Origin of the sequence: Arthrobacter sp. Soil762, from assembly GCF_001428335.1 — a bacterium.
GTDB lineage: Bacteria > Actinomycetota > Actinomycetes > Actinomycetales > Micrococcaceae > Arthrobacter.
Genome location: NZ_LMSG01000001.1, coordinates 738863 through 793896, shown reverse-complemented (window position 1 = coordinate 793896; position 55034 = coordinate 738863). Strand labels below are relative to the sequence as shown.

The following is a 55034-nucleotide window of genomic DNA, read 5'->3' as shown; positions in this document are numbered from 1 at the left end:
AATTCGCACGCGACGAGCTCGCTGTTAAGCAGCTCGTCGCCATTATCCATCCAGAAAATGTGGCTTCTCGTCGGGTGGCGGAGAAAATTGGCATGAGCTACATCGAGAACGATCATGGCGGCACCATCGCGACACGGATGGTTCTCGGAGTTCAGCTGGCGTCCGGCAGGGGTCCCGCATGAACGCTGGGCTGCGGGGAAGTAGCAACGTGCAAACGGCAAGCAGCCAGGAATCGTTCATTCTTGTTTCCGACGGATATAACACCAGAGAGCTAGAAGCATCCGGCTGGACAAGAATTCACGACAACATCCTCGTCTCCGACGGTTATCGCCGCTCAACAATTTTCGCGGGCAGCAGGCTGCTATTCGCGGCATTCCTCCCTTAGCGGTTTGAGGTGCGCCGGGATCGCTCTGCCGGAAAGGGTCGGATACGTGCACGTGAACTCTCCCCGGTATCCGAAGAGAAATCCGACGACGGGGTTCCGCACCTGCATCTGAATCGTAAACACCCCGCGAATGTCATCGAAGCTCTCGTACAGGTCAGCAGTACCTGTGCAGAAGGCCGGAAACGTGAATCCTGCGAAGCCTTCGTAGAACCGCTGCGCCCCCGATTGCAGGTGCAGCGATCCATCGGCCAAGACCTCCAGCTCGAGGTCGGTGGCCAGATGCTGGTGGGTGCCGAGGTAGTCGACAATCCCACCACTTCGTTCGCTGTGCACCATAGTGGCGTCGAAGCGGCGTCTCTTGGACGAGGGCAGTTCCAAGGTCCTGACGAACGTGACGGTAGGGCGGCCAAACCTGTCAATGTAGGGATAGTTCTCGATCGTGAACGGGATGTCATTGCCCTGGTCCGGGAAGAGAATATTGCGGTAGGCACCCAGTCGCAGAAACAGTACCGTCCACCACGCACCCCGGCGGACTTCGGAGAAGACCCCGTGCCCGACGCATCCGTAGCCCGCTTCGGTGTCAACGCCGAAGCGCTTCTGCAGCATGGGGTGCAGCCTTTGGAAGTCTTGCCCCAATGCCACCTCAAAGATCGAAGCCACGGCTATTCGCCTCTTTCAGTCTGAGAGCGGAAATCACCTGTGGGTGCAGCCAACCCGGCCAGGGCAGAGGGGGCACGGCCCGAGCGCGCGTCCGGAGCACTCCGAAGGCAGCGCCCTGCCCTCGGCACAGTCCAATGGGACGGGAACATCCAGGTGGTCAGAGCCACCGTCACTCCCAGGGCTGCCAGGCCAGCGGTTCGACTGGCGAGGGCGCTGCGGAGCAGGGCGCCGGCTGCCAGAATGCCGCCTGCTCGCGCTGCGGCGTCGACAAACCACCGGTTGCGGGCGCCTCTGGGATCCAGATCTGCCTCCGCCCACAGTCTCAGGCGGTCGAAGCTTATTGCTGTTGCCCAACCCAGAGCGGGCCGGAACACGTGCGAGTCCAGGACTTTGCCGAGAGCGCCCATCCCCGGCTGATAGTTGTACCCCGTGATAAACCGAAGACCGTCCTCTGTCGGCACATACCGCCAATAACCCGAACCAGACCCAATCGGAGACAAGGGGTCGGCAGAATCGAATTTCAGCACCGATGTGGCCTGCCCATCGGATCGATGCTTATGCCCCAGCGATGTTCCGTTCCCCCGGATGATGTGTAGAGGAAGGCGGGACTCGTAACGAAAATGCAGAAGTCCCTGATCATCTCCTCCGGTGGGGACTATTCGGGAGAATCACAGATCCCACCGGGCGTGCAGTGCGGGGTCCTGGCTAAGAGTCCATACGCGTTCCATAGGGGCACGGATGCTGGTCTCAACGTAGATCGGCTTGTGTTTCGCAGGCTCATTCCCGCCAAAGTTTTCCCCCATTCCAGCATCATAAGGTGCAACTTGAGGTCACTCCCGGTCATGGGGCGCGACAATTATCTGGACGTCGTCTTCATACAACAGCCGTCCTGGATCGTTTGAATGGAGCACCTGCCACCCAACTTCATACCGGCTTAGGAGGTCCGTGTAGAACTCAACGCGGACGAGCAAACGCACAGCTGTGCACTTGAACCAAGCCTCCGCTGTTGGGTTGACTGCGGGGTCGTAAATCGATCTATCCACCGTCGACGGGTTCAAATATGCGGAATCGTAATGGTCATTTGAGCGCCGCCAGGAAGCCCAGTCCTGGGTGCTGAGTCTGCCGCAGTTTGCTAAACCGTTGGCGAGATTAAAGATGCCCGGGTAGCGTCCACGGCCATTGGCGATGCCTGCCTGGTAGCGCACATACTTCGAGTCCATGGTTCCCAACTGATCACCTGTCCGAAATTCGTAGGCGCTGACTCTATCGTCCGGCTTGGCGTGCAGCGGCCTCGATCCGGGACCGATAGGCTGCCCATTCGTCAGATGTGCGGCTTGGTACGTTCGGATCTTGCGGTCCGTTGCCCGCTGTGCCGTCTATCAGCTCGCGCAAAATGTCGGCATGCCCTGCATGCCGGGCTGTCTCGACGCACACGTGAACCAGGATCTGATGGAGGGTCACGCGTCGGCGCTCGGGCGTCCACCAAGGTACTTCACCTGCAGAGTCGAGGCTGAGTGACTCTATCGTCGCGTCGCTTTGTCGGGCGGAGAAATGGTAGAAGTCAATGATGTCTGCCCGGCTCTCGTCGGCCGTTGCCCACATATCATCGTCAACCTCCCCAGCTTCGGACAACCAGGGCACTTCCCGGCCGTGCGGTCTGCCGAACACGTCGCTGAAGTATCCCAATTGCACTCCACCGACGTGCTTGACCAGCCCCAGGAGGTTGGTAGCTGTGGGCGTCATCGGACGGCGAATGTCGTACTCGCTGACGCCGTCGAGTTTCGCGAGAAGATCTGCCCTTCGAATGCGAAGGTACCCAAGTAAGTCAGCCTTTTGATCCATATCCCTCACTCTGCCCTAGGGCGACGCTTATTGCCGCAAACAACATGGTGGCCACCTGACGTAGGCTTTCAACGTCCGAACGGAACTGCAAGCGGCGACAGGGTTTGGTAGCGCGCCGCAACAGACGTGCTCCGTTGGAAGGTAAAAACCGCGAGCGGGTTTGACGCGGACGCCACGGGTCCGGTGTCGCCAGGCGACCGTGTGGTCGTTACAGCGCGCACGTTCTGCCTCACTATTTTAGAGCCGGTCGAAGTGGTGGCGGTTGTGGGGAAGCCTGGCCGAAGCGGGTTCTCGTACCGGACGCTGCCAGGGCACCCTGTGGACGGCGAAGAAGCCTTCATCGTCCACCGCCTTGGCGACGACGTGCACCTCACCATCCGCTCCCTGACCCGGGCGGCCGTACGGCAACCGTGGCGGGTGCTTTACCCGCTCCTCCTGGTGGCGCAGCGAATCGTGCGGAGGCGGTACTTGCGGGCTCTCCGATGAATTAGCGAACTATCGCACTGAAGGGTGACGGTTACCGTCGGCGCCTCATCCGCAGGAAACAAAACAGTACCGGGGTCAAGATCCCCGTCGGTGCGAGATTGCCCTGCGAACGATCGTGAGTATGAGTCGAGTTATCTTCATGTGCGGGCCGGCGGGGCTCCGGCAAATCCGCTGTTGCACGTCGCTTGGCGGCCGAAGGTATGGTCCGGCTGTCCTTTGACGAAGTGGCGTGGCAGATGGGACTCCGCATCATGCCCGTTGAGGAGGGCATCCAGCCCTCCGAGAACTCATTCACGAGGGACAATCCCAGCCCTCGGTTAGCGCCAGTGACGACAGCAAGCTTCTTCATCCGATCAGGCTAGCCGCGTCACGAAGCGCTCGCCGTCGTGAGCGCTGCGCTCAATTTCCTCCAAGCCGCTACGAAGTGGGAACGAGCCGGAAGGCATAGCGTCCGTCTGGGCCGCTGCCGGGATTCATGGTGAAGTCTGCACCGTCGGTGTCCAGCTTCACTTGCGCCGCGAACACCCCGCCGTCGCACGCGACACGGACTGGTTCAATAACGGCGGCGCCTGCCCAGCTCGCCACTGACAACTCGACGTCGGCGGGCCCTTCGCAGAGGAAGTGCAGTTCGTAATTGCCGGGCTTGGCCGTCATCCCGTAGCCGGTGGTTGAATTCGAACTGGCGCTGCCCGCCACTTGGCCGGGCAGCGCCGGTTTCAGCTGCTGCGATGACCAGTCACTCATGTCTTCGAGCGATGATGCCCGCGGGTCGCTGTTCGGCGCCAAAGTAACGCCGGGTGACCGGGGCTGCCCCGTTGCGCCTTGGGACGAGGAGCCAGCTGCACCGTCAGCCGGGCCACCGTACTCGCAGCCCGTCAGCCACACCACAAGTGCGGCCGAAACGAACAGGACCCGGGTGCGCTGAGTCTGCGTCCCCCAAAGAGCTGACATGTCCCGAGTCTAAACCCCCAGCCCAAAGGTCAATCCAGCGAACCGCCTAATGCAAATGAAGCCGTAGGCTCTGTATCCGCTCGCTTCTAATACAGTCTGTTACGGCAGCGCGCTGGCGTTGATGACGTTCCCGCCGTCGGCCGTGACGTAGCAGTCCACCCGCCGGTCGCCGGATTCCCAACTGGTGCTGCTGGGGTAGGCCCGCTGGAAGTTCAGCGTGTACTCGTTCGCTGCCGGTCCCAGCTTCGCCGCCTGGCAGGCCTCCAGGGCCTTGGCTGCGAGGGCCTCCCGGCCCGGATAGGAGCCAACGGCGGGGTAGCGGAAGACGGCGACGAGCTGGGCCGAGTGGCCGGCATCGCAGGCCACCACCGTTGACCGCAAAGCCTCGGGGTCAAAATCCTTGAAGCAGTCGCCCAGCCGGTAGTTTGCTGGCTCCACACCCTCACGGGGGAGGGGGAGCGGGGTGGCCAGGGGAGTGGGTGAGGTTTCCACGATCACGGAGCCGCCGTCGCCGGTCGTTTCCGGTGCCCCGGAATCCAGCCACGCGGCGAGCCACACCAGGCCTCCCACCACACCGAGCAGGACCACCACGAAGAGAACCTTCAGGAGCGTAGATGCGACCCGCCGGGGCTTCCGTGCCGGGGGCTCCACCGCAGTTGCCGGAGCAGCCACCTGCGGCAATCCGGCGGTGGGCGGAGCGGCAGGTTTGGGCGGGACGGGACGCGGTTCCTGGTTGTCCATCCGGATACCCCTCCTGGGTTTCGCCTCGGGATGCTGGATTCTCCGGGCACCCGGATCGGCAGCTGATGAAGAGACTCTATCCAACAAAAAAGCCGGGAACCGTGCGCGTCGCGGCGGAAAGGGTACCCGACATGGCGTCCGTGCGCACGGGCCGGGGCGCACCGTGCGCGGAAAGCATGTAATCTAGGTGTTACGACAAATTGACCAAACATTCCGGGGCCTCACCGATAGCCAAGGTGACCACCTCCGGTCCGAGTACAAAAGGGGGTCACGCCATGGGGCGCGGCCGTCAAAAGGCAAAAGCTACCAAGCAGGCTCGGGATATTAAGTACTATTCCCCGAACACTGACTATTCGGCCCTTCAGCGAGAGCTCAAAGGTCCTGAAGGTCGTGCCACGAGCCATTTCGCGAATGACCCGGTTGAACCGGACTATTCGGCTTATGTGGATAAGTACGCGGACGATTTGGAAGAAGACGACGACGAGGTACACACCCGTCGGATCGGCTAGTTGTTGCACGCCGGCCCCGCCGCAAGGCGCCCGGCCCCGCGACGCTGCAGTACGTTCGGACGCCGTTCGTTAGTACAGCGCTTCTTTTCAGCACCCCGGATCCCAGCGGAACCGCGGTGCTGGCCTCAGTTATCAGGCCCGTTGCCTGCGCCGGAACCCGGTGCCGGCGGCGGGCTTTTTGGTGTTGACTGGAGGCGTTGATGCGTGTGCCGCCCGCGAAAGGACCTCCCATGCCAGGAAACTCCTCATCCCCCAGGTACCGCCACGGTGAACCATGCTGGGCTGACGTCCAGACCCGGGACGTGGAGGCAGCCAAGGCCTTCTACGCGGCGGTGTTCGGGTGGACCTTCAAGGACCTGCCCACGCCCGATGGCCGCAGCTATGCCCAGGCGTTCGTGGGGGAGGACCTGGTGGCCGTGGTGGCGCCGCAGAACCCGCACCAGGAATCTCTCGGCACGCACGCCCAATGGAACATCTACTTCGCGGCCGAGGACGCCGGTGCGCTGGCCGAGGAAGTTCCCCACGCCGGCGGCGCAGTGCAGTTCGGCCCCGAGGAAGTGGCGGACACCGGCGTGATGGTGTTTGTGGATCCTCCCGGCGGCGGGACCACCGGCGTGTGGCAGCCCGGAACGCACACGGGCTCCGGCCGGTACAACGAGGCCGGTGCGCTGTCCTGGACGGAGCTGCTGACGCCCGAGCCGCGGGCCGCCGTCGGGTTCTTCCAGCAGCTGTTCGGCCACGAGGTGACCGAGTATCCCCAGGACGACGGCGGGACGTACAGCACGCTGATGGTGAACGGCGCGGAGGTGGCCGGGATCGTCGCGGCCGAGGCGCCTGCCAGGTGGCAGATCTACTTCGGCGTCACCGACGTGGCCGATGCCGTGCGGAAGGCCGTGGCGGCGGGGGCAGAAGTCCTGATCGCGCCGGAGCCCGATGACGACGATACGCCCGGCGCCACGGCCACCCTCAAGGACCCGCAGGGCGGTGAGTTCAGCCTGCTGGAGGTCTAAGCCTGATTAACCGTCGATTGCTCCGTAACCGCCCTTTTGAAGCCTCAAAACGGCGGTTACGGAGCAGTCGATGAGGGTTTTAGGCGTAGGCGTTGACCAGGCGGACGGCGCCGCCGTCCACACCCTTGGCGCCCTGGACGTAGTCCGGACCGGACTTGAGGATGGAATCCGAGTCCGCGGTGACGGTGCCCATGATCCAGGACGGCACGCCGCGGTCGTTGAGGCGGGCCACGGCGGCGTCGGCAGCTTCGGCGGACACGATGGCCACCATGCCCACGCCGAGGTTCAGCGTGCGCTCCAGGTCGGCCAGCGGCACGTTGCCCAGCTCAGAGACCAGCTTGAAGATGGCCGGAAGCTCCCAGGTGGCGCGGTCCACGGTGGCAACGAGGCCCTGCGGGAGGACGCGCGCCAGGTTGGCAGCCAGGCCGCCGCCGGTGACGTGGCTGAAGCCGTGCACACCGTGCGCCGAGTTGACCGGGAAGGTGCGGGCGAGGTCCAGGCAGTCCGCGGCGTAGACGCGGGTGGGTTCCAGCAGTTCCTCGCCCAGCGTGCGGCCGAGTTCGGAGACCTGGCGGTCCAGGGCCCAGCCGGCGTGGTTGATGACGCGGCGGACCAGCGAGTAGCCGTTGGAGTGCAGGCCCGAGGACGCCATGCCGATCACAACGTCGCCGGCGCGGACGCGGTCCGGGCCCAGCAGGTCGGCAGCCTCGACAACACCGGTGGCGGCACCGGCAACGTCGTATTCGTGCTCGCCCAGCAGGCCGGGGTGCTCGGCGGTTTCGCCGCCCACCAGGGCGGTGCCGGCCACGGAGCAGGCCGCGGCGATGCCACGGACGATGTCCGCGATGCGCTCCGGGACAACCTTGCCGCAGGCAATGTAGTCGGTCATGAAGAGCGGCTCGGCGCCCACCACAACGATGTCGTCAACCACCATGCCCACCAGGTCAAAGCCGATGGTGTCGTGGATGTCCATGGCCTGGGCAATGGCAACCTTGGTGCCCACGCCGTCGGTGGACGTGGCCAGCAGCGGGCGCTTGAAGGTCAGCAGGCGAGAGACGTCGTACAGGCCGGCGAAGCCGCCCACTCCGCCGATGACGGAGGAATTGTGGGTGGCCTTCACGGCACCCTTCATCAGCTCCACGGCGCGGTCGCCGGCTTCAACGTCAACACCGGCGGAGGCGTACGTGATGCCTGCAGGGCTCAGTGGGCTGTTACCGGCGGCGGGGGTTGCGGAAGTCATACGGACTCTTTCTTTTCAGCGCCGGGGGTGGTGGCTTCGTGGCGGATCGCGGGCACGTGGTCTTCTTCGGTGAGCAGGTTCTCGAACTCGGCGTCCGGTCCCGGATCGCAGCCGGTGGCGCCGGCCTTGTCCGCCGGGTCCTCCTCGGCGTCGATCGCAAGCGCGGCCGTTGCGCCGGGGAGGGCAGAGGGCGACGGCGTGAGGCCGCCGAGGTCGGTGCGCTCCAGCAGGTTCTTGCCCAGTTTGTCCCCACCCGGGAGCGCGATGGGGTACTGGCCGGTGAAGCAGGCGGTGCAGAGGCGCTCCCGCGGCTGCATGGTCGCGTTGATCATGCCGTCTTCGGAGATGTACGCCAGGGAATCGGCGCCGATGGCCTGGGAGATTTCCTCGATGGTGGCGCCGTTGGCGATCAGTTCCGCGCGGGAGGCGAAGTCGATGCCGTAGAAGCACGGCCACTTGACCGGCGGGGAGGAGATCTTGATGTGGACGGACGCGGCGCCGGCCTCGCGGAGCATCCGGACGATGGCGCGCTGGGTGTTGCCGCGGACGATCGAGTCATCCACCACCACGACGCGCTTGCCGCGGATCACGGACTCGAGGGCGTTCAGCTTGAGCCGGATGCCCAGCTGGCGCAGGGTCTGCGAGGGCTGGATGAACGTGCGGCCCACGTAGGAGTTCTTGACGAAGCCGTGCGCGAAGGGAATCCCTGATTCCTCGGCGTAACCCACGGCCGCGGGCGTGCCTGACTCCGGGACCGGGATGACGATGTCCGCGTCCTGGGTGTTTTCGCGGGCCAGCTGGCGGCCCATCTCCACGCGGGACTCGTACACGGAGCGTCCCGCGATGGCGGCATCCGGACGGGCGAGGTACACGTATTCGAAAACGCAGCCGGCCGGCGTCGCCTCCGCGAAGCGCTTGGAACGCACGCCGTCCTCGTCGATGGCGATGAATTCACCCGGCTCGATTTCGCGGATGAAGCTGGCGCCCACCGTGGCCAGGGCGGACTGCTCGGAGGCAACCACCCAGCCGCGCTCCAGCCGGCCCAGAACCAGCGGGCGGATGCCGTACGTATCGCGTGCGGCGTACAGGGTGCCTTCGTCCATAAACACGAAGCAGAAGCCGCCCTTGATCTTCGGCAGGAGCTCCATTGCGGTCTGTTCGAGGGACTTGCCCTCCTCGCCTTCGAGCAGCGCCGTGACCAGGGCGGTGTCCGAGGTGTTGCCCTGCTTCATTTCGCCGCTGAGCTGGCCGCCGTTGCGTTCCATGATCATGGCGTTGAGCTCGGCCGTGTTGGTCAGGTTGCCGTTGTGCGCCAGGGCAACCGTGCCGGTGCTGGTGGCGCCGAGGGTGGGCTGGGCGTTGGCCCAGTGGCTGGCTCCGGTGGTGGAGTAGCGGCAGTGTCCCACCGCCAGGTGCCCGGTCAGGGTGTTCAGCGTGGTCTCGTCGAAGACCTGGGATACGAGGCCCATGTCCTTGTAGACGTTGATCCGCTTGCCGTCACTGGTAGCTATACCAGCCGACTCCTGACCGCGGTGCTGCAATGCATACAGCCCGTAATAGGTTAGTTTTGCTACTTCTTCACCTGGTGCCCAGACCCCGAAAACGCCACAAGCGTCCTGAGGTCCCTTTTCGCCAGGGAGAAGATCATGAGAAAGTTTTCCATCGCCGCGTGCCACTGGTCGATTATCTCACGAGATGCGGTACGACTTTTCCGCCGCCGGCATTGTGACTGTGCCCGGAGGCCGGACGACGGTGTTGGAACCTAGGGCTGCGCGCCGTCGTCGGGCTCTGAATCCGGGACGGCTTCCACGATGGCGCGTTTCTGGCGCTTGACGCTCCGCCGGTCCAGCAGCAGGGCCCCCACGGCGCCCAGCACCGCGCCGCCGGCGCCGAACATCACCAGGAAGAAACCGAACACCGAGCCGCGCTCGAAGGATTCGTCACCGGGGAGACCGTATGCGACGGCGGCAGCCACCGCTGCGCCCACCAGGGCGCCGAGGATGAGGAACGGCACATATTTCGGTGCCCGGCGGACGGTGACCTCGCGGCGTTCAGCGGGGGTTTCTTCAAAAGCCATGCCCTCTAGCCTACTCATCATTGGCGTCAGGGCTGTGACGTCCGGGTCAGGATCCAGGTGTTGGTGCCGTCCTGCCGTTCGAAGGTCACTGTGGTGACCAGCGCCTCGATGAGCGCCAGGCCGCGGCCCGACTCGGAATCGTCGTCCGGGGTCCCAGGCTCCAGGGGGCCGAACGGGGGCTCGGCGAAGAACGCACTGACCCGGGCCTGCAGGAGCGTGGGCTGGACGCTGATGTCCACTCCCAGCTCCACGGGTTTCTGCGCCTTGGCTGGCCGCGCGTGCTGGACGATGTTGGACGCGGACTCGATCACCGCCGTGGTGAAGGTCATCTGGTCCATGGCCTGGACGAACGGGGCGGTTCCAGCCGTCCTTGCCCTGCTGGATCGGGCCGTAGAACAGGGGTGCCTGGCTGCCGAGTGGATCGCGGCACGTTTTCAGCTAGGACGCCCAGCGCCATCCCGCATAGTTCAGGCCGAATATGACCGTCAGGACCACCACCAGGCGGGTCCAGAAGCGCGTCATGCCGGGGCTGGCTCAGGCAGGCGGCGGACCACCACTACGGTGACGTCATCCTCGGCTGGGAAGACGGTGCGCCGACCCCTCGGCGGTGACATGCAGCGCCAGTCCGTGGCCGGCGTCGACATAGCTGACGACGCCGGAAGCGGCGTCCAGGCGGGCGTGGAAGAGGGTGGCAAATGAGTTGGAGGAATCCAGGTCCGCCGCGATGGTGGTGCTGGCGGAGGCGAAGGCGGCGTCCAGGTCCTGGCGCTGTCCCGTGGACCGCATGACGGCCCGGACGGTGGCCGCGATGAGGGCGGCGCCCATGCCCTTGCCCATGGCATCGGCGAACGTCAGGTGCAGGCCCTCCGGTGTGCGGTACCAATCGTAGAAGTCACCGCCGACGCCGCGGGAGGGGCGGAAGACGCCGGCGACATCGTACCCGTCCACCCGGACGTCCTCCTGGGGCAGGCTCTGCTGGACCTCGGTGGCGCGCTCCAGCTCGCTCGCCACGGCTGTGTCCGCGGCGGACGGCTGCCGGCGGCGGAACAGGGCGTTGATCCTGGATTGGAGTTCGCGCGGGCTGAATGGCTTGCTGATGTAGTCATCGGCGCCATTGTCCAAGCCCGTGAGCTTGTCCAGTTCGTCGGCACGGGCGGTGAGCATCACGATGAAGGCATCAGAGAATTCACGGAGGAGTTTGAAGACTTCCAGCCCGTCCACGTCCGGGAGGTTCAGGTCCAGTGTGATGAGATCCGGCTTGGCGCGGCGGACCTCCTCCACGCCGGGAAGGCCGGCTTCAGCGTGGGTGACGTCGAAACCCTGCTTGGTCAGGATCCGGACAAGGAGGCCTCGGATGTCCGGATCGTCCTCATCACAACGGCACGGCACGGCGCGGTTCGGGCATGGAAGGCATGCCTCTACTTCTACAGTATTGGGGCCCCTGAAGCATGTCATAGACCTGACAACGAGGGTTGAAAGTCGGGTGCAGCACTCGACATTCCGGGGCGGTCGGCCATTGACCGGCCTGGCGTGGCCCGGACTTGCCGGAATACTTGCCCGCCCTTGATGGGACCTTGAGGCTCCTTGGCCACACTCGAAGGACCAGCTTTGAAGGAATGTGCGGATTGCCGGAGGACGGTGCAGGACTCATGGAACCAACGGAATCCGTCAGACTGCCGGGCGGGCTGGGGCACTGGTGGCGGCGGCTCTTGAAGCAGGGCCGCCGCCCGCGCAGCACCGTTCACTACCTGAGCCATTCCTGGAAGCTCCGCTCGCTGTCCCGCTCGCTGGCCCAAGCCCTGGGGGAGTCCTGGGAGGCCTCGAGCTGGCCCGGGGACCGGCTGGAGGTCGGCGTCGAGCTCTCGGAAAAAGTCGAGCAGCTGACCCGCCTCCTCAACCGCGAAACCGAAGTTCACGGCCGCCTGGCGGCGCTCGCAAAGTAGCCGTTCCCTGCTGACCTTTTCCGTGCCACACTTGAGGACAATCAAGTGGCTGGGGGATACCAGGTCAGGAGATTGCCGTGCATTGGTACACAGGGTGGGCTTATCTTTTAGCTGGGCTTCTGACCATGGACGCGATGCTGCTGGCCTTGTGGTTCATAGACAACGACTGGCCGAGCAGCTGGTGGAAGAAACCCTGATTCAGCGCAGTTTGCGTCAGCTGGTCCCGCGTCAGTATGCGCGGAATCAGCGCAGGTCCAGGCGCATCAGGACGCGCGGGAACCCGTTGAGCACCGAATCCGTATCGGCCGCCTTGACGAACCCGGCCTTCTCAAAGAGTTTGCGCGTGCCCACGTACGCCATAGTGAGGTCCACCTTGCTGCCGCCGTTGTCCACCGGGTACCCCTCAATGGCGGGCGCGCCGTATCCGCGGGCCAGCTCCACGGCACCTTTGAGCAGGTGATGGGAGATCCCTTTGCCGCGGTAGCCGGGCCGGACCCGGATGCACCACACAGACCAAACATCGAGGTCGTCCACGTGCGGAATCCTGCGGTTGCGGGCAAAGCTAGTGTCGGCGCGCGGATGGACAGCTGCCCACCCGACTACTTCGTCGCCGTCGTACGCCAGAACCCCTGGCGGCGGATCCTGCGCCACCAGCTCCTTCACCAGGTCGCCGCGGGCCGTTCCGCGCAGCGCAAGGTTCTGCTTGGACGGGATGCGGTAGCTCAGGCACCAGCAGACGTTGGCATCGGGCCGCTTGGGTCCAACCAGCGTTTTGACGTCTTCGAACAGCGTTCCCGGACGGACTTCGATCGCCATGCCTGACTCCCGGTTGGTGGGCCACCTGTGCCCAGCCAGACTAGACCCCCAGGGACTCCCGGAGGGCTGCGACGTGGCCCTGCGCCTTGACCTGGTACTGGGCCAGCGACACGTTGCCGTCGGGGTCCACCACCACGGTGGAGCGGACGAGGCCTTCGACGATCTCGCCGTCCACCAGCTTTTCGCCCCACGCGCCGTACGCGAGGGCTACCGCGTGGTCCTCGTCGGAGAGCAGCGGGAAGGTCAGGTCAAAGTCGCCGGTGAAGTTGGCCAGCTTCCCCGGGGCGTCGGGGGAGATGCCCAGGACTTCATAACCGGAGCCCTGCAGGGATGAGAGGCTGTCGCGGAAATCGCAGGCCTCGGTGGTGCAGCCGGGGGTTGCCGCCTCCGGGTAGAAGTACACGATGACGTTCTTGCCGCGGTACGTGGCCAGAGAGGTTTCGGTGCCTTCGGCGTCCTGCAGCGTGAAATCGGGGGCCTGGGTACCTGGCTGAAGTTTGATGGTCAGTTGGGGGCTCATGGCGTTCCTTCGGGAGACTCTGATGGCAAAAGACAGGAAACCAGTGAATCGGCTTTCCACTTTAAACAACAACTCCGGCGTCATTTGAAGTATTCCGGCTGGTCCGGGGCAGGGACCTGTGTGGGGGTCAGTTACCCGTTCCGCGAATGTCCGGCGGTCCATTGACTTGAGGCGCCGGATGGATACGGTTAGAGGTACGCACTTCAGGTCTCCGCAGTACGTGATCCGCACTACGTAGCCGCTAGCCGGCATCCACGCACAACCGCTTGGTCCCAGCCATAAGCGTCCGACGCAAATGATCCCAAGGCTGTTTCCCCATGACCGCAAATTTCATCAGAGCACTGGCCGTAAAATCCCTTGACATCCCGGACAAGAAGCGGTGTCCGGACAAGGCCGAGTTCGATCTCGTCACGGTTGACGACTACTCGGTGGCCCGCCTCATCCTCGCTCCAGGCTGGCGCTGGTCCGAGTCTGCCAAGCCCACTGAACTGACGGATTTCTGCGAGCACAACCACCTCGGTTACTGCGTCTCCGGGAGCCTGGAGATTCAAACGTCCGACGGCGTGAGGTCCACCATCCGCGCCCATGACACCTATGCGCTGCCTCCCGGGCACGATGAGTGGGTGGTTGGCTCCGAGCCGTTCGTCGCCATTGAATTCCTGGGTACGGCGTCCTTCGGCCGGCCGCGGAGCAGGGGATCCCACGCGCTGATTTGAGCGCGCTGATTTGAGCCGGAGCCGGCCTGCCGGGGCTAGGGTGGGGGCTATACAGCCACGGCAGGTTCCGCGCACATGATTCCGTGGTGCACGATCCGGTTGAGCCTGGCCACAACCTCGGCCGGCGGGCAGTCCGCTTCGAGCTGGACGAAACCCGGGTATTCCGGCATGGAACGGTAAGCGTCGCGCAGGTCCACCAGATCAGACAATGTCTCCGAATCGGTGCCGCGGGCCATGATGCGCTCGTGTGCCAACGCAGGCTCAACGTCCAGGTGCACCACGGCGTCAGGCTCCGGCAGGGACGAAATCAGCCAGGGGAGCAGGCGGCCACGCCGCAGTCCTTTGGCCGCGCGCAGGGCCAGCTGGCAGTGGAGGTGCCGGTCCATCACCACCAGTCCGTCGACACGGCTGGCCCGGGCATGGGACACCAGCACGTTGGCCACGCGGAGGGTGGTCTCCACGGCGTCGGCCAGGCGGCGCGGCCAGCGGATGGCCAGCCGTTCAGCCAGCACGGACATGCTCCGCCTGCCGGCATGGTTGCTGAGCAGCAGGGCGTTTTCGCCGTCAGCCTGGGCCGCATCTACCAAGGCGCGGGCAGCCGTGGATTTTCCCGAGCCGTCGATTCCGGTTAAGACAATAAGCACATGGCCTCCTTTCGCCAATGGTTTAACGGAAGGGACAGTGTGATCGTCCCATCATGAGGTGGAGGTCACATTAAACTGGCGTCCGGATGGTGCCTGCAACGGGCCGGCAGCCACCACGGGGAACGGGGATCTTCGATGCAGTTAGCCCAGCTAGCCGCGATTGTTGCGTGTGTACTTTTGGCCGCGCTCGCGGTTTTTCAGGCCGCCCTGATCGAGGGAGCGCCACTGGGACGGTTCGCGTGGGGCGGCCAGCACAACATCCTGCCCACCAAGCTTCGGATCGGCAGCGCCACCTCGATCATCCTCTACATCCTCTTCGCCTATGTTGCCCTGGCCAAGGCCGGCATGGCGGCCCCGCTGGTGAACCAAGGCTTCACGGACGTCTTCTGTTGGGTGCTGACGGCCTATTTCGCGGTGGGCATCGTGCTGAACGGAATCTCCCGCAGCAAACCGGAGCGCCTGGTCATGACGCCCACAGTGGTGATCCTGACAGTCCTTTACCTGGTCCTGTCCCTGAATTAAGACGACCCGTATCAGGTGACCGGAATCAGTGCTGTGGTTCGAGGGCAAGCCGCAGCCCCAAGCCGATCAGGACGGTGCCGGTGATGCGGTCGATGATTCGGAGGCTGCGGGCGCTTTTCAGCCATTTGGAGGCGAAACCTGCTCCGAAAATCAGGAAGGTCAGCCACGCAAGGCCCAGGACGCAGTGGACGCCGGCCAGCAGAATTCCCATCAGCAGCGGAGGCGTCCCCGGCGGGATGAACTGGGGAATCGTGGCGATGTAGAAAACGCCGACCTTCGGATTGAGCAGATTGGTGCCTGTCCCGGTCAGCCAGCCCTGGAACAGCTGATGGCGGGAGGCGGCCGGGACCTCAACCTCCGCAGCAGGCGAGGCGGACGAAGGGTCCTTGGCCCGGCTCTTCCACAGCAGGGAAGCGCCAAGCCAAACCATGTAGGCGGCACCGGCGATTGTGAGTGTCCGGTACGCCAGTTCCGATGCCGCCAGCAGCGCCGAAACGCCCACAGCTGCCGCGATTCCCCACACCATCAGTCCGGTGGAGATGCCGAAGGCCGTGGCGAAGGCGAAGCCGCGGGTCCTGGCGAGGGACGAACGGAGCACCAGTGCCGTGTCGATGCCCGGAACCAGCGTCAGGAGCCCGGCCACAAGGCCGAACGCGAGCAGTGACTGAAAAAGATCCACGAGCCAAGGATAAGACAACGACGGCGGCCAACCGGCCGCCGTCGAACGTTAACGCAGGAGGCTTCTTAGCTGCAGTGCTTCGTGAAGGCGGCGCCGGCTTCCTGGTACTTCGCCTCCAGCTCGGCGAGCTTGGCCTCGTCCGGGGCTTCCTTGGCGGACTCGTCCGTGAACGCGATGATGGATCCGAGCGCAGGCTTGAGGTCATCCGATGCCACAACTTCGATGGGCCGGATCTGGTTGGCGAGACGCACCAGGCCGGTCTTGCCCACGTTGTTCGCGGGGTTCGCCAGGACAGCCTTGACGCGGTCGCAGGTTTCGGGGGTGGAAAGTTTGGTGGGCGTGGTGCACGCAGAAGCGGAAAGCACGAGGCCGGCAGCGATCAGGGCGGTGGCGAGTTTCTTCATGGGTCCCTCAGTAGTTGATTGAGGTTTCGATTGTAAGCAGAGACCGCGGCAGCTTGCCGCTCCGGGGCTCCGGAGGGCGGAGTGTGACCCGGCAGAGAGGGGGCTCCGGCCTCTGGCGGGGCGGTTCTCGGGGTGCATAGACTGGCAGGACAATCGTGCGGGCCTGCCGCAGGTTGGCCCGCGCGGATCACCTAAATTCAAGGAAGAATCATGGCCCGCACAACCCAGAATTCAGGAAAAGTACAGCGCCGTACCGCCATTGGGTTCATTGCACTCATGGGGCTGTTGGCGCCTGTCCTCCCGGCCTCGGCGTCGCCGCCGGATGACTCGGTCATTGTGCTCAAGGGCGCCACCTCCGCCGAGGGGATCGCCGCCGGCAAGGGAACCACTTTCTACGCCGGAGACCTGGCCCTCGGAGACATTTACCGCGGCGACATCCGTGAAGGCAAAGCGCGGTTGTTCATCGACGTATCTGACTTTGATTCGCAGCCGAGGGCCGCCGTCGGGATGAAGGCCGATACCCGCAACGACCTGCTGTTTGTAGCGGGCGGCGCCACCGGCAAGGCGTTCGTCTATGACACTGAATCGGGCGAGCCGGTGGATGACTTCACGCTGGCTCCGGGGTTCATTAACGACGTCGCCCTGACGCGGGACGGCGCTTGGTTCACGAACTCCGCCGCCGGTGAGCTCTACTTCCTCCCCGTGGGCAGGCACGGCGACTTGGGTCGTGTTGAGACACTGGAACTGAGCGGACCGGCTGCCGGGCTGACCGGTCCCTTCAACCTCAACGGCATTGCTGCCGCCAATGGCGACCGGGTCCTGATTGTGGCTCATTCGAACAACAAGTCTCTCTACACGGTGGACCCGGAGACCGGCGCCAGCGCCTTGATTGAGGGTGTGGAGGTGCCGAATGCTGACGGCATCCTGGTCCGGGGTCATACCGTCTGGGTGGTGCAGAACTTCCTGAACCAGATCGTCCGGATCGACCTGTCCAACGATCTCTCCTCCGGCGAGATCGAGGACACCATCACCAGTCCCCACTTCGATGTTCCCACCACGGTTGCGGGGTTCGGGAACACGCTGGCTGCCGTGAATGCGCAGTTCAACCAGCCAGCCAGTCGGCATGAAGTGGTGCTTGTGCCGGCCCGCGATTAGGCCGCTTACGTAGGGACGGTGCTGCCCCCGCATGACCGGTGTGGGGCAGCGCCGCGCGTGCGGGGCAGGGCAGCTGTTGCCACGTACGCTCTGCCGCGCACCCTGAAACCGCGTACGACGGCGGGGTGGCGCCTTAGGTGCGACTGCGCCCTTAGCGATCGCCCAGGTTGCCGCCGAGCGGCGGGATAGTGCCGCCGTCGTTCGGTTTACGGACCTTGCGTTCGGCCGCGCTGCGGATCTCGCCCTCCGCCGAGCCGTCCGACTCGCCCTCGAGATCGACCATCCCGCCGGTCTGGTCGAACGGGTGGGTGTACCGGTTGTACGCCGACGGCTCGCCCGTGGGCACGGATTCCCGCCAGGCGCCCGTGGCATGGCCCTCGTGCTCGATGAATTCCTTGAACTTCTTCAGGTCGTGCTCCGCCTGGCGGGCCACGACGTGGAGGAGGTCGCCCACCTTCTCCACCATGCCCTCCGGCTGGTACTCCAGGGTGAGGGAGAGTTCGGTTTTGTTGCCGCCGGCGTCGGAGAATTCCACAACGCCGGAGTTCGTGGCCCCTTCGGTGGACGCCCACTCGATCCTGCGGTCCGGGATCTGCTCCACGATGGTGGCTTCCCACTGACGGCGGACCCCGGCAATATGGGCCACCCACTTCAGGCGGTCGGTACTGAGCTGGGTCACGCTCTCCACGCCACCCATGAACTGCGGAAAATCCTCGAACTGGGTCCACTGGTTGTAGGCGGTGCTGACCGGCACGTCAACCACAATCCGCTTCTCGACTTTGCTGCTCACAACGTCTCCTATGACTGGAACGGTCTGGTGACAAACTGAATACAGTCAGTATGCTTACCTATCGCTGTTGCGGGCAAGGCTTCAGGGGCGGGGCTTCATGGGCGGGGCGAGCCAGAGGGGAGGGCGACGGCGGCTAGTCGTCATCGGTGTCGGCGCCTTCGGCGGGTTCCTGGGAGTGCATGCGAATGTCGGTGGGGTCCGCCAACTCGTCCCCTTCGGCCGGAGCCTCGCTGTGGATGCGCTGCGCCACGACTGGTTTTTCCTTCATCTCAACCGCTCCTATGGTGTGTGGAATGTGCCTCAACCATCATTCAGCGCCTCACGAAGCGGGGTGTCAAGAACCCTTCCAGAGCACTGGCCGCGGCACGTTTTTTGTGCCGGACGCACCCTCGCCGAGCAGTATCGGCACGGCGGTGATGCAGTCCTCCATGCGGAGTGTGCTGAGCTTCCTGGACGCCCCCCAATTGAACGCCCCGGAAGTCTACATTCACTTCAAGCCCGAGGTTTTCGGGGAAGGCGGCGAGATGCGGGATGAATCGACTGCCAAGTTCCTCCAGCACTACATGGAGGAAAACAGCGCGTTCGTCCAGCGGGCACTGGCCGCCAATGCGCCGGGCCACATCGGTGATCCGGAGCCGGATCCGGACAGGCTTTCACTGTAGTCCAGCCTTCCCAAGCCCACAGGCTCAGTCGAGGGGCAGGGTTACCGTCACGGTGGTGCCCTGCCCTGGCTTCGAACAGACGCTGACAGTGCCGCCGGCCTCATGCACTGCCACGGACATCAGCCGCAGCCCGTAGCCGTGGTTCTTGCCGCTTAACGCGAGGTCGCAGTCAAAGCCCGTGCCGTCGTCGGACACCACGAGACGGATGCCGTGGTCAACGGCGGACAACTGGACGGTGAGCTCGGCGGCGTCGGAGTACTTGAAGGCGTTGCTCAGCGCTTCGCGGGCCGATTGGTAGAGGAGGGACGCGCAGTCCGCCGGGATCTCGATGCCCCAGTGCGGAGTATCCCAGCGGACTGCCGTTCCTTGCTGGCGGAGGGGTCCGGTCAGCCGGTCAATGCAACCGGCCAGCCCCAAGGTGTGGAAGTCGAGCGGGTGGTGATCAGTGATCAGTCCTCCCACCGCGACGACCTCGTCCAGAGCTGATTCCTTCCCCATGAATCTTCCTGCTTCCCCGCCGTATTCTTGTGGTGATAAATCCAGCGTGGACCGCCAACTGCATGAGTTGCCAAGGGTTGGCTCAAGGTTGGATCAATTTTTCGGGGCGTTTGCCGCTGGCATCTGCGGCACTGGTGGGCGCCGCCCGGCCCCGGCGGTCAGGGCCGCATTGGCCGCCGCGATCAGGAAAATGCCGGCCCACTGCACAATGCCCAGGGCCTCACCCAGGGCCAGTGCTCCGACCAATGCTGCGAAGACCGGGTTGATGCTCATCAGAACACCGAACAGGCTGGTGGGGATGCGGCGCAGGGTGATCACGTCCGCGACGTACGGGACCACGGACGCCAGTACGCCGGCGCCTGCTGCGCAGAGGAGGGTGAACGCGTCGGGCTGGTGGTTGATGAACGTCACCAGCGCCACGGGGAGGAAGAGCGCGGCGGAGAGGCCGGTTGCGGCCGCCGTCCCCTGGATGCCCGGGATCCGCTTGCCCACGGTCCTGTTCAGGAGAATGTAGGCGCCCCAGCTGCACGCGGCGACCAGTCCCAGGCCGATGCCCACATAGTCCGTGGACGCCTCCGGCTGCGTGATGGCCACAACCCCGGCCGCGGCAAGAAGGGCACAGGCCGCGCTCGCCTTGGTCCGTGAACCGATCAGGGCAAGAGCCAGCGGACCCAGGAATTCGAGCGTGACCGCCAGGCCCAGCCCGATGCGCTCCACCGCCGCGTACAGGGAGAGGTTCATCGTCCCGAACACCAGTGCCAGCAGAAGAACGGGCCACCACTGGTGGCGGGTGAAGGAGAAGATGCGTGGCCGGACGAGTGGCAGCAGCACCGCCGCGGCAATGAGCTGCCGCGCTGCGACCACGCCCACCGGGCCGATCGCAGGGAAGGCCAGGGAGCCGCTGGCCGCACCCAGCTGGTTGGATAGCGCGCTCGCCACGAGGATGGCGCCAGCCCGGCCTCGGCCGGCAGTTAATGTGTTGTCCATCCTTGGAGTGTGGGGCCGCCGGGGTTGCGTCCAAAATGCATAGACGGGCGCTCTTATGCGTCCAGCGTATGAATAGAATGAGCTTATGGACATGGAGCTGCGGCACCTGCGTTGCCTGGTTGGTGTGGCCGAAGCGGGCACGTTTACTGACGCCGCCATTGAGCTGGGCATGTCGCAGGCGGCGGTGTCGCGCAACGTCGCTGCCCTGGAGCGCGCCCTGGGTGTGCGACTCATGCACCGCACTACCAGGAGCATTGAGTTCACCGCCGCCGGCGACCGGACGGTCCGGCATGCGCGCCGTGTTCTCTCGATTATGGAGGCCATCCAGCAGGAGGCGGCCGACGGCGGCGGCACGGTAAGGATCGGCTACGCCTGGTCCGCGCTGGGCCGGCACACCACGGAATTCCAGCGCAGGTGGGCGGACGCGTTTCCCAATACGGAGCTGCGCCTCATCCGGACCAACACCCCGACGGCGGGACTGGCGGAAGGAACCAGCGACTTGGCCATCCTGCGGCGAGTCCCCGACACGGCGTCCATCAGCCTTGTCCTCATCGGGCTGGAGAGCCGCTTCTGCGCCATGGCAGCGGATGACGCCCTTGCCGGCAAGCGAAGCATCAGCCTTGCCGAAGCCGCGGGCAAACCGATTGCCCTGGACCGGCGCACCGGAAGCACGCGCCTGGACCTGTGGCCCGAAGGCCAGCAGCCGCAGCGCACTATCGCCACGGACGACGTCGACGATTGGTTGACGGTGATCGGCAGCGGCAAGGCGCGGGGCATCACTGCGGAATCAACGGCGCATCAGTACCGGCGCAAGGGTGTTGTGTACCGGCACGTGCGCGACGCCGCCCCGGTCCCCGTTTACGTCGCCTGGTCCAAGACCGACCCGCCTTCGGGGACGCAGGGCGTCGTCGAGCTGCTTGCGGCCCTCTATTCCTGAGCCGCGCGTTTGCTTCCTGACCGGGGCGTTTGGGGGATCCGTTCGTTATCCCCGCAACGGTTCGGCGCCAATCGGGCCGCCGCTGGATCCTTGTGCACCCGGAGCACCACAATTTAAGGACCAATAGTCAGGCCCAAAGGAGGGTGTGATGCGCAGTCCGGCCGTGTCGGGCGCGGTAATTCCCACAGCTATTCTGATGGCGCTGCTGCTGGCGGGGTGCGGCCCGCAGCCGGGCCCGACGGCGAGTCCCAGCCCCACGGTCACGTCCGCGGCCACCGGAACCACCACTGCCGTGCCGACGGCGGCGGTCTCGCCGAGTGCCACCGGCACCGCAGCGGCGTCGGCCGCCTGGACCGCCTACACCACGGCGGACGGCCAACTGACGTTTGAGCACCCCGCCGCGTGGAGCATCAGGGACCCGGCCGGCGAACTGCCCGAAGGCGGCGGTGCGTTCGCCGAGGTGACCAATCAGGCAGGGAAGCCGCTGGCGACACTCCGCACCAACATGGCCACCGGGTCCACGTGCCTGGAGCGGTTCCCGTACGAGGTACTGGAGGCTGAAGAATTGCCGCTGCTGGCGCAGGGCGGCGCGGCGCCCTGGTTCGTTTTTGAGACCCGCGGCAACGATGCTGCGCCGGGTCCGGCCAATACGCCGGCCGCGGCCTACGGCATCACGTCGGTCCCTGCACCGGACGGTGACTCGGCGTGCGCCATCTTCCACTTCTTCACGTGGCCGCCCACCGCTGCCATGTTCGGCGCGTTCTACAACCCCGGAAACAACGTGACGCCGGGGGCGGAGTCGCTGCCGTATCTGGAACAGGCCAAGAAGTACGCGGCAACCCCTGAGTACCGGGACATCAAACGGATGATCACCTCGCTGCGGCCAGCGGTTTAGACGGCTGGGGGTTGGGCTGCCCGGGGGCTCGAGGCGGGCCGGCTCAAGGTTCACACAAGATTTGGGAGAAACGGTCATTTCCGTGACTGCGCCCGCGCGGATTCGGTAGATTGATCTCGGTTTCGTTCCCCCCACCGAAACCCGGAAGCCCCCGCGCTCGAGTTCAACTCGCGTGGGGGCTTCCAACCAGGGGGCCTGCAGCTGGAGCTGCCGCGTCAGAGGTTGGTCATCCGTTCCCCGGCTTCGTTGTAACGGCCACCCTGAACCTGGATTTTGGCGGCGGCGTCTTCGATCTCAGCGAGTTCGTCCGCGGTCAGGGTTACGTTGGCGGCGCCGAGGTTCTCGTCCAGCCGGTGCAGCTTCCGGGTGCCGGGGATCGGGACGATCCACGGTTTCTGCGCCAGCAGCCAGGCCAACGCAATCTGGGCCGGAGTGGCGCCCTTGCGCTCCGCGATCCCGGCCAGCAGGTCCACCACAGCACGGTTGTTCTCCCTGGCCTCGGGGGTGAAGCGGGGGATAGTGGCGCGGATGTCGTTGCCGGCCTCGAAGCTGGTTGAGGTGTCGATCGTCCCGGTGAGGAAGCCCTTGCCCAGCGGGCTGAAAGGCACAAATCCGATGCCCAGTTCCTCGCAGGCGGCCAGGACGTCCTCTTCGGGGCGCCGCCACCACAGCGAGTATTCGCTCTGGACGGCGGTCACGGGCTGGACCGCGTGGGCCCGGCGGATCGTGCTGGCGGCGGCCTCGGACATGCCGAAATACTTGACCTTGCCGGCGTCGATCAGTTCTTTGACGGCGCCCGCCACGTCCTCGATGGGGACATCGGGGTCCACCCGGTGCTGGTAGTACAGGTCGATGGCGTCCACGCCGAGGCGCTGCAGTGATCCTTCCACCACACGCTTGATGACGTCGGGCCGGCTGGTGACCTTACCGCTCGCCTTGCGCTGTGCCGGGTCGATGTCCCAGCCGAACTTGGTGGCGATCACTACGTCGTCCAGGTACGGGGCGAGCGCCTCGCCCACGAGTTCCTCGTTGGCGTAGGGGCCGTAGATCTCGGCAGTATCAAAGAAGGTGACGCCGCGGTCCACGGCCGCGCGGATCAGGGCGATCATTTCCTGCCGGTCGGGCCGGTCGCTGTAGCCGCCGCTCATGCTCATGCAGCCCAGCCCGATGGCGGAGACCTCCAGGCCGCTGGTGCCGAGGGTGCGCTTGTCCATATGTCATGCTCCTGAGGTCGAAGGGAGGGCGGGTCGCACTTTCTGAGAAGTGGAGTTGCCCGTTCCAACAACGCTAACGGCGCTTCGAGACCGGCGGGAGGGCCTGTCAGTACCACCCTTCGTTGTAGTTGGAACGCGGTGGGCTGCATGATGCCGGTTTTCGGTGAGCCTGTACTGGAGATCGCCGCCGGGAGGCACTATTTCATCGGTATCAAACTGACCGGGACGGACGCGTCAGCGCGCCCCGGACGGCAATCGACCGGCTGGTACCAACACAGCACCCTCTCCATACTCGCCGGCGCCCTCCTGACCGTCACGCGGTCAAAAGGGAGCGCTACGGCGAGACCGCGCATGGGAACCACCAACCGGGCAGCAGAGCCCAATAGTGCGTCCTCAGTTGCGCGGTTTCGTCAGGGCAGAGGCCCGGCCCGTGCCGTCGTAGCCTCCCGCGGGGGCCTTGAGTCCGTAGATTCCGCCGATGGTGGGCGCGACGTCGACGGTCCGGGCAGCCTCGGAGGACACCGATCCTTTCACTACCAGCGGGCTGCCGCCTGATATGAAGAACGGGATGGGCTCTGTGGCGGGGTGACCGTGGTTGCCAGGGATCGGGTTGGACGCGACGTACGGGTCGGAGAAGCGCCAGCCCGCCCGGCAGTAGGCCACCAGGTCCCCGGCCTCGTGGCCCAGCCGCAGGTCCGCCGGCCTGTTGACCGAGAGCACGCCCTCATGCGCTCTGACCAGCTGTTCGACGGCGGCCAGTCCGGCCGCGCGGTCCGGTTCGGGGCCGGTCCAGTAGAGCAGGTCCGCGCCGCCGTTCTGGGCAATCGTGATGTTCGACTGCAGCTCCGGACGGGACTGGAGGATGAGGTTGATCGAGATGAGGTTGCTGGGGATGGACCAGTCCATGGAATGGTCGGCGAGGACCATCACTACGCTGGAGCCCCATTTGCCGGCGTTCTTGAGGTGGTCGATGAAGCGCCCCACCTGCAGGTCTGTTTCCGCCAGGGCAGCCTCACGCGCCGCACGCAACGTGGTTCCGGAAACGTCCGAGTGGCCTACGCGGTCGATGTCGCCCAGATTGGTGAACACAAAGTCCGGGTCCGGCCCGTTCACCATCGCCAGCAGGGCGTCCATGGTGGCGGCGTCGGGCGCGTGGCCGGTTACGGGAAGCACTGGCTCGGGTTCCCACCGATAGCTGGCGCGGGCACCGAAGATGCCGTAAAGGTACTTCTTGCTAAGCACGGAGCCGGTGGTGAGGCCGAGCTCCTGCAGCCGCTCCAGGAGGGTCGGGAAGTGCAGGTCCGTGGACCGGTCGAGGTCGCGGACAACGCCGTCAGTCCGGTCGAAGATGGAGTTGGCCGGCACGCCCGAGCGGTCCGGGCGGACACCCGTCATCATCATGACGTGGTTGGGGATGGTCTCCATCACCGGCAGGGAGCGTGCCGCCGGGAAATTGGTGCCGGCATCGCGGAGGGCAGCCAGCCTCGGCGTCAGGGCGGGCGTAATCTCATCCGGCCGGCAGCCGTCCACCACCAGCACGTAGCTTCGGGTCCGTCCAGCGGCGGGGGCAGCCCAGGCGGTGCCCGGTGCCGCTGAAAGGACGACGGCGGCCCCGCCGGCGGCGGCGATTTGCAGAAACTGCCGGCGTCCCGGCGTCGAAAGTCTGCTGCTGGCGGGCGTGCCCGGCTGCGGTGAACGGCTCACTGAAGTCCTCCCTGCGTCGGGGTGACTTTGCCGGAGTTGGCTTGGACGTTGAATGATGTGGACAGTGTGGCTCCTGAGCTGGCGGAGGTGCGTTCGGCGAGGACGTACCAGTCCATCCGAACGCCGGCGGCTGTCACGTCCAGGACGGAGTAGCCGTGCGAGTCGAAGTCCAGGTACTTCACGTGCGGGTTGGCCGCCTTGATGGCGTTCTCGACGCCGACGGATCCGGTCCGGGGCGGAACGTTCAGGATGTCGTCGAGGTTGTCGCTCGTGACGGAAGTGCAGACGAGTTCCGCGGCCACGGAATCGCCCGTGGCCGGGTAGCTGGCCGGATCCGCGGGGATGTCGCAGGCCCAGCCGGAGTGGATGTCGCCGGTGAGGAACACGGTGTCCTTGACGGCGTTATCCCGCAGGTGGCGGACCACGCGGTTGCGGTCCGCCTCGTAGCCGTCCCATTGGTCCACGTTATAAGGCACGCCGCTGATGCTCGTGCCGCCCATCAGCTTTTGCACACCGGCCAGTTCTGCGGTGTTCAGCGTCGAGGGAACGCGGACGGGCGCAATCATGACAGGGTTGCCCACAAGCTTCCATTGCGGGCCCGTGGACTTGAGGTTGCCCAGCAGCCAGTCCATCTGTGCGGCACCGGTGATAGTGCGGGCGGGGCTGCTGACGGAGGGATCCGCACCGTTGGCGGCCTGCTGGTCACGGTAGGAGCGCAGGTCCAGCATGGACAGGCTGGCGAGGGAGCCGAAGTCCAGGCGTCGGTACAGTTGGCCCCCCGGCTCATAGCGCACGGGCATCCATTCGGCGTAAGCCTGGTGCGCGGCGGCGATCCGTTCGCTCCACGCGCCTTCGGCGCCCTCGGTGTGGTTTTCGGCGCCGCCCTTCCAGGCGTCGTTGGCCGATTCATGGTCATCCCAGGTCACGATGAACGGGGCGGCGGCGTGCAGGGCTTGCAGGTCAGGGTCGGTTTTGTACTGGGCGTGACGGCGCCGGTAGTGCGCGAGCTGTGTCATTTCGTGGGCGGGTTCGTGGGGGCGGACGACGACGTCGCGCGCCTGGTATTCGCCGGGCCCGTATTCGTAGAGGTAGTCGCCGAGGTGAAGCACGGCGTCGAGGTCGCCGCGCGCGGCGAGGTGGCGGTAGGACGAAAAGTAGCCCGCCTGCCAGTTGGCGCACGAGACGACGCCGAACTTCAGCCGGTCCACGACCGCACCCGCCGCGGGGGCGGTGCGGGTACGGCCCGCCGGCGATACGGCCTGTCCCAGCGTGAAGCGATACCAGTAGTCGGTGGCGGGGGCTAGCCGGCCCGCGATGACCTTGACCGTATGGTCCCGGGCCGCGCCGGTGGCGGCAGTACCCCTGGCCGCGATCTTCTTGAAGCCAGCGTCCGCAGCGATTTCCCAGCCGACGGACACATCCGGGCCCAGCCCGGTGCCTGGCAGCGCCGCGGGCGCTGGTGTCACGCGGGTCCAAAGCAGCACGCTGTCCGCCATCGGGTCTCCCGATGCGACCCCGTGGCAGAAGACGCCACCCTGGGAGGCGGAAAAGCCACTTGCTGCGGTGCCGGAGACCATGGCCCCAGCCACGGCAGCGACCCCTGCTGAGCGCAGAACTTGACGACGAGTAAAGTTAGTCATGCCTTCCAGTATCCGCACGCTCAACGGGTCAGGGGGCGGCTTTTTGGCCTGGTTAGCCAGACGTTCACCCAGTGTTTTCCGTGGCGCAGTCCATATCGTGGCTTATCCAGCGCTAGGGAAGCGAGAGGTTCACAAGGGCAGGGGCCGGTTCTCGACGACGCTTTTCATGACGAGTGTGGAACTGAGGCGCTGGACGCCGGGGAGCGTGGAGATGCGGTCGTCGTAGAGCTTTTGGAAGGCGCGCAGATCCCGGGCGACCACCTGCAGGAGGTAGTCGGGATCGCCGAACAGCCGCTGGGCCTGCAGGACGTTGGGGATAGTGGCGACGGCCTGTTCGAAGGATGCGACGGTGTCGTGGTCGGCGTCGCGCATGGTGACGAAGACGAGGGCTTCGAAGGTGAGGCCCAGGGTTTCGGCGTCGAGGTGGGCGCGGTAGCCGCTGATCGCGCCGGACTCTTCCAGCGCCCGCAGCCGGCGGTGGCAGGGCGAGAGGCTGAGGTTGACGCGCTCGGCGAGCTCAGTCAGCGAGAGGCGGCCGTCCATCTGCAGCTCGGCAAGGATTTTCCTGTCAACGTTGTCCATGGAGAATATTCTTCCCCATTAGGCGCCTGAAGGGGGAGAAGTTGGAAGCGCCTTTGGGGCTGACTTTCCTAGGCTTGGAAGAGACCTTCGGACACTCCGCGGGTCAGCTTGCAAGGAGATGGAATGGCATTTGGTACTGTCGCGGCGTTCTGGGCGGTGTCCTTCCTGTTTGTGCTGACCCCTGGGGCTGACTGGGCCTACGCGATTTCGGCGGGGCTGCGGCACCGGACGGTACTGCCCGCCGTCGGGGGTTTGCTCTCGGGGCACCTGGCAGCCACCGCCGTGGTCGCCGCCGGCGTGGGGGCGGTGGTGGCCGGTTCACCTGTGGTGCTGACCGTCCTGACGGTGGCCGGTTCGGCGTACCTGGTCTGGATGGGGATCGGCATGCTCCGGAGCCCCGCCATCCCGCAGGCCGGAGAGGAACAGGCCTCCGGCTCGTGGTTCCGCCAGACACTCAGAGGCGCGGGAATCAGCGGACTGAACCCGAAGCTTTTCCTGCTGTTCCTGGCCCTGCTGCCGCAGTTCACGGACCCCGGCGCCCAGTGGCCCATGGCCGGGCAGATCGTGGTGCTTGGTTTGGTTCACGTGGCGAGCTGCGCCGTCGTCTATACCGGGGTGGGCGCCGGCGCCCGGATAGTGCTGCGCACCCGGCCCGCCGCGGCACGGACGGTGACCCGGATCTCCGGCGCCGCGATGGTGGTGATCGGGCTGTTCCTCCTCGTGGAGCAGCTGATGCACTGACCAAGGAAGAGTCGACGGCGGCACATCACCGAAGACCCCTAAGAACCATCAAAGAACCCAGGAGTACCCTTGCGCCCCGAACAGCTTCACCGGACCTATCTTGACCTCACCACCCCGCACGTCGCAGATGCCTGCATGCGGCTCGGCATCGAAGTCCGCTGCGCCCCGCCTGGAACCGGCCCGCTCTGGAGCGGCACGCACCTGGCCGGCAGGGTCCGTCCGGCCCGGCACTACGGCAGCGTTGACGTCTTCCTCGAGGCCATCGAACGCGCCAAACCCGGCGACGTCCTGGTGGTCGACAACGGCGGCCGCCAGGACGAAGCCTGCGTCGGGGACCTCGTGACGCTGGAGGCGAGCCGGGCAGGGCTGGCCGGCATCCTCATCTGGGGTCTGCACCGCGACACCACAGAGCTGCGGACCATCCGCCTGCCGGTCTTCAGTCAGGGGACGCTGCCGGTGGGCCCGCAGCGGCTGGACCCACGTGACCCCGATGCGCTGGTGTCCTGTTCATCCCGCTCAGCCGCGCCGCCGACGTCGCAGAAGTGGCCGCCGCGATCCGGGACACGGAACGCTCCCAGGCGGCGAAAATGCACATGGACACCACATTCCGGTCTCAGGCCCGTCTGGGGGCGTACCTCGCAGCCCGCGCCGCGGACCCCAGCTTCACCTTCCGTCAGCACCTGCGTGCGTTCGGGGGAGAGATCGAAGAGTAGCCGCTGGCTTCGGCGCGGTTGGGGCCGGTTTCAGCTGCTCTCGGTTCCTCAAGGCTCACTATGGATCTATGGACGCCCGCCGGTTTCCACCACCGGCTTTTGCCGTTTGCCCAGCGATAGCTTGGGCGTCGCGGCAACGAGGAGGGCAGCCACGGCCACCGCGGCGCTCAGGATCAGGCCAGGCCGGTACTGTTCCAGCATCGCGGCCGCATCGACGGCGGCACCTGCCTCTGGCGCGTTGCCGTGACCGCTCACCATTGCCGTGGTGACGGCCAGCACCAGGGCGGCGCCGACTTGGGTGCTGGTCTGGATCAGGCCTGCGGCCAGACCTTGCTCGGAATCACGGATGCCAGCGGTGGCCTGGACGTTGATGGACGGGAAGGCCAGGGCGAAACCGACCCCCAACAGCAGGACGGACGGCAGAATGTCGGTCACGTAGTTGGGCGAGGTGCCTACTCGAAGGAACAGGACGTATCCGAGCGTCAACGATGCCAGTCCGGTCAGGATCAGCCGAGGGGCGCCGAATCTCTCGATGAGCCGGTCCGCGAAGGGTGCGCTCGAGGCAACCAGCAGGCCGGTCGGGAGCAGCGCCAGGGCCATGCCCAGGGGGCTCCATCCCAGCACGGACTGCAGGTAGAGCGTCAGGATGAACTGGAAACTCAGGTAGGAACCGAACAGCCCCACGGCACTGAGATTGGCCCGGGCAACCCAGCCTTCCTTGAGGATGCTGAACCGGATCAGGGGGTGTTTGACGCGGTTTTCGATCACGGCGAACGCTGCCAGCACCGCGGTGGAGGCCACGAATCCGGCGATAGTTGCCACAGATCCCCAGCCGTTCCCCGGCGCCGCTACCAGCGTGTACACCAGCCCCAGCATGCCGCCCGCGAGCGTGATGGCGCCCCAGACGTCATGCCCGCTCTCTTGCTCCCCGGTTGTATCCTGGCCTGCGGCCTGGCCCGCGGCTCCGTCCCGGGGGATGAACCTCAGGCCAAGGATCACAACGGCGACTGCCACCGGAACGGAGACCAGGAAGGTCCAGCGCCAGCTCAAGGAGGTCATGAGGCCACCTACAACCAGGCCGAGGGAGAATCCACTGGCGCCGAACGTGGTGAAGATGGACAAGGCGCGGTTGCGCTCGCGCCCTTCAGCGAAGTTGGTGGTGATGATCGAGAAGGCAGCGGGAGCCGTGAATGCGGCGGCCAGGCCCTTGACGAAACGGGTGGCGATCAGCAGGGCCGGGTCATCCACCAGCCCGCCGAGCAGGGATGCTGCGGCGAAAACGCTGAGCGCAATCAGGAAGATGCGCCGCCGGCCGAGCAGGTCCGCCATGCGACCGCCCAGCAGGAGCAGGCTTCCGTAGCCGAGCACGTAGGCGGAGACGATCCACTGGAGGGATTCGGTTCCGAGATGAAGTTCGGTGCCGATCGAGGGCAGGGCCACACCGACCATTGATACGTCCAGTGCGTCGAGTGCCAGAACGGTGCACAGGACCAGGAGGAGCATCCATTGTGCACGGGTCCAGCGCACAGCTGTAAGCCGGTCTCCGGCTGTTCTTTCAAGGGTTGAAGTTGAAGTCATGGCAACAACTTATATGACACGTCATTGAATGACAAGGAATATTATGACGTGGACTTTTAATTCGTCATGAACTAGAATCGCTGCATGGCAAAACCGCAGGACCGCCAGTTGGTTGAGCAATGGCGCAGCATCCAGACCACGTACTTTCACACGGCGGGGGCGCTGGAGCGTGCGCTGGAGTCGAAGTTCAGCATCGGCCTGACGGAGTTTGAAATCCTGGACCTCGTGGCCGAAAGCACCGACGCGGCATGCCGCATGAAGCAACTCGGTGAGCGCACGCCCATGACCCAGAGCGCCATGTCCAAGGTGGTGGACCGGCTCGACAAAGCCGGACTGATTTCCCGCCAGTCCTGCGCAGATGACCGCCGCTCACTGTTCCTGGAACTCACCGACGCCGGCCGCGCACTCCACAGGCAAGCCGCCATCGAACACCGCGCCCTGCTCAGGGAAAACCTCGGCAAATACTGACCAAGGCGGACGTTTCCCAGTGAAGCTGAGCCCGCAAGGGTGTGAATCATTACCGCCGACAACTGACCATCTGTTGCCTACACCGGAGGTCCTGGCGGGCCTTTCCGTAGGGAACGGGCCAAGGTTGTCGCGGCCGCCGAGTCAAGTGACGGGGACGACGCGTCCGGTCCGAGGTCGGTAGCTGGCGGTACCCTTCGCAGCCTGGTCGCAACCTTTGAAGTTCTAGCATGGGGCCAGGACGAAGACGTCTGTTTTCCAGAGGAGTGACCATGACTGTTTATGTACAGCCCGGCCAAGAAGGATCCAAGGTCCAGTTCAAGGACCGCTACGAGAACTGGATCGGCGGAGAATGGGTGGCTCCAACGACCGGCCAATACATCGAGAACGTTTCCCCGGTGAACGGAAAGCAATTCACCGAGGTGGCCCGCGGCGCCGCCGCGGACGTTGAGCTCGCGCTCGATGCCGCGCACAAGGCCGCACCGGCGTGGGGCAAGGCTTCGGCCACAGAGCGCGCCGCCGTGCTGAACAAGATCGCCGACCGGATCGACGCGAACCTGGAGATGCTCGCCGTCGCCGAATCGTGGGACAACGGCAAGCCCATCCGCGAAACGTTGAATGCGGACATTCCCCTCGCTGCGGACCACTTCCGCTACTTTGCCTCCGCCATCCGCGCCCAGGAAGGCCGGCTGTCCCAGCTCGACGACGACACCACGGCCTACCACTTCCACGAACCCCTCGGCGTCGTGGGCCAGATCATCCCGTGGAATTTCCCCATCCTGATGGCCGTCTGGAAGATGGCTCCTGCCCTCGCGGCCGGCAACGCGGTGGTGCTCAAGCCCGCTTCCAACACCCCGGCCTCCATCCTGGTCCTGGCGGAACTCATTGCGGACCTGCTGCCTGCGGGCCTGCTGAATATCGTCAACGGCTTCGGGGCGGAAGTGGGTAAGCCGCTGGCCTCCAGCCCGCGGATCCGCAAGATCGCGTTCACCGGCGAGACCTCCACCGGGCGCCTGATCAGCCAGTACGCCAGCCAGAACCTGATCCCGGTCACCCTGGAACTCGGCGGCAAGAGCCCGAACATCTTCTTCAACGATGTTGCCGAATCCAACGACGCGTTCTACGACAAGGCGCTGGAGGGCTTCACCCTGTACGCCTTCAACCAGGGCGAAGTCTGCAGCAGCCCCTCCCGCGCCCTCGTCCAGGACGGTATCTACGATTCCTTCATGGCTGATGCCGTGGCCAGGACGCAACAGATCATCCAGGGCAACCCGCTGGACACCAACACCCAGATCGGCGCCCAGGCATCCGTGGGCCAGATGGAGAAGATCCTCTCCTACATCGACGTCGGACTCGAAGAGGGCGCCACAATCCTGGCCGGCGGTGCGCGGACGGAGCTAGATGGGGACCTGGCCGGCGGCTATTACGTCCAGCCGACCATTTTTGAGGGTCAGAACAGCATGCGGATTTTCCAGGAGGAGATATTCGGCCCGGTGGTCTCCGTTGCACGCTTCGGCGACTACAAGGACGCAGTCAGCATCGCCAACGACACCCTGTACGGCCTTGGCGCCGGCGTCTGGTCGCGTAACGGCAACGTGGCCTACCGTGCCGGCCGCGAGATCCAGGCCGGCCGGGTGTGGGTGAACAACTACCACGCCTACCCCGCCGGGGCAGCGTTCGGCGGCTACAAGTCCTCAGGCATCGGCCGTGAAAACCACTCCATGATGCTGGACCACTACCAGCAGACCAAGAACCTCCTGGTCAGCCACTCAGAGAACAAGCTCGGCTTCTTCTAGCCCGGGCAGATAGCACAGCTAGCGTTCAACAAACTGGTACCACGAAGGGGCTTTTACATGACGAGAATGCTGATTATCGGACCTCCCGGTTCCGGAAAAGGAACACAGGCCGAACGGATTTCGGAGCGCCTCGGTGTAGCCGCGGTCTCCACCGGCGACATCTTCCGCGCCAATGTGAAGGGCGAAACTCCTCTTGGCATCGAGGCCAGGAAGTACATGGACGCAGGGGACTTCGTTCCGGACAGCGTCACCAACAAGATGGTCCGGGACCGCCTCAGCGAGTCCGACGTCGAAAACGGCTTCCTCCTGGACGGCTACCCGCGCACCACGGCGCAGGTGGACTACCTTGACGGGATCCTCGCGAACAGCGAAGAAAAGCTCGACGTCGTCCTGCAGCTCACTGCCGATNGACGGCTACCCGCGCACCACGGCGCAGGTGGACTACCTTGACGGGATCCTCGCGAACAGCGAAGAAAAGCTCGACGTCGTCCTGCAGCTCACTGCCGATGACGAGGAACTCGTCTCGCGCCTGTTGGGCCGTGCCAAGGAAACCGGCCGGAGCGACGACAACGAAGCCGTGATCCGCCACCGCCTTGACCTGTACCACGAGCAGACCGAAGCCGTTGTGGCCAAGTATGCCGAACGCGGCATCCTGACCCAGGTTGACGGCATCGGCGGGGTCGGCGAGGTCACGGACAGGGTGATGAGCACGCTCGGAGATCTTCTTAAGGTCTCCGCCGTAATCGGACGGTAGTACCCAACCGCCTGCACCGCTGATGAGTAGCGGTGATCGAGCCTGTCGGAAACCGCCACCGGAATCCGACAGGCTCGACCTGGCTGTACGGGCGAACGCACGGCTCGTTGGACGGCGGCACTGGCAAATTCCTGGGTGCGCCTATGCGGGGGCCAGAGCCCGCACGGAGTTTCGTTCCACGGTGGGACAGTGGATTTTTGTGGGGTCCGCGGCCGGTGCCTCATCAAGGCCCAGGAGCATCCGCACTCCGGCTGCGCCCAGTTCGTAGTGGGGGAGAGCTACGGTGGAAAGTGGGGGCCGGACGTGGGCGGCGATGACTTCCTGGTTATCGAATCCCACCACTGCCATATCCTCGGGGATGGAGAGCCCGTGCTCGCGTAGCCCGTCGTATAGCCCCATCGCCATTCGGTCGTTGTAGCAGTACACGGCAGTGGCTTCGCGCTTGAGGAGTTCCTCGGTCGCTCCGTACCCGCCTTCCTGGTCTGGGTAGGCTTCCAAGACCAGGCCCGCGTCGAACGGGATGCCTTCCGCTTCCAGCGCTTCCCTGTAGCCCTGGAGCCGTCCGTCCTTAGCCGGGGCCGGGATGGTGGCGTTGATGAAGGCGATCCGGCGGTGACCGTGTTTCAGCAGGATCTCCGTGGCTGAACGGCCGCCCTGTACTTCATCCGGGACCACGGCCCGGGAGCCTGGTTCCGTGGAAAAGCAGTTGACGAGGACGAAGTCCGACTCCTTGAGGGAGGCCGGGATGTCCGTGGGCCGGTGGAACCAGGTGGAGTAGAGGATTCCGCGCACCTTGTATTCGAGCATCATGGCAATGGCGTCCGTCTCCAGCTCGCGGTTGCCTTCGGTGTTGGCGATGAGAAGTGCGTAGCCGTGCTTCCAGGCTTCATCCTGGGCGCCGTGGATGATCTGGCCGGCAAAAGGGGTGGTGGCAATGGCATCGGCTACGAGCCCGATGAACCGCGAACTCCCGCTGACCAGGGTTTGCGCCATGGCATTCGGCCGATAGCCCAGGTCCCGGATGGCGTCCCGCACACGCTGGCGGGTTTCGTCGGATATCCGGGCAGTCTTTTTCTTGTTCACTACCAGGGAGACGGTGGCAGTCGAAACGCCCGCGGCCTCGGCTACCTGCCGGAGCGTGACGGGCTGAGGGCGCCCGGGACGTCCGAGGGGTGCAGCCGCACCCAGTGGTGTGACCGAACTATTCTCCTGCGAATTCATGAGCCCTCCTTGAGGAGTATATCCGGCTGTTCCTGCTGTCATCCCTTGCTCCCACCGCTTTCCAGGCCTTGGATCATGGCTTTGTTCAGCACAAGGAAGACCAGCAGCAGGGGCGTGATGGTGATGCAGACGGCGGCAAACGTGGCCGTCCAGTCCGTCTTTCCCATGGCGCCGATGTAGTTCTGCAGGCCCAGTGGAATGGTCTTCAGTTCTTCGGAAAGGACGAAGGTGTTGGCGAAGATGAAATCGTTCCAGATGAAGATGCTGTTGACCAGGACGACCGTCACGACGGTATTTACCGAAAGGGGCAGCGTGATGAGTCCGAAGATCCGGTATGGACCTGCTCCGTCAAGGGACGCGGCCTCGTACGTTTCCCGGGGGATGTATTCAAAGAATGAGGAGAAAAGGTAGATCGACATCGGAAGGGCGAAGCCGGCCAGGGGAATGATCATCGACGGGTAGGTGTCGAGCAGGTTGATGGTTGAGTAGTCGATGAAGAGCGGCACGAGGGCGATCTGGACGGGCACGATGATGCCGACCAGGAAAAGGCTGCGGACGAACTTGCTGAACCGGAACCCGAGGACCTGCAACGCATAGGCTGCCATCATTCCCAGCAGCACAATCAGGACATTGGCTCCCATGGTGACGATGAAACTGTTCAGGATGTTCAACCAGAGGTTGCCCGTCTCGAAGGCGCGGGCGTAGTTCTCCCACGTCAGGGACTTTGGCAGTGCGAAGGGGTCGCCGGTCGCGAAGTCGTGTTCGGTGCGGAGGCTGGTGATGAAAAGCCAGGCGAGAGGGTAGACCTGCACGATGACGATGAGGGCGATAAGCACCCTTGACAGGGTGCTGTGAAGGCTGGGCGGCTTGCGTCTGCGGAGCGGCGGCGGGCTGTCTGATGGGACTGCCACAGGCCTGGTGATCGGAGCTGCCGGCGCGGTCATGCGTCCGCCTTTCGTTTGAGCAGGAAGAGGATGAGCCCTACGGCCACCAGGCACTCGACAACGATGAATACGGCGATGGTGCTGGCGTATCCGAAATCGGTGCTCGAGAAGGCCGTCTTGTACATGTAGGTGGTCAGCAGCTCCGAGGACTGTCCGGGGCCGCCGTTGGTCATGAGGTAGGGGATGTCGAATCCGCGCAGGCCGTAGGTGGTTGCCATGATCGTGGTGGTGATCCAGACGGGCATGATGTGCGGGAAGCGGATCTTGGTGAACAGCTGCCACCGCGAGGCGCCGTCGAGGCGGGCCGCCTCCTCAAGTTCCTGCGGGACGGACAGCAGCGCCGCGTAGATGATGAGCATGTACAGGCCGGTGAACCGCCACCCTTCCGGAGCCGATACTGCGGTGAGCACAGTGTTGATGTCCGAGAGCCAGGGCCGTTCAAGGGCGCCGAGGCCGATCCAGTGCAGGAGCTGGTTGAGCAGGCCAACCGGTTCGATCGAGTAGATGCGCACGAAGAGGAACGCGATGGCTACGGTGGAGATCACGGCCGGCAGCAGGTAGAGGGTCTTGATGAGCTCGCGGCCGCGTCGCATTGAGGTGAGGAGGCTGGCCACGAGCAGGGCGCCGCCGAGCTGCAGCACCAGGCAGATGGCGAGATATCCGAGGGCGTTGAAGAAGGAGCGCCAGAAGATGTCGTCTGCGGTGAGCATCCGCACGTAGTTGGCGAGCCCTACGAACTCCATGTCGCTGATGCCGTTCCAGGAGAAGAAGCTGAGGAACAGCGACTGCACGATGGGGAACAGCACGGCGACGCAGTAAAGGAGCAAGGGTGGGAGCAGGAACACCAGGACAGAAAGTCGTGACCTGTTGGGGAGCATGGCTAGGCCTTTCGGGTGGGGGCCGCAGCCGCAGCCCCCACCGCTGTGATTACTTGAAGAACTTCGGGGCGTTCTGCGCGATGGTGCTGTCCATCGTGCTGGTGAACTGTTCGGGCGTGATGTTGCCCTGGACGAGGAGCACTAGCTCCTGCTGCAGCCGGCCGTTGGTTGTCGGGTCAAGCTGGGTGTCCCACGGCATGGCCTGCTTGCCCCCGAGGTCGTTGGCCTTCTCCAGGGCCTTCTTGTACAAGGGCGCGGCGTTGGCCGGCAGGGCGGTCTCCACATTGGTGGTCGGCGAGAGTGCACCGGTGGCCGCGTATTCGGCCGGGTACCTCTTCAGCGCGAACTTCAGGAAGTCGCTGACCAGCGGGTCGTAGGTCTTGGAGTTGACGGCCATTCCAATGCCCGACGGCGACACGAACTCGTTTGCCGCCGTGACGGATCCTGCAGTGGTTGGCAAGGTGAAGAAATCGATGTCCTCGCGTACGGCAGGATTGAGCTTGTCCGTTGCCAGGCTGGGCAGCTCCCAGGTGCCGATGTTGTACATCGCTGCCTGGCCGGAGGTGAACTGGTTCTGGGCGTCGGAGTAGCCCTGCGATGAGAAGCCGTCCTGGAAGCACTTGGCTTTGCCGAGCGCCGCCAGCCATTCGACGGTCTTCTGGCCTGCGGGGTCGGAGAACTTCGCTTCGCCCTTCTTGAGCTTCTGGATGAAGTCCGGCCCGGCTTCACGGAACGGCTGGTAGGCGACGTACCGCTCGAGCGGCCACTGGTCCTGGCCGTCGATGGCGATGGGGGTGATGCCGGCATCGCGCAGGGCGGTGCACATGGCGGGGATGTCATCGAGGGACTTCGGGACGGAGACCCCGGCCTTCTGGAGCAGGGCTTTGTTGTACCAGACGAACTCCAGCTCGAACTGGAACGGGATCATGTTCAGTGACCCGTCGTCGAACCGTTGGTAATCCAGCGCGCTGGGCCGGTAGTCGTCGTAAACGTCCAGGGACTTCAGCAGCTTTTCGGCGTCCACCATTTTGCCTTGTTTGGCCAGCTGCTGGGCGAAGGGCGTGGCGTCGGTGTCGAAGAGCTCGGGGAGTTTGTTGGCCGCGGCCAGCGTCTCGAGCTTTTGGATGTAGGAGGGCCGGTCGGGAGTGGTGATGAGCTTCAGTTCGAAGCCGGGGTGGTCTTTGGCGTACTCGTCCGCCAGCTTCTTCATGATGTTGATGACGGCCCCGTCGGCCGGCCGCGAAAGCAGCCACGAGATTTCACGGGCTTTGATTTCCCCGGTGGGGCTGACATTGGAAGGGTCACTGGACCCTCCGCCGCCGCAGGCTGTCAAAGCCAGGGCGGTGACGGCTGCGACAGCGGCAGCACGGAAGAGTTTTTTCATGAGGGCAATCTCCTTTGATTGGAACGGAGGATGAGGGTGGTGTGTATTTAGTTGTCGGTGCGCTGACGTATTTGAAGTTCAGTGACGGTGACGGATCCTTCGCCGGCGAAAACGCCGATCCGCCCCGCGGGCAAGTCGTAGATCCTGGTGCTGAGGGCCACCTGCCGGTCCAGGACGGCAACGCAGATGTCGCCGTCGACGATGACTTCCAGGGTGTGTTCGCCGGGGGAAAGGTGGCACGGGCGTTCCAACTCGATGTGGAACGGAATGTCGCCGGAGACATGCCATTGCGCGTCTCCGGTGCTGGTCCTTGGCCATCGGTCGAAGACGAGCCTGCCGCGCTTCGGTTCCAGGCGCAGCACGTAGGACTGGTCACCGTCTGGCCCTGAGCGCAGCAGCAGACCGCATTCCGTTGTCCCGGGGGCAATGTCCAGCACTGCCTTCGCGTAAAACTGGCTGGGCAGTTCTTCCTCCGAGACGACCGCGGTGTATCCGTCCGGGACGTTGAGCCGGGTGGGCAGTTCGTGCGCCAGAGACACCGGGACGTCCTCCCAGAAGCTGTCCACCAGTTCGTTGGCGAAGGCGAACCCGAGCGTTCCGTCCGCATTCTGGCGGGCTTCCAGGACGGACATGGTGCCTGCCCACTGCCAGGGTCCGTCGTCGCTGTTGCCTTCCTTGCTGGCGATCCAGCCGAAAAAGAAGCGGCGCCCGTCCCGCTCCGCGGTCTTTGAGGCGTAGTAGGCGCGCCCGTCGATGCTGTCCAGGTCCGGTACCGTCCACGGGCCGTCGGGGCTCCTGGCCATGCGGTACCGGGTGGTGAACGATTCGGAGAACTCCGAGTAGACCATGTACCACCAGTCACCCCACGCGAAGACATCCGGGCATTCATGCGTGATGTAGCGGCGCGGATCCCAGAACGGTTCGGTGTGCCGCCAGTTCACCAGGTCACCGGACACGCACTGCGCAATGACGCCGCGGCGGCGTTCAGGACCTGTGGAGTGCCGTGCCGCCAGCAACATCCGCCACTGGCCTGCCGCCTCATCCCGGAAGACGAACGGATCCCGCCAGTCCCCGGACTCATAGCCGTCCGGGGCGCCGAACGTGAGCTCGGGGTGCTTCACCCAGGTCTGCATGCCATCGGTGCTCGTGGCCTGCATGACCAGTTGCAGGGGAACGCCGTCCGGTCCGAGGTTCCGTGGGTTCTGTCCCGTGTAGAACAGGCGGTGGTTGCCGCTTTCATCGACGACGACGCTGCCCGTGTAAGCGTTGAAGTCCAGGTCGGTGTCGCTTCCGTGGGGGAGCGAAACACCCTGGTCCGCAAACTGCGTGAGGTCTTTGGTGGTGACCAGGTTCCACGAGGTCCCCGGCTTCGGGTCTGAGCGGACCTCGTGAAGGTAGAAGAGCCAGAACTCCCCGTCCTTCTCGAAGGGGATAAGATCGCCAACCCATCCATCGGAGGGCTGGAAGAATACTGAGCGTTTCATCGGCGCTGATGTCCATTTCTGCTAAAACGTTTGATCACTTGTAATCTAGCCCCAATCGGAATTCTGATCAAGCGTTTTAGCAAAGTTTAGTTTATTCTTTCGCTGGTCTTAATCCGGAAGGTGCGGACAGCGCGGCAGCAGCCTCGTACTTCCTATGGACCGCGGTTCCAGAAGCTTCGGACGACGCAGCACTGCCGGCCGACAGGAAGCTCCTGAGGGCCGGCAGTCTGGTTCAGGTCCTAGCTGAATTCGCGGATGGTGATTCCGGAGAAGATCGCAGGGCCGCCGTCGGCGTACAGCGAGATTCCGGTGTCGCCGTCTGCGAAGTGCACCTGCTGCGAGAGCACCGTTTGCCCGGCATTGACGAAGACTTCGACGCTCTGTTTGTCGACGAAAATGCGCAGGTGCACTGAGCGTGCGGCGGCGTCGATGGGCGCCGCCGCACGAGTGTGCGGTGTGAGCGAGAAGCCGCCCTGGTCCGAAGGGGCGCGGTCGACGTAGACCTCGTCAACGTACTTGCCGATGTTCGTGTGGCGCGTGCCGTTGGCGGAGCGCCCCACCGATACGCCGACGTTCGCGGCAGCATCCCACGAGATGTCGAGTTCGAGTTCGTAGGCGCTGCCGCTCCACGGCAGCACGGCACTGCCATTCACGGTGCGGTCGGGCAGCACGGTTGTCGAGCTGACGTAGTTTGAGAGCGCCCCGACAGGGGCGCTGAGTAGGCTGTACCAGCCTTCTGGCTGACGCTCCAGCCGCAGCTCGCGCACGATCGAGTTCTGGCCGTTGTATCCGTCGGATGCATCGGTGGGAACATCGCGCGCGGCGTACTTCCAGTTGTTCATCCAGGCGACCGCGTACCGTCGCTCGTCCGGTGCATCGACCGCCGGCCAGGTCACGGCGGCGTACCAGTCCCAGCCCCAATCGAGCCACTGCGGGTCGAGGTTGTTGGTGATAAATTGTTCGCCATCCCAGGCGCCTGTCCAGTAGGCGAAGGTCATCGGCAGGCCGATGCTGTAGGCGTCCATGCTTGCGCCGAGCACCCAGTGCCGTGTGCCGTCATTGGCGGTCATTTGGAAAAGGTCGGGGCACTCGATGCCGCCAAGCGCGTGATTCGGGTAGTCGAAGTTGCGTTTCAGCTGCCAGTCGCGCAGATTCGGTGAGGTGTAGAACGCTGCGTATCGGGCTCGGCCAATGACGCATACCCACTCGCTGCGCGCCGCATCCCAGTGGATCTTCGGGTCGCGGAACCATTCCGCGTTCTCGATCCCCGCCGGTGTCGTCGCGGTCCGGCCGTCGGTATTGACGATCACCGGATTGGGGAGTGCCGTAAAGGTGTAGCCGCCGTCGGTTGACCAGTACAGGTACTGCTCCTGGTACTTGCGGATGTTGTCGGTGGGCTGCGTCGCGAGCGCCACGATGGCCCCCGCGCCGAAGCCCGCAGTGTTTGACGTGTCGACGACTGCCGAGCCCGACCACACGGGAAAGTTTGCCTGCAGCGGCAGTGCGACTCCGTGATGGGTGAAGGTCACCCCGTCGGTGGTTGTGGCGTGGTCCCATCCGCCGGGGCCGTTGTTCTGCCCGGAGTGCAGGTAGTACAGGTGGTGGGCGCCGTTGGCATACACCGGGCGCTGCGGGTCGCAGAGCCAGCCGCACGCCGGGGTCAGGTGGTAGACGGCGCGCAGTGATCCCTGGGCCTGGGCGACCGTGATGGGCATGCCGCTGCTCATGAACAGGGCGAGTGCTCCTGCTCCTGTGCCTTGCAGGACGTGGCGCCGAGAAAAATCATGGGTCATGTTTTGCTTCCTCGCAAAGGGTGGTAGCTGCAGGCATCAACTTTGATGCCCGGTATTGCTTAAGCGTTTGATCAAGCTAAAGATAAGTGTTGGCACCGTCGTGATCAAGCGTTTTAGCGGATCCTTTTTTGAATCTCTTCTATGGGCCGGGCGGAACGGGTGAGGTCTGGGCCGTCCACACGGCCTGGAGCGGCAACCACCAGCACTACGCCGAACGCGTCTTCACCGGCGAGCAGCTGCTCGGCGGCGGGGAATTGCTCCTGCCCGGCCTTTACCCGGATCCTGCCGGGCGGCTGAAGCTCCGCGGACTCGACCCGGAAGCGAACCACCCGGGATGACGTGATCTTTCCCGGATCCAGCTTGCCCGGCAGGGTGCTGTCAAAGGTGGGTGTCGCATCCGCGCGGATCCACCCCGACCAGGTGGTTCTCTACCGCGTCACCCGGACCGGCTGACGCCTACGTCGGATGTTGGGCAGAGGTAGGTTCCCTTGACAACATTACTGACTAAACTCATAATTGAGTTTAGTCAGTAATTGGGGTGATGCAACATCACCAAGAGGAGTCGGATCCATGAGAGCGTTCGTCGTCGAAAAGTACAAAGGCCCACTGCAGGAATCGAATGTTCCTGAGCCCACAGTGGGGGAGCAGGATGTGCTGGTGCAGGTGCAGGCCGCGGGTCTCAACATGCTCGATGAAAAGATCCGGGCGGGCGAGTTCAAGCAGATCCTGCCGTACCGGCTTCCTTTGATTGCCGGAAACGATGTGGCGGGAACCGTCATCCGTGTCGGTTCGAAGGTGCGCGCGTTCAAGTCTGGCGACGAGGTTTATGCACGCCCCGGCCAGGACCGCATCGGCACGTTCGCCGAGCGAATCGCCATTGCCGAGGCCGATCTTGCGCTCAAACCGGCAACAATCAGCATGGAGGAGGCGGGCTCGCTTCCACTGGTCGCACTTACCGCCTGGCAGGCGCTCGTTGAGCGCGGCAACGTGCGGCCCGGCCAGAAGGTCCTCATCCACGCCGGCGCCGGGGGAGTCGGATCGATCGCCATCCAACTCGCCAAGCACCTCGGGGCGACCGTCGCGACCACAGCGAGTGCCTCAAACATGGATTTCGTGCGCGAGCTCGGCGCCGACATCGTCATCGACTACCGCAGCCAAGACTTCGAACAGCTCCTGAGCGGCTACGACCTGGTGCTGGACAGCCTCGGCGGCGAAAATCTCGAAAAGTCCCTTCGTGTGCTCAAGCCCGGCGGCAAGGCGATCGGCATTGCCGGGCCTCCGGACCCGGCCTTTGCCCGCGAAGCCGGCCTGAATCCGGTGCTCCGCCTGGCGATCAGCGGCCTCAGCGCAGGTATCCGCCGGCAGGCCAGGAAGCTCGGCGTCAGCTACCAGTTCCTCTTCATGCGCGCCAGCGGCGACCAGCTGCGCCAGATCACCGCACTGATCGACGACGGCGCGCTCCGCCCCGTCGTCGGCCGAGTTTTCCCCTTCGGCCAGACCGTCGAGGCCCTCGAGGGCCTGGAAAAGGGCGGCATCCGGGGCAAGGCAGTCGTCAGCAACCCCTGAGCCTTCCAGGGCACCCGCCCCATCTTCATCAGACAACTACCAACCAACTTCACAGAGGACCGCCGTGAACACCCGCAAACCCTTAAACGAACCCGTTGTTACGTCCTATGCCGAAGCGCCGTCCCGCCGAATCAGCGCCGGCGGCGTCACCTACGCCTACCGGGAGCTTGGCCCCAAGGGCGGCATCCCCGTCATCTTCTTCGTCCATCTCGCCGCGACCCTGGATAACTGGGATCCACGCATCATCGACCCCATCGCAAAAAACCGCCACGTCATCACTTTCAACAACCAGGGTGTCGGCGCCTCGACCGGCCGGGTGCCCGACAGCATCGAGGCGATGGCCGACGACGCCTACACTTTCATCACGGCGCTCGGATTTGAGAAGATCGACATTTTCTCCTTCTCCCTCGGCGGTATGGTGGCCCAGGCCCTGGTGCTCAAGCACCCGGATCTCGTCCGCAAGCTGGTCCTCACCGGCACCGGCCCCAAGGGCGGCAAGGACATGGACAAGGTCGCCGGGACCACCTACTACGACATGCTTCGCGCGGCCCTGACCCGATCCGACCCGAAGGAGTTCCTGTTCTTCAACCGCGACACCGCCGGCAAGCAAGCCGGTAAGGCATTCGTGAGGCGACTCGAGGAGCGTACCGCGGACCGCGACTCCCCTATCAAGGTCAAGGCATTCCAGACCCAGCTGAAAGCCATCAAGAAGTGGGGTCGCGGGACGCCGGCAAACCTGTCGAAGATCACCCAGCCCACCCTGATCGCCAACGGGGACAACGACCGGATGGTGCCCTCGGTCCTCTCCGAGGACCTGCACCGCCGCATCAACGGCTCCGAACTGATCATCTACCCCGGCTCCGGCCACGGCGGTATCTTTCAGTTCCACGACAAGTTCGCCCCCGTCGCGGCACAGTTCCTCTCCCGCTGACGGAAATGAACACCACCCCCGACGGCGGGCAGCTGAGCCTGAAAAAACATCTCTCCTCCTCGATCCTGCTGTGGATACGCACCGACCAACCCCGCCAAACCGGGATGGACTATTGGAAGGGCCCGCATTCCGGGATCATCTCTGCCACACCCGGCCTGGAAGAGTACCGGCAGCTCCATCTCGCCGAGACGAATCCGGGCTTCTGGCCGGCGGCCGTCGGCATCGAAACCGACATCCCCGTCGATCGAAAGACCGACGGCGTCGCGGAAGTCACCTTCCAGTCCGCGTTGTCGCCGCTAATTGGCCGCAGGCAGACGCGGTTGGCGTTCAAGGACGAGATCAACGTGTTCCGCCGCACCCTGCTCTACGCCGGCCCGCCGAGCTCGTCCCGATGGTACGACGTCGCTGGCCCGGACGAGAAGGTCGGTGCCCGCGCGCTTGTCTACCTCCGCAGGCGCTGACCGAACTCCGCACGCAGTCCTTTATGCCCTGGTACGAGAAGCTATGGGACACCCCGGACGTCGCGCACGACAACCCGAAAGACCAGCACTTTCACGCCTCATTGATCCTCGGCTTCGCAGACCAGTCAGCCCGGGCGGCATTCTTCGAGAGTCCAGAGGTTAAGAGCCTGTCCGACCCCCTGGCGTCCTTCGCCTCCGCGGTCCACGCCTACGACGTCTCTGCGGCCTTGACTTACGTCAAAGACGGTCGCATCCTTCCGCACTACGAGGAGTAGACAGGATCCGCAAAAAGTGTCGACGATACCCGCCCTCGTTTAATCGGGGATTGGTGGCGCCGTGGTCATGAGATCGTGTCATGACCACGGCGCCACCGGTGTATTAGGCGTTCTTGGCGGTCAGCTGTGGGTATACGGCCTCGATGGGGGCGCTGAGTCCGGCCTTGAGCTGTAAGGACGTGTCGTCGGCGAGAACCTCGTACTCACCGGCTTCCACAGCATCCAATACGGTGCGCACGAGATCGGCCGGGTCTGTCTTGGGCTCGCTGGTGTGTGCTGCCATCGCGGTGTCGACATAGCCGACGTGCACTCCGACGACGTGCACGCCTGCGGGGGCGAGCTCCAGGCGCAGTGAGTTGGTGGCCGACCAGAGGGCGGCCTTGGTGGCGCTGTAGATGCCGGCGACGGCGTACCAGCTCAGGGCGGAGTGGATGTTGATGATCACAGACTCTTCCCTCGCTGACAGGATCGGAGCGAATGCCCGGGTGAGGAACAGCGGGCCGAGGAAGTTCGTCTCGACGTTGGTCCGGATTTCTTCAATGGTGTGGGTGAGGATGCCACTGCTGGCCACAGAGGCTCCGGCGTTGTTGATCAACACCGTGACGTCCCCCGCGGCCTCGACCGCTGCCTGGATGGAGTCGGGATCGGTGACATCGAGGGTGAGCGGGACGATCCGCTCGTCCTCCCAGGTGCGGGGGGTGCGGGCGGTGGCGTAGACCTTGCTGGCGCCGCGGGCGAGGGCGTCGTGAACGAACTCCGTTCCAATACCTCCGTTCGCACCGGTTACGAGAACGATGGATCCTTTAAGTGAAGGCATTTTTATGGACTTTCTTCTGGTGAGGCTATCCGTACCGGTTGGTGTGGGTCATGAACATCACCGCTGCGCCGGCCCGAAGTGCCTGGGCCGTGAGAGAATGAGCGAAGGCACTTCTGAGCCGCCAACAGTAGCGACTATGCTCATAACTGAGTGTGGTCAGATTCTATTCCCGAAGGAACATTCAATGTCAGTCGCCCCTCAGTCCGTCGGACGGCGCGAGCGGAACAAGCAGGACAAGCTCGACCGCATCACGGCCGCCGCGCGGGAGCTCTTCTCCGAGCATGGTGTCGATGACGTCACCACCCAGCAGATCGCCGACAAGGCTGACATCGGTACGGGGACTCTATTCCTGTACGCCAAAACCAAAGCCGAGTTGCTCCTGCTCGTGCAGAACTCCAGCTACGCCGACGCGCTCGTGGAGGGAAAAACGGCCGCCGAGGCCATCCCTGATGTGTTCGAGGCAGTAATGGCGATCGTTCGCCCGGTCGTGGAGTGCAACCGCAAGCAGATCGACAACGGCCGAACCTACCTTCGAGAGATCGTGTTCGGCGACCCCGAGGAGCCCCACCACCGCGATGCCCTCGCCCTGACCGTTCAGACCGAGGAAGCGATTGCCGACGTGTTGCGGCGTGACCCGCGCATCGAGCCCAGGGATGCTGCAACGCTCGCGCACATGGTCTCCGCGGTCATGTTCGTCAGCATGGCGGCCACGATCAACATCTCCAGCTCCGTTGACGAAATCCTCGCCGAGATCTCAGAGCACGTCGCCGTTCTTTTGCCGAGGCGATAGGAATTACTCATCGAGGCCATACAGGGCCCCGCCGTGCAGAAACTTGGTCCGCCAACCGAAAAGCTGCCACTGCATTTGGGTTCCGTTCCATATTTTGGGGGAGCCTGGCTGGATAGCATGATGTGACCGGACAGAGCCGTCCGGCCAGCTCTACGCAGAAGGATGCCCATGGCAGCGGTTACGGTGGACGATATCCTCTCGGATCTCCCCCTGGGTTTCGCCAGCCTCATCCTCAGGCCTGCCCCGGCCGGCTCTGCGATCGACCGGTTCCTGATAGTGGATGCGGATGATGAAACGCCCGACGGCGGCGCGGCCTTTGTCCTGCTGATCGGCGTCCGTGGCCGCTCGGCTTTGCCCGCGCTGCGGCGGCTCCTGAAGAAACCTCCGGCGGTGGTGGCCGTCAAGGGTAGGCGTGAAGAGCTCGCCGAAGCTGAAGAGCTGCTGCGTGACGCCGGCACGGGGCTGCTCCTGGTGGATCCGGGGGCTGACTGGGACCGGTTGCTGTCCATCGCCAAGGACCGCATCCAGCCGCGCAGCTACCAGAGCGAAGTGCTGACGCTGCTGGAAGAGGACCTGTTTGCCATCGCCCAGACCACCGCAAGGCTCACATCCAGCCACGTGCTCATCGAGGATGCCGCCAATAAAGTGCTTGCATACTCCACCGTTTCGAACGACATCGACGAGCTGCGCAAGGCCTCCATCCTCGCCCGGCGTGGTCCGCGTAAATACGAGCTGCTGCTGAAGGACCTGGGCGCCTACCGTGAACTGCACAGGACCCGGCTGCCGGTGCGGGTACCGGCCCGGCCCCAGGACGGGCTGCGGGAGCGGGTGGCCATCACACTGTTCGCCGGCGACCGGATCATGGGCTACATCTGGCTGCAGGAAACCGGGGACGGCTTCGGCCCGGACGTTGATTATGTGCTGAAAGGATCTGCTGCACGGGCCTCGGCCGAGCTGATCCGGCACCGGAACCAGCAGTCCGTGCACATGCGCGAGGACCGCATTGTGCGGATCCTGTCAGGTTCGGCGGAAGCCGCGGCCAGTGCCCACAGCGAGAAGATCTCCGCCGAGCGCCCGGCCGCACTGATCCTGATAGGAATGCCCGTTTCCGAAGCCCAAGCGGACGACGCAGCACTGAAGCACGGCGAACTCGCCAATCTGGCGTCCATCCACGCGGCCGCCTACAAGCCGTCCGCCGTCGTGGGCCAGTTCAAGGGCGACACTGCCGTCATTGTCCCCGGCCTGCAGTCAACCTCGGCAGAGCCCGGGCTGCGGAGCCTGGCCGAGTCCATTGTCCGGGATGCCGGCAAGCACCTCGGCATCAGCCCGTTCGCAGCCGTCGGTCCGGTAGTCCCGGACCTGCTGTCCCTGCACTCAACCACCCGTATCACCGAGGCCCTGTTGAGGTGTGTGGGCACGTCTCCGGACCGGGGCGTTGCCACGGTGGACGACTTCGAGGGAGAGATCCTCTTCCGCGAGGCGGTCCAGAATTTCACGTCCTCCACGTTCCGCCACCGCGGTCTTTCCGCCCTGCTGCGGCAGGACACCGAACTCGCGGAAACCCTGCACGCGTACTTCGAAGCATCGCTCGATGTCGCCGAGTGCGCCAGCCGGATGGGGCTTCACAAGAACACCGTCTATTACCGGATCAGCAAGGCATCCCGGGCGACTGGGCTGGACTTCGGCAACCCGCGGGACTCGCTGGTGGCCTTGCTCCACATCCAGGAATGGGCCAGCACTCCTAAAGAACAACAGGGCAGGAAATGACCACAGCACTCAAGGCACCGCCGCTGGACCGGATACTGGATGACATCGTCCGCAACCACCGGCCACAGCGGGAAACCGGGTCTGTCCCGGCCAACATCCCCTTCCTGGCAGCGGTACCCTTCAACAGGTTCGGGATCGCCGTCGCCACCACTTCCGGTGAGGTGTTCAGTTCCGGCGATGCCGAGGTCCCGTTTTCCATCCAGAGCATCTCCAAGGTGTTCACGCTGGCAATGGCGCTTCGAGGCGACAGCTCAGGAACACTGTGGTCCCGGGTGCTGCGCGAACCGTCCGGCACCCCGTTCAACTCCCTGGTCCAGCTGGAAGTGGAGCACGGCATACCGCGGAACCCTTTCATCAACGCCGGCGCCCTGGTGGTCACCGATCACCTGATGGAAGAAACGTCCGACGCCGCCACACAGGTGTTGCGGTTCCTCACCACCCAGGCGGGCACCACAGGGCCCTTCATCGATGAGGCCGCGGCCGCCAGCGAGCTTTCCGGCAGCAGCCGCAACCTGGCGTTGGCGCACTTCCTGAAGGGCTTCGGCAACCTGAGGCAGCCCGCGGAATCAGTGGTGGAAAACTACGTCCGCCAATGTTCCATCATGATGTCCTGCGTGGAACTGGCCAAGGCGGGACTCTTCCTCGCCCGCGACGGCCAGGGAGCGCTCGGAACCGTAGTGTCCCGCAGCGACGCGAAACGCATCGGCTCCATCATGCTGACCTGCGGGATGTACGACGCCGCGGGCGAGTTCGCCTACCGTGTGGGCCTTCCCGGGAAAAGCGGGGTGGGCGGCGGAATCCTGGTGATCGTTCCAGGTGTTGGTGCCATTTGCGTCTGGAGCCCGCGGCTGGACGCCAAAGGGAACTCCCTTGCCGGAACCGCGGCTCTCGCCGACCTTTCCGACCGCACCGGCTGGTCTGTTTTCTAACCTGCTTCTAACCCGCAGGCTGCATACCCCCTCAACTTCTTTCCCAATCCAGCAGGATCTTCTCCGTATCGAAAGGATCAACCATGCCCATCAACCCCAATGACGAGGTTGTACTGAACCAGGCCGACGGCGGCCATGCGCACGCCAGCGAGGCGGCCCTGCACGCGGAGGACAAGGGGTATCACAAGAACCTCAAACCGCGGCAGATCCAGATGATCGCGATCGGCGGGGCGATCGGCACCGGCCTGTTCCTCGGCGCCGGCGGCCGCCTGAACGCCGCCGGCCCGTCGCTGGTCATCGCGTACGCCGTCTGCGGCTTCTTCGCATTCCTCATCCTCCGCGCCCTGGGCGAACTGGTCCTGCACCGCCCCTCGTCGGGCTCGTTCGTTTCCTACGCCCGCGAATTCTTCGGCGAGAAAGCCGCGTTCGTTTCCGGCTGGTTCTACTGGATCAACTGGGCCACCACCACCATCGTGGACATCACCGCATCCCCTGGATGGCGGCCGTCCCGCAGTGGGCCTGGGCCCTGATTGCCCTTGTGGTGGTCCTCGCCCTGAACCTCGTTTCCGTCAAGGTCTTCGGCGAGATGGAATTCTGGTTCGCCCTGATCAAGGTCGCCGCGTTGGTGGTCTTCCTCGTGGTCGGCACCTACTTTGTCATCTTCGGCACCCCGGTGGACGGCCAGCCGGTGGGCCTGAGCCTCCTCTCGGACAACGGCGGCGTCTTCCCCAACGGCCTGCTCCCCATGATCATCCTGATGCAGGGCGTCCTGTTCGCCTACGCCTCCATCGAACTCGTGGGCACCGCCGCCGGCGAAACCGAGAACCCGGAAAAGATCATGCCCAAGGCCATCAACTCCGTGGTCTTCCGCATCGCCGTGTTCTACGTCGGCTCCGTCATCCTGCTCGCCCTCCTGCTGCCCTACACCTCCTACGAAAAGGGCGTCAGCCCGTTCGTGACGTTCTTCGGTTCCATCGGCATCCAAGGCGTGGACGTCATCATGAACCTCGTCGTCCTCACCGCCGCCCTCTCCTCGCTCAATGCGGGCCTATATTCCACCGGACGCATCCTCCGCTCCATGTCCGTGAACGGCTCCGCCCCGAAGTTCCCTGATGCCCTCGTCCGAACTGAGGCGGGANAACCTCGTCGTCCTCACCGCCGCCCTCTCCTCGCTCAATGCGGGCCTATATTCCACCGGACGCATCCTCCGCTCCATGTCCGTGAACGGCTCCGCCCCGAAGTTCGCCGGCCGCATGAACAAGGCCGGCGTCCCCTACGGCGGCATCGCCATCACCGCCGCAGTCTCCCTCCTCGGCGTCCCCCTGAACTACCTGGTGCCGGCGCAGGCCTTCGAAATCGTCCTCAACGTCGCCTCCGTCGGCATCATCATGACCTGGGCCACCATCGTCCTCTGCCAGATCCAGCTCCAACGCTGGGCAGACAAGGGCTGGCTCGAACGTCCGTCCTTCCGGATGTTCGGCGCCCCGTACACCGGCTACCTCTCGCTGCTCTTCCTCGCAGGGGTCCTGGTCATGGTCTTCATCGACTCACCGCTCACCATGCTCGTCACCGCCATCGCCTGCGTGCTGATGGTGTTCGGCTGGTACGCCTGCCGGGCCCGGATCCGTGAAATCGCCGAAACCCGCGAAGGCTTCACCGGCACCGCCCCCGTCATCGCCAACCCACCCGCGAAGAGCTTCAGATAAACCCCGCACCATCCACTACGAACGCCAAACCAGTCCAAACAGCCAAAGAAAGCCCATGACTACGGAAACCGAAGCAACCCTGACCGCATCCCACACCCTGCCCGCCGCCGTCGGGAATTCCCAGTACGGCTCCCGGCAGTCAAACCATGCGGAGGTGCCCCAGGCCGGTACCGGCCAGGCACTGAAATCAGCCGGGCACGTGATTGTTGATTCGCTGGTGGCCCATGGGGTGGAGCGCACCTACGTGGTCCCCGGCGAAAGCTTCCTGGACGTCCTGGACGGCCTGCACAACTCGGACATTGAAACCATCGTCTGCCGGCACGAGGGCGGGGCCGCCTACATGGCCGAGGCCGACGGCAAGATGCACCAGCGCCCGGGCATAGCGATGGTGACCCGGGGGCCCGGCGCAGCCAACGCGCACGTGGGGCTGCACACTGCATGGCAGGACTCCACCCCCATGCTGCTGTTCGTCGGCCTGATCCCCTTCGCGCACCGGGACCGCGAGGCGTTCCAGGAATTCGACATCAAGGCCTGGTTCGATACGGGCGCGAAGCGCGTCATGGTCCTTGACCACCCGGAGCGGGCAGCCGAGATCGTGGCCGAGGCGATGTTTGCGGCCATGAGCGGGCGGCCGGGCCCTGTGGTGGTGGGCCTGCCTGAGGACATCATCCGGCAGCAGATTGACCCGGCGCTGCACCCGGCCATTCCGGTGGCAGCCGGCGGGATGAGCAGCACCGATGCCGCCGCCCTGCAGGCTGCGCTGGCAGAATCCAGCAAGCCGCTCTTTGTCACCGGCGGCAACGACTGGACGCAGGCAGCAGCGGACCAGCTGACGGGATGGCTGGAACGGCACCATATCCCGGCCGCAGCGGAATGGCGGACGCAGGGAACGGTTTCGTTCGATTCCCCCTCCTATGTGGGCCCGATTGGCTACGGCCGCCCCCGCCCCACCTACGACCTGCTGGAGGAAACGGACCTGCTGGTGTTTGTGGGGACAGTGCCGGGCGACGTGATCACGGACGGCTTCGTCTGCCGGCAGGACTGGAACAAAAAGAACTTCCTGGTCACGGTGGACCCCTCACTCCGTGGCCGGTCGGGGCCTGTGTCGCGGCAGATTCTGGCCAAGCCCGAGGCCTTTGTCCACGACCTTGTGGGCCTTGACCTGCCGGTGAAGGAAGAGTGGAAGGCGTGGACGGACCGGATGCGGGGCGAACAGGAAAGGTTCGCCGCGCTACCCCCGGCGGCGCCGGCAGCGGGGCAGGCGAGGATGGACACTTTGATGGCGAACCTGGTGCCCAGGCTGCCCGAGGATTCAATGGTGACGTTCGGCGCGGGCGAGCACACCAACTGGGCCCACCGCTATTTCCCCACCCGCCGCTACGCCTCCATGATCAGTGCCCGTAACGGCTCAATGGGCTACTCGGTTCCCTCGGCCATCGCGGCATCCTTGGCCGACCCCCGGCGCCGCGTGGTCACCATTGCCGGCGACGGGGAGTTCCTCATGAACGGCCAGGAGCTGGCCACCGCCGCCCAGTACGGGGCCACGCCGCTGGTGATAGTCATGGACAACCAGGAATACGGCACCATCCGCACCCACCAGGAGCGGCACTATCCCTCACGCGTCTCCGGGACCCAGCTGAAGAATCCGGACTTCGGCCTGATGGCCCGGGCCTTCGGCGGTTTCGGGATCACTGTCACCGAGGACTGTGACGTTCCGGCGGCACTGGACGCCGCCCTGGCGGCCATCGACGAGGACGGCGTCTTTGCCCTCATCCATCTCATCGTGGAACAGCGCGTTAAGGCTTACTGAGCCGGGTGCTGACGGGACGCGGACGACGGCGGGACGAACCGCCGTCGTCCGCTGCTCTTTGGTGCGGGTCCCGTCCGCCGCATTGGAGACTGCTTTGCAAGGTGAACCTGAGTCAAGGTTGCACAGGTCCACCTTGGGCGGCGCCGGAAGCAATGCGCCGTGCGGCGAAGCCCGTCAGGACCGCTACGGTGGCCGCCATGAGCAGCCCCGCCAGCAGGTAGACGCCGAACAGGGCCGGCGCAGGGGTGGTTTCGTCAATGAAAGGCGATGGGGCAAGTGTCCACAGGATTCCCGCAGCCCAGGCGCCCGCGTTGACGGGAATCCAGAAGGCGCTCCGCACCCCTTGGCGCCGCAGGACCAACCATTGGAGTGTCGGGATGGAGAGCAGAAGCACACAGCCGAGCACGGCCGTCAGGACAATCATCCAGGGCGAGCCAAAGTCGATCCCGCCCAGGCTGCTGGGGAGCATCCCAATGGACCAGGCTGCGGCCGCTCCCGCCGCGGTGGCGAGGATCCAGGGTGTCCGGGGTATCGCGGGCCCTAACCCGATGGACTGGCCGAATCCCAGCAAAACGCCTTCACACGCCCCGGCCAGAACCATGGCCGGATAGACCACGCCAGCCGGCGCGGCAAGGAGGCTCAGGATGCCGCCCACCATCGCGGGAATCGCAAACCCCGCGGCTTCCGCCAGCATCACCGACACAACCCAGCGGCGGAGGAACCGGTCCCTGGCCACGGTCAGCCCTTGCCGTCTGCCGCGGCGTCCAACGGGAAACCTAGTACCAGGATGATGTCCATGAGGGAACCCTACGCCCTCCCCGGCACCGGATAGTCGCCGCTAATGGGGCAGGCCCGCCGCGTAAGCTACCGTCATTCCATGAACCGGATCCGCTGGGCCGAAGGGGCATGGGCGCTGCTTGTGTTGCTGGCGGCGGTCATGATGGCCTGCGGGCTGGCCGACGCGTTCACTTTCCTCGTTGAGCCGCCCACGTATCCGGTGGGGCACCGGCTGGTGCTGCTCGGAGCCCTCGGGTTTGCGGCGGCCGCCGTGTGGGCATGGCTGAGGCCAGTGCCCCGATGGGTAACGGTCCTCACGGCACTGCCCGCGAATACGCTCTCGGAGAACCGGCCCACTTTCTCCCACCGGTGCCCGGCTATATCCCAGCCGCCGGACGTAAACTGACCTTCGCACCACCCCTTGCTAGACCTTCCAGGGGGACAGAACCTTTGGAGCGCGGATGCTCTGGAAACTGCTTGTTGAATACCTGCGGCCGCACCGGCAGCTGCTGATCGCCGTCGTGATTTTCCAGCTGGCGCAGTCGATCGCGTCGCTGTACCTGCCCACACTCAACGCGGACATCATCGACGAGGGCGTGGCCAAGGGCGACACCGACGTCATCCTCAGCCTGGGCGCCCTGATGCTGGGAATCACGCTGCTGCAGATCGTGTGCGCCGTGATTGCCGTGTACTTCGGGGCGAAGGCGGCCATGGGCGTGGGCCGGGACCTGCGCGGTGCCATCTTCACCCGGGTGGGGGAGTTCTCCGAGCAGGAAGTCACGAAGTTCGGCGCGCCCAGCCTGATCACGCGGTCCACCAACGACGTCCAGCAGGTCCAGCAGCTGGTGCTGATGGCGGCCACCATGATGGTGGCCGCGCCCATGCTCGCCATCGGCGGGGTGATCATGGCCGTGCGGCAGGACGTGCAGCTGTCCTGGCTGATCGCCGTCGCCGTGCCCGTGCTCATGATCGGCGTGGGGCTGATCATCACCCGGATGGTGCCGCTGTTCCGGAAGATGCAGAAGCGGATCGACACTGTGAACCGGGTGCTCCGCGAGCAGCTCACCGGCATCCGGGTGGTCCGCGCGTTCGTCCGCGAGGACATCGAGACCGCCCGCTTCGCCCAGGCCAACGAGGACGTCACGGACACCGCGTTGCGTGCCGGCCGGCTGATGGCGCTCGCGTTCCCCGTGGTGATGCTGGTGCTGAACGTCTCGTCCGTGGCCGTGATCTGGTTCGGCTCGTTCCGGATCGAGGACGGCTCCATGCAGGTGGGCACCCTCATCGCGTTCCTGAGCTACCTGATGCAGATCCTGATGTCCGTCATGATGGCCACGTTCATGGCGGTGATGATCCCGCGCGCCGCCGTCTCCGCGGACCGGATCGGCGAGGTGCTGAACACCGAGTCGAGCGTCCGGCCGCCGCTGCATCCCGTGAGCAGCGCGGTCTCGTCGGACGGCCACCGCCGGGGTCAGCTGGAAATGCGCGACGTCGGATTCGCCTACCCGGGTGCCGACCAGCCCGTCCTCTCCGGTCTCAGCTTCACCGCCAGGGCCGGGCAGACGACGGCGATCATCGGCAGCACCGGTGCCGGCAAGACCACGCTGGTGAACCTCATGCCGCGGCTGTTCGACGCCACCACCGGCTCGGTCCGGATGGACGGCGTGGACGTCCGCGAGCTGCACCCGGACCTGCTCTGGGGGCACATCGGCCTGGTGCCGCAGCGGCCCTACCTGTTCACCGGCACCGTCCGCAGCAACCTGCAGTACGGCAAGCCGGACGCCACCGAGGACGAGCTCTGGTCTGCACTCGAGATTGCCCAGGCGCGCGATTTCGTGGAGGAGATGGAGGGCGGGCTGGATGCGCCCATCTCCCAGGGCGGCACCAACGTCTCGGGCGGGCAGCGGCAGCGGCTGGCCATCGCCCGGGCGCTGGTGAAACGGCCCGAGCTGTACATCTTCGACGACTCGTTCTCCTCGCTCGACACCGGCACCGACGCCCGGCTGCGCCAGGCCCTCAAGCGCAGCACCGCCGGCGCCACGCTGGTGATCATCGCCCAGCGCGTCTCCAGCATCGTGGACGCGGACCAGATCTTAGTGCTCGACGACGGCAGGATCGTGGGGCGCGGAACTCACCGCGGGCTGCTGGAGACATCCGAGACGTACCGGGAGATTGTCTCCTCCCAGCTGGCAGCGGAGGAGACGGTATGAGCACGCAGAACCGGCCGACGTCGGGCGCTCCCCAC

At 64.8% G+C, this 55034-nt stretch carries 52 protein-coding genes and 10 pseudogenes (2 of these 62 running past the window's edge); 31 read left to right on the top strand and 31 right to left on the bottom strand.

The annotated features are described in order from the left end of the window. Window positions 1-182, top strand: partial view of a GNAT family N-acetyltransferase gene (locus tag ASG77_RS03725; RefSeq protein WP_442854230.1) — the end only. It extends 301 nt beyond the left edge of the window; 182 of the gene's 483 nt are visible here — the last part of the coding sequence; its start codon lies off the left edge, out of view; its stop codon occupies window positions 180-182. 179 nt (window positions 183-361) lie between these two features. Here the strand turns inward: ASG77_RS03725 and ASG77_RS03720 are convergent, their stop codons facing one another. Together ASG77_RS03720 and ASG77_RS03710 are read right to left on the bottom strand one after the other, a co-directional pair. Next, window positions 362-1045, bottom strand: coding sequence for a DUF4166 domain-containing protein (locus ASG77_RS03720; protein WP_056341166.1), 684 nt, complete (start codon window positions 1043-1045; stop codon window positions 362-364). 1263 nt (window positions 1046-2308) lie between these two features. Next, entirely contained in the window at window positions 2309-2887 is a 579-nt protein-coding gene (locus ASG77_RS03710) for a DinB family protein (RefSeq protein ID WP_056341162.1), read from the bottom strand. Between the two features lie 123 nt (window positions 2888-3010). On the opposite strand from ASG77_RS03710, the pseudogene ASG77_RS03705 reads away from it, so the two are divergent. Next, a pseudogene (locus tag ASG77_RS03705) lies at window positions 3011-3373 on the top strand (DUF1990 family protein); the annotation flags it as partial. A gap of 417 nt (window positions 3374-3790) precedes the next feature. Here ASG77_RS03705 and ASG77_RS21670 read toward each other — a convergent pair. Both ASG77_RS21670 and ASG77_RS03695 read right to left on the bottom strand, forming a co-directional pair. After that, window positions 3791-4324, bottom strand: coding sequence for a hypothetical protein (locus ASG77_RS21670; RefSeq protein ID WP_156380164.1), 534 nt, complete (start codon window positions 4322-4324; stop codon window positions 3791-3793). Window positions 4325-4423: 99 nt separating this feature from the next. After that, a complete protein-coding gene (locus tag ASG77_RS03695; protein WP_056341158.1) occupies window positions 4424-5065 on the bottom strand; it encodes a septum formation family protein in 642 nt (213 codons plus the stop codon). 275 nt (window positions 5066-5340) lie between these two features. Between ASG77_RS03695 and ASG77_RS03690 the strand changes: the two genes are divergently transcribed. Next, window positions 5341-5574, top strand: coding sequence for a DUF3073 domain-containing protein (locus ASG77_RS03690; RefSeq protein WP_056341155.1), 234 nt, complete (start codon window positions 5341-5343; stop codon window positions 5572-5574). Between the two features lie 230 nt (window positions 5575-5804). Continuing rightward, complete coding sequence (locus tag ASG77_RS03685) at window positions 5805-6584, top strand: VOC family protein (protein ID WP_056341153.1); 780 nt, start codon at window positions 5805-5807, stop codon at window positions 6582-6584. A 79-nt stretch (window positions 6585-6663) separates the two neighbouring features. Here ASG77_RS03685 and purM read toward each other — a convergent pair whose 3' ends face one another. From purM to ASG77_RS03660, 5 genes and pseudogenes are all read right to left on the bottom strand, one after another. Next, a complete protein-coding gene (purM, locus tag ASG77_RS03680; RefSeq protein WP_056341151.1) occupies window positions 6664-7824 on the bottom strand; it encodes a phosphoribosylformylglycinamidine cyclo-ligase in 1161 nt (386 codons plus the stop codon). Further along, window positions 7821-9500: an amidophosphoribosyltransferase gene (gene purF, locus ASG77_RS03675; RefSeq protein WP_056341149.1), complete on the bottom strand. Its 1680-nt coding sequence runs from the start codon at window positions 9498-9500 to the stop codon at window positions 7821-7823. The genes purM and purF overlap by 4 nt, the downstream gene beginning before the upstream one ends. 86 nt (window positions 9501-9586) lie before the next feature. Then, window positions 9587-9901, bottom strand: coding sequence for a hypothetical protein (locus tag ASG77_RS03670; RefSeq protein WP_056341147.1), 315 nt, complete (start codon window positions 9899-9901; stop codon window positions 9587-9589). Between the two features lie 26 nt (window positions 9902-9927). After that, a pseudogene (locus ASG77_RS03665) lies at window positions 9928-10254 on the bottom strand (ATP-binding protein); the annotation flags it as partial. A gap of 217 nt (window positions 10255-10471) precedes the next feature. Continuing rightward, window positions 10472-11290 (bottom strand): annotated as a pseudogene (locus tag ASG77_RS03660) (response regulator); the annotation flags it as partial. A 260-nt stretch (window positions 11291-11550) separates the two neighbouring features. Between ASG77_RS03660 and ASG77_RS03655 the strand changes: the two are divergent. After that, window positions 11551-11844: a hypothetical protein gene (locus ASG77_RS03655; RefSeq protein WP_156380163.1), complete on the top strand. Its 294-nt coding sequence runs from the start codon at window positions 11551-11553 to the stop codon at window positions 11842-11844. Between the two features lie 243 nt (window positions 11845-12087). Here ASG77_RS03655 and ASG77_RS03650 read toward each other — a convergent pair whose 3' ends face one another. Beyond that, the gene (locus ASG77_RS03650; protein WP_056341145.1) at window positions 12088-12660 is read right to left on the bottom strand and encodes a GNAT family N-acetyltransferase; all 573 of its coding nucleotides are present in this window, start codon (window positions 12658-12660) and stop codon (window positions 12088-12090) included. Window positions 12661-12700: 40 nt separating this feature from the next. Next, a complete protein-coding gene (gene bcp / locus ASG77_RS03645) occupies window positions 12701-13180 on the bottom strand; it encodes a thioredoxin-dependent thiol peroxidase (protein ID WP_056341143.1) in 480 nt (159 codons plus the stop codon). Between the two features lie 317 nt (window positions 13181-13497). Here bcp and ASG77_RS03640 point away from each other — a divergent pair, with 317 nt between their 5' ends. Then, on the top strand, window positions 13498-13896 hold the full coding sequence (locus ASG77_RS03640; protein WP_056341140.1) for a cupin domain-containing protein: 399 nt from the start codon (window positions 13498-13500) through the stop codon (window positions 13894-13896). A gap of 47 nt (window positions 13897-13943) precedes the next feature. Here the strand turns inward: ASG77_RS03640 and ASG77_RS03635 are convergent, their stop codons facing one another. Continuing rightward, on the bottom strand, window positions 13944-14540 hold the full coding sequence (locus tag ASG77_RS03635; protein WP_056341138.1) for a dTMP kinase: 597 nt from the start codon (window positions 14538-14540) through the stop codon (window positions 13944-13946). Window positions 14541-14675: 135 nt separating this feature from the next. On the opposite strand from ASG77_RS03635, the gene ASG77_RS03630 reads away from it, so the two are divergent. Beyond that, complete coding sequence (locus tag ASG77_RS03630; RefSeq protein WP_056341136.1) at window positions 14676-15062, top strand: hypothetical protein; 387 nt, start codon at window positions 14676-14678, stop codon at window positions 15060-15062. A gap of 25 nt (window positions 15063-15087) precedes the next feature. Here the strand turns inward: ASG77_RS03630 and ASG77_RS03625 are convergent, their stop codons facing one another. Both ASG77_RS03625 and ASG77_RS03620 read right to left on the bottom strand, forming a co-directional pair. Next, window positions 15088-15741, bottom strand: a complete 654-nt coding sequence (locus tag ASG77_RS03625) for a LysE family translocator (protein ID WP_056341135.1) — start codon at window positions 15739-15741, stop codon at window positions 15088-15090. A 65-nt stretch (window positions 15742-15806) separates the two neighbouring features. After that, a complete protein-coding gene (locus ASG77_RS03620) occupies window positions 15807-16145 on the bottom strand; it encodes a hypothetical protein (RefSeq protein ID WP_056341133.1) in 339 nt (112 codons plus the stop codon). 210 nt (window positions 16146-16355) lie between these two features. Here ASG77_RS03620 and ASG77_RS03615 point away from each other — a divergent pair, with 210 nt between their 5' ends. Further along, entirely contained in the window at window positions 16356-17300 is a 945-nt protein-coding gene (locus ASG77_RS03615; RefSeq protein ID WP_056341131.1) for an SMP-30/gluconolactonase/LRE family protein, read from the top strand. Between the two features lie 151 nt (window positions 17301-17451). Here ASG77_RS03615 and ASG77_RS03610 read toward each other — a convergent pair whose 3' ends face one another. Both ASG77_RS03610 and ASG77_RS22810 read right to left on the bottom strand, forming a co-directional pair. Next, on the bottom strand, window positions 17452-18090 hold the full coding sequence (locus tag ASG77_RS03610; protein WP_056341128.1) for an SRPBCC family protein: 639 nt from the start codon (window positions 18088-18090) through the stop codon (window positions 17452-17454). Between the two features lie 133 nt (window positions 18091-18223). Continuing rightward, window positions 18224-18358 (bottom strand): hypothetical protein, encoded by a 135-nt coding sequence (locus ASG77_RS22810; RefSeq protein ID WP_268760640.1) that lies wholly within the window; start codon window positions 18356-18358, stop codon window positions 18224-18226. A gap of 121 nt (window positions 18359-18479) precedes the next feature. On the opposite strand from ASG77_RS22810, the pseudogene ASG77_RS03605 reads away from it, so the two are divergent. Continuing rightward, window positions 18480-18752 (top strand): annotated as a pseudogene (locus ASG77_RS03605) (NADPH-dependent FMN reductase); the annotation flags it as partial. 24 nt (window positions 18753-18776) lie between these two features. Here the strand turns inward: ASG77_RS03605 and ASG77_RS03600 are convergent. Further along, window positions 18777-19250: a sensor histidine kinase gene (locus ASG77_RS03600; RefSeq protein ID WP_056341126.1), complete on the bottom strand. Its 474-nt coding sequence runs from the start codon at window positions 19248-19250 to the stop codon at window positions 18777-18779. Between the two features lie 93 nt (window positions 19251-19343). Beyond that, entirely contained in the window at window positions 19344-20237 is an 894-nt protein-coding gene (locus ASG77_RS03595) for an EamA family transporter (protein WP_056341124.1), read from the bottom strand. Window positions 20238-20322: 85 nt separating this feature from the next. Between ASG77_RS03595 and ASG77_RS03590 the strand changes: the two genes are divergently transcribed. Both ASG77_RS03590 and ASG77_RS03585 read left to right on the top strand, forming a co-directional pair. Further along, window positions 20323-21174: a LysR family transcriptional regulator gene (locus ASG77_RS03590; RefSeq protein WP_056341122.1), complete on the top strand. Its 852-nt coding sequence runs from the start codon at window positions 20323-20325 to the stop codon at window positions 21172-21174. A 148-nt stretch (window positions 21175-21322) separates the two neighbouring features. After that, entirely contained in the window at window positions 21323-22069 is a 747-nt protein-coding gene (locus ASG77_RS03585) for a hypothetical protein (protein WP_056341120.1), read from the top strand. Window positions 22070-22284: 215 nt separating this feature from the next. Here the strand turns inward: ASG77_RS03585 and ASG77_RS03580 are convergent, their stop codons facing one another. From ASG77_RS03580 to ASG77_RS03565, 4 genes are all read right to left on the bottom strand, one after another. Next, the gene (locus ASG77_RS03580) at window positions 22285-23283 is read right to left on the bottom strand and encodes an aldo/keto reductase (RefSeq protein WP_056341118.1); all 999 of its coding nucleotides are present in this window, start codon (window positions 23281-23283) and stop codon (window positions 22285-22287) included. A gap of 393 nt (window positions 23284-23676) precedes the next feature. Beyond that, window positions 23677-24987, bottom strand: a complete 1311-nt coding sequence (locus tag ASG77_RS03575) for an alkaline phosphatase family protein (protein ID WP_056341117.1) — start codon at window positions 24985-24987, stop codon at window positions 23677-23679. Next, on the bottom strand, window positions 24984-26627 hold the full coding sequence (locus ASG77_RS03570; RefSeq protein WP_056341115.1) for an alkaline phosphatase D family protein: 1644 nt from the start codon (window positions 26625-26627) through the stop codon (window positions 24984-24986). Before ASG77_RS03570 ends, ASG77_RS03575 begins: the two co-directional genes overlap by 4 nt. Before the next feature lie 129 nt (window positions 26628-26756). After that, window positions 26757-27209 (bottom strand): Lrp/AsnC family transcriptional regulator, encoded by a 453-nt coding sequence (locus ASG77_RS03565; RefSeq protein WP_056341113.1) that lies wholly within the window; start codon window positions 27207-27209, stop codon window positions 26757-26759. Between the two features lie 123 nt (window positions 27210-27332). On the opposite strand from ASG77_RS03565, the gene ASG77_RS03560 reads away from it, so the two are divergent. Together ASG77_RS03560 and ASG77_RS22890 are read left to right on the top strand one after the other, a co-directional pair. Next, complete coding sequence (locus ASG77_RS03560) at window positions 27333-27950, top strand: LysE family translocator (RefSeq protein ID WP_056341111.1); 618 nt, start codon at window positions 27333-27335, stop codon at window positions 27948-27950. Window positions 27951-28085: 135 nt separating this feature from the next. Then, window positions 28086-28400: pseudogene (locus ASG77_RS22890) on the top strand (RraA family protein); the annotation flags it as partial. Window positions 28401-28729: 329 nt separating this feature from the next. Here the strand turns inward: ASG77_RS22890 and ASG77_RS03550 are convergent. Beyond that, entirely contained in the window at window positions 28730-30241 is a 1512-nt protein-coding gene (locus tag ASG77_RS03550) for an MFS transporter (RefSeq protein WP_056341109.1), read from the bottom strand. An 84-nt stretch (window positions 30242-30325) separates the two neighbouring features. Between ASG77_RS03550 and ASG77_RS03545 the strand changes: the two genes are divergently transcribed. From ASG77_RS03545 to ASG77_RS22400, 4 genes and pseudogenes are all read left to right on the top strand, one after another. Beyond that, window positions 30326-30709, top strand: a complete 384-nt coding sequence (locus tag ASG77_RS03545; RefSeq protein ID WP_056341107.1) for a MarR family winged helix-turn-helix transcriptional regulator — start codon at window positions 30326-30328, stop codon at window positions 30707-30709. A 269-nt stretch (window positions 30710-30978) separates the two neighbouring features. After that, window positions 30979-32502: an acetaldehyde dehydrogenase ExaC gene (exaC, locus tag ASG77_RS03540; protein WP_056341105.1), complete on the top strand. Its 1524-nt coding sequence runs from the start codon at window positions 30979-30981 to the stop codon at window positions 32500-32502. 57 nt (window positions 32503-32559) lie between these two features. Then, window positions 32560-32910: pseudogene (locus tag ASG77_RS22405) on the top strand (nucleoside monophosphate kinase); the annotation flags it as partial. Between the two features lies 1 nt (window position 32911). Next, window positions 32912-33256, top strand: a 345-nt coding sequence (locus ASG77_RS22400; protein ID WP_235564266.1) for a nucleoside monophosphate kinase, incomplete at its 5' end; no start/stop codon positions are given. Between the two features lie 141 nt (window positions 33257-33397). On the opposite strand, the gene ASG77_RS03530 is transcribed toward ASG77_RS22400, so the two are convergent. The 6 genes from ASG77_RS03530 to ASG77_RS03505 all read right to left on the bottom strand — a co-directional run bounded on the left by ASG77_RS03530 (window position 33398) and on the right by ASG77_RS03505 (window position 40960). Then, a complete protein-coding gene (locus ASG77_RS03530; protein ID WP_082575807.1) occupies window positions 33398-34477 on the bottom strand; it encodes a LacI family DNA-binding transcriptional regulator in 1080 nt (359 codons plus the stop codon). Window positions 34478-34515: 38 nt separating this feature from the next. Then, a complete protein-coding gene (locus ASG77_RS03525) occupies window positions 34516-35421 on the bottom strand; it encodes a carbohydrate ABC transporter permease (protein ID WP_056341103.1) in 906 nt (301 codons plus the stop codon). After that, a complete protein-coding gene (locus ASG77_RS03520; RefSeq protein WP_056341101.1) occupies window positions 35418-36299 on the bottom strand; it encodes a carbohydrate ABC transporter permease in 882 nt (293 codons plus the stop codon). The genes ASG77_RS03525 and ASG77_RS03520 overlap by 4 nt, the downstream gene beginning before the upstream one ends. A 49-nt stretch (window positions 36300-36348) precedes the next feature. Next, window positions 36349-37683: an ABC transporter substrate-binding protein gene (locus tag ASG77_RS03515; protein ID WP_056341099.1), complete on the bottom strand. Its 1335-nt coding sequence runs from the start codon at window positions 37681-37683 to the stop codon at window positions 36349-36351. 47 nt (window positions 37684-37730) lie between these two features. After that, the gene (locus ASG77_RS03510) at window positions 37731-39167 is read right to left on the bottom strand and encodes a GH32 C-terminal domain-containing protein (protein ID WP_056341097.1); all 1437 of its coding nucleotides are present in this window, start codon (window positions 39165-39167) and stop codon (window positions 37731-37733) included. A 239-nt stretch (window positions 39168-39406) separates the two neighbouring features. Then, a complete protein-coding gene (locus ASG77_RS03505; RefSeq protein WP_056341095.1) occupies window positions 39407-40960 on the bottom strand; it encodes a glycoside hydrolase family 32 protein in 1554 nt (517 codons plus the stop codon). Between the two features lie 158 nt (window positions 40961-41118). Here ASG77_RS03505 and ASG77_RS22975 point away from each other — a divergent pair. From ASG77_RS22975 to ASG77_RS22160, 5 genes and pseudogenes are all read left to right on the top strand, one after another. Then, window positions 41119-41229 (top strand): annotated as a pseudogene (locus ASG77_RS22975) (glycoside hydrolase family 36 N-terminal domain-containing protein); the annotation flags it as partial. Window positions 41230-41530: 301 nt separating this feature from the next. Then, on the top strand, window positions 41531-42526 hold the full coding sequence (locus ASG77_RS03495; RefSeq protein ID WP_056341091.1) for an NADP-dependent oxidoreductase: 996 nt from the start codon (window positions 41531-41533) through the stop codon (window positions 42524-42526). Window positions 42527-42590: 64 nt separating this feature from the next. After that, complete coding sequence (locus ASG77_RS03490; RefSeq protein WP_056341089.1) at window positions 42591-43457, top strand: alpha/beta fold hydrolase; 867 nt, start codon at window positions 42591-42593, stop codon at window positions 43455-43457. A 5-nt stretch (window positions 43458-43462) separates the two neighbouring features. Then, window positions 43463-43918 carry a hypothetical protein gene (locus tag ASG77_RS22165; protein WP_200950620.1) on the top strand — a complete coding sequence of 152 codons (456 nt, stop codon included), beginning with the start codon at window positions 43463-43465 and terminating at the stop codon, window positions 43916-43918. Window positions 43919-43941: 23 nt separating this feature from the next. Beyond that, window positions 43942-44193: a hypothetical protein gene (locus tag ASG77_RS22160; RefSeq protein ID WP_200950618.1), complete on the top strand. Its 252-nt coding sequence runs from the start codon at window positions 43942-43944 to the stop codon at window positions 44191-44193. Window positions 44194-44296: 103 nt separating this feature from the next. On the opposite strand, the gene ASG77_RS03480 is transcribed toward ASG77_RS22160, so the two are convergent. Further along, entirely contained in the window at window positions 44297-45010 is a 714-nt protein-coding gene (locus ASG77_RS03480) for an SDR family oxidoreductase (RefSeq protein WP_056341088.1), read from the bottom strand. 184 nt (window positions 45011-45194) lie between these two features. Here ASG77_RS03480 and ASG77_RS03475 point away from each other — a divergent pair, with 184 nt between their 5' ends. The 6 genes and pseudogenes from ASG77_RS03475 to ASG77_RS03455 all read left to right on the top strand — a co-directional run bounded on the left by ASG77_RS03475 (window position 45195) and on the right by ASG77_RS03455 (window position 52012). Continuing rightward, on the top strand, window positions 45195-45800 hold the full coding sequence (locus ASG77_RS03475) for a TetR/AcrR family transcriptional regulator (RefSeq protein ID WP_056341086.1): 606 nt from the start codon (window positions 45195-45197) through the stop codon (window positions 45798-45800). A gap of 168 nt (window positions 45801-45968) precedes the next feature. Next, window positions 45969-47567 (top strand): PucR family transcriptional regulator, encoded by a 1599-nt coding sequence (locus tag ASG77_RS03470; RefSeq protein WP_056341084.1) that lies wholly within the window; start codon window positions 45969-45971, stop codon window positions 47565-47567. Beyond that, a complete protein-coding gene (locus ASG77_RS03465; protein WP_056341081.1) occupies window positions 47564-48496 on the top strand; it encodes a glutaminase in 933 nt (310 codons plus the stop codon). Before ASG77_RS03470 ends, ASG77_RS03465 begins: the two co-directional genes overlap by 4 nt. Before the next feature lie 83 nt (window positions 48497-48579). Then, window positions 48580-49634, top strand: a pseudogene (locus ASG77_RS03460) (amino acid permease); the annotation flags it as partial. 1 nt (window position 49635) lies between these two features. Further along, a pseudogene (locus tag ASG77_RS21055) lies at window positions 49636-50202 on the top strand (amino acid permease); the annotation flags it as partial. Between the two features lie 55 nt (window positions 50203-50257). Next, window positions 50258-52012 (top strand): thiamine pyrophosphate-dependent enzyme, encoded by a 1755-nt coding sequence (locus ASG77_RS03455; protein ID WP_056341080.1) that lies wholly within the window; start codon window positions 50258-50260, stop codon window positions 52010-52012. Between the two features lie 112 nt (window positions 52013-52124). Here ASG77_RS03455 and ASG77_RS03450 read toward each other — a convergent pair whose 3' ends face one another. After that, window positions 52125-52748: a hypothetical protein gene (locus ASG77_RS03450; RefSeq protein ID WP_056341077.1), complete on the bottom strand. Its 624-nt coding sequence runs from the start codon at window positions 52746-52748 to the stop codon at window positions 52125-52127. 141 nt (window positions 52749-52889) lie between these two features. On the opposite strand from ASG77_RS03450, the gene ASG77_RS03445 reads away from it, so the two are divergent. From ASG77_RS03445 to ASG77_RS03435, 3 genes and pseudogenes are all read left to right on the top strand, one after another. Next, the gene (locus ASG77_RS03445; RefSeq protein WP_156380162.1) at window positions 52890-53195 is read left to right on the top strand and encodes a hypothetical protein; all 306 of its coding nucleotides are present in this window, start codon (window positions 52890-52892) and stop codon (window positions 53193-53195) included. Between the two features lie 55 nt (window positions 53196-53250). Further along, window positions 53251-54999, top strand: coding sequence for an ABC transporter ATP-binding protein (locus ASG77_RS03440; RefSeq protein WP_056341073.1), 1749 nt, complete (start codon window positions 53251-53253; stop codon window positions 54997-54999). Continuing rightward, window positions 54996-55034: pseudogene (locus ASG77_RS03435) on the top strand (ABC transporter ATP-binding protein) (it continues 1997 nt past the right edge of the window). Before ASG77_RS03440 ends, ASG77_RS03435 begins: the two are co-directional and overlap by 4 nt.

Coding starts and splice junctions, on each gene's coding strand:
- ASG77_RS03710 (WP_056341162.1), bottom strand. CDS start 2,887: ATGGATCAAAAGGCTGACTTACTTGGGTACCTTCGCATTCGAAGGGCA.
- ASG77_RS21670 (WP_156380164.1), bottom strand. CDS start 4,324: ATGTCAGCTCTTTGGGGGACGCAGACTCAGCGCACCCGGGTCCTGTTC.
- ASG77_RS03695 (WP_056341158.1), bottom strand. CDS start 5,065: ATGGACAACCAGGAACCGCGTCCCGTCCCGCCCAAACCTGCCGCTCCG.
- ASG77_RS03690 (WP_056341155.1), top strand. CDS start 5,341: ATGGGGCGCGGCCGTCAAAAGGCAAAAGCTACCAAGCAGGCTCGGGAT.
- ASG77_RS03685 (WP_056341153.1), top strand. CDS start 5,805: ATGCCAGGAAACTCCTCATCCCCCAGGTACCGCCACGGTGAACCATGC.
- purM (WP_056341151.1), bottom strand. CDS start 7,824: ATGACTTCCGCAACCCCCGCCGCCGGTAACAGCCCACTGAGCCCTGCA.
- ASG77_RS03670 (WP_056341147.1), bottom strand. CDS start 9,901: ATGGCTTTTGAAGAAACCCCCGCTGAACGCCGCGAGGTCACCGTCCGC.
- ASG77_RS03655 (WP_156380163.1), top strand. CDS start 11,551: ATGGAACCAACGGAATCCGTCAGACTGCCGGGCGGGCTGGGGCACTGG.
- ASG77_RS03650 (WP_056341145.1), bottom strand. CDS start 12,660: ATGGCGATCGAAGTCCGTCCGGGAACGCTGTTCGAAGACGTCAAAACG.
- bcp (WP_056341143.1), bottom strand. CDS start 13,180: ATGAGCCCCCAACTGACCATCAAACTTCAGCCAGGTACCCAGGCCCCC.
- ASG77_RS03640 (WP_056341140.1), top strand. CDS start 13,498: ATGACCGCAAATTTCATCAGAGCACTGGCCGTAAAATCCCTTGACATC.
- ASG77_RS03630 (WP_056341136.1), top strand. CDS start 14,676: ATGCAGTTAGCCCAGCTAGCCGCGATTGTTGCGTGTGTACTTTTGGCC.
- ASG77_RS03620 (WP_056341133.1), bottom strand. CDS start 16,145: ATGAAGAAACTCGCCACCGCCCTGATCGCTGCCGGCCTCGTGCTTTCC.
- ASG77_RS03615 (WP_056341131.1), top strand. CDS start 16,356: ATGGCCCGCACAACCCAGAATTCAGGAAAAGTACAGCGCCGTACCGCC.
- ASG77_RS22810 (WP_268760640.1), bottom strand. CDS start 18,358: ATGAAGGAAAAACCAGTCGTGGCGCAGCGCATCCACAGCGAGGCTCCG.
- ASG77_RS03600 (WP_056341126.1), bottom strand. CDS start 19,250: ATGGGGAAGGAATCAGCTCTGGACGAGGTCGTCGCGGTGGGAGGACTG.
- ASG77_RS03595 (WP_056341124.1), bottom strand. CDS start 20,237: ATGGACAACACATTAACTGCCGGCCGAGGCCGGGCTGGCGCCATCCTC.
- ASG77_RS03590 (WP_056341122.1), top strand. CDS start 20,323: ATGGACATGGAGCTGCGGCACCTGCGTTGCCTGGTTGGTGTGGCCGAA.
- ASG77_RS03585 (WP_056341120.1), top strand. CDS start 21,323: ATGCGCAGTCCGGCCGTGTCGGGCGCGGTAATTCCCACAGCTATTCTG.
- ASG77_RS03580 (WP_056341118.1), bottom strand. CDS start 23,283: ATGGACAAGCGCACCCTCGGCACCAGCGGCCTGGAGGTCTCCGCCATC.
- ASG77_RS03570 (WP_056341115.1), bottom strand. CDS start 26,627: ATGACTAACTTTACTCGTCGTCAAGTTCTGCGCTCAGCAGGGGTCGCT.
- ASG77_RS03565 (WP_056341113.1), bottom strand. CDS start 27,209: ATGGACAACGTTGACAGGAAAATCCTTGCCGAGCTGCAGATGGACGGC.
- ASG77_RS03560 (WP_056341111.1), top strand. CDS start 27,333: ATGGCATTTGGTACTGTCGCGGCGTTCTGGGCGGTGTCCTTCCTGTTT.
- ASG77_RS03550 (WP_056341109.1), bottom strand. CDS start 30,241: ATGACTTCAACTTCAACCCTTGAAAGAACAGCCGGAGACCGGCTTACA.
- ASG77_RS03545 (WP_056341107.1), top strand. CDS start 30,326: ATGGCAAAACCGCAGGACCGCCAGTTGGTTGAGCAATGGCGCAGCATC.
- exaC (WP_056341105.1), top strand. CDS start 30,979: ATGACTGTTTATGTACAGCCCGGCCAAGAAGGATCCAAGGTCCAGTTC.
- ASG77_RS03530 (WP_082575807.1), bottom strand. CDS start 34,477: ATGAATTCGCAGGAGAATAGTTCGGTCACACCACTGGGTGCGGCTGCA.
- ASG77_RS03525 (WP_056341103.1), bottom strand. CDS start 35,421: ATGACCGCGCCGGCAGCTCCGATCACCAGGCCTGTGGCAGTCCCATCA.
- ASG77_RS03520 (WP_056341101.1), bottom strand. CDS start 36,299: ATGCTCCCCAACAGGTCACGACTTTCTGTCCTGGTGTTCCTGCTCCCA.
- ASG77_RS03515 (WP_056341099.1), bottom strand. CDS start 37,683: ATGAAAAAACTCTTCCGTGCTGCCGCTGTCGCAGCCGTCACCGCCCTG.
- ASG77_RS03510 (WP_056341097.1), bottom strand. CDS start 39,167: ATGAAACGCTCAGTATTCTTCCAGCCCTCCGATGGATGGGTTGGCGAT.
- ASG77_RS03505 (WP_056341095.1), bottom strand. CDS start 40,960: ATGACCCATGATTTTTCTCGGCGCCACGTCCTGCAAGGCACAGGAGCA.
- ASG77_RS03495 (WP_056341091.1), top strand. CDS start 41,531: ATGAGAGCGTTCGTCGTCGAAAAGTACAAAGGCCCACTGCAGGAATCG.
- ASG77_RS22165 (WP_200950620.1), top strand. CDS start 43,463: ATGAACACCACCCCCGACGGCGGGCAGCTGAGCCTGAAAAAACATCTC.
- ASG77_RS22160 (WP_200950618.1), top strand. CDS start 43,942: ATGCCCTGGTACGAGAAGCTATGGGACACCCCGGACGTCGCGCACGAC.
- ASG77_RS03480 (WP_056341088.1), bottom strand. CDS start 45,010: ATGCCTTCACTTAAAGGATCCATCGTTCTCGTAACCGGTGCGAACGGA.
- ASG77_RS03475 (WP_056341086.1), top strand. CDS start 45,195: ATGTCAGTCGCCCCTCAGTCCGTCGGACGGCGCGAGCGGAACAAGCAG.
- ASG77_RS03470 (WP_056341084.1), top strand. CDS start 45,969: ATGGCAGCGGTTACGGTGGACGATATCCTCTCGGATCTCCCCCTGGGT.
- ASG77_RS03465 (WP_056341081.1), top strand. CDS start 47,564: ATGACCACAGCACTCAAGGCACCGCCGCTGGACCGGATACTGGATGAC.
- ASG77_RS03455 (WP_056341080.1), top strand. CDS start 50,258: ATGACTACGGAAACCGAAGCAACCCTGACCGCATCCCACACCCTGCCC.
- ASG77_RS03445 (WP_156380162.1), top strand. CDS start 52,890: ATGAACCGGATCCGCTGGGCCGAAGGGGCATGGGCGCTGCTTGTGTTG.
- ASG77_RS03440 (WP_056341073.1), top strand. CDS start 53,251: ATGCTCTGGAAACTGCTTGTTGAATACCTGCGGCCGCACCGGCAGCTG.